35 protein-coding genes and 2 tRNA genes (1 of these 37 cut by a window edge) are annotated in these 45,558 nt (G+C 44.7%); 33 read left to right on the top strand and 4 right to left on the bottom strand.

All coding sequences use genetic code 11. The features are described from left to right. Positions 1-471 precede the first annotated feature (471 nt). A complete protein-coding gene (locus tag ACJV45_RS05640; protein ID WP_419397842.1) occupies positions 472-1,413 on the bottom strand; it encodes an AEC family transporter in 942 nt (313 codons plus the stop codon). 324 nt (positions 1,414-1,737) lie between these two features. Between ACJV45_RS05640 and ACJV45_RS05635 the strand changes: the two genes are divergently transcribed. From ACJV45_RS05635 to ACJV45_RS05575, 13 genes are all read left to right on the top strand, one after another. Further along, positions 1,738-5,169 (top strand): Rne/Rng family ribonuclease, encoded by a 3,432-nt coding sequence (locus ACJV45_RS05635; protein WP_419397841.1) that lies wholly within the window; start codon positions 1,738-1,740, stop codon positions 5,167-5,169. A gap of 181 nt (positions 5,170-5,350) precedes the next feature. Next, complete coding sequence (gene rplU / locus ACJV45_RS05630) at positions 5,351-5,659, top strand: 50S ribosomal protein L21 (RefSeq protein ID WP_004111933.1); 309 nt, start codon at positions 5,351-5,353, stop codon at positions 5,657-5,659. A 33-nt stretch (positions 5,660-5,692) separates the two neighbouring features. After that, entirely contained in the window at positions 5,693-5,944 is a 252-nt protein-coding gene (rpmA, locus tag ACJV45_RS05625) for a 50S ribosomal protein L27 (RefSeq protein WP_004106248.1), read from the top strand. 344 nt (positions 5,945-6,288) lie between these two features. Next, positions 6,289-7,953, top strand: a complete 1,665-nt coding sequence (gene obgE / locus ACJV45_RS05620; protein WP_419397840.1) for a GTPase ObgE — start codon at positions 6,289-6,291, stop codon at positions 7,951-7,953. Then, positions 7,954-9,099: a glutamate 5-kinase gene (proB, locus tag ACJV45_RS05615; protein WP_004121345.1), complete on the top strand. Its 1,146-nt coding sequence runs from the start codon at positions 7,954-7,956 to the stop codon at positions 9,097-9,099. Between the two features lie 639 nt (positions 9,100-9,738). Continuing rightward, positions 9,739-10,998, top strand: a complete 1,260-nt coding sequence (locus ACJV45_RS05610) for a pyridoxal phosphate-dependent aminotransferase (RefSeq protein ID WP_419397847.1) — start codon at positions 9,739-9,741, stop codon at positions 10,996-10,998. Between the two features lie 164 nt (positions 10,999-11,162). Then, positions 11,163-11,238: transfer RNA gene (locus tag ACJV45_RS05605), tRNA-Trp, on the top strand. A 38-nt stretch (positions 11,239-11,276) separates the two neighbouring features. Next, positions 11,277-11,492 (top strand): preprotein translocase subunit SecE, encoded by a 216-nt coding sequence (gene secE, locus ACJV45_RS05600; protein WP_004111941.1) that lies wholly within the window; start codon positions 11,277-11,279, stop codon positions 11,490-11,492. Between the two features lie 28 nt (positions 11,493-11,520). Further along, positions 11,521-12,375, top strand: a complete 855-nt coding sequence (gene nusG / locus ACJV45_RS05595) for a transcription termination/antitermination protein NusG (RefSeq protein ID WP_419397839.1) — start codon at positions 11,521-11,523, stop codon at positions 12,373-12,375. 484 nt (positions 12,376-12,859) lie between these two features. Continuing rightward, entirely contained in the window at positions 12,860-14,269 is a 1,410-nt protein-coding gene (locus ACJV45_RS05590; protein ID WP_419397838.1) for a metallophosphoesterase, read from the top strand. A gap of 88 nt (positions 14,270-14,357) precedes the next feature. Then, a complete protein-coding gene (murA, locus tag ACJV45_RS05585) occupies positions 14,358-15,716 on the top strand; it encodes a UDP-N-acetylglucosamine 1-carboxyvinyltransferase (protein WP_004124216.1) in 1,359 nt (452 codons plus the stop codon). A gap of 157 nt (positions 15,717-15,873) precedes the next feature. Then, entirely contained in the window at positions 15,874-17,841 is a 1,968-nt protein-coding gene (locus tag ACJV45_RS05580) for a serine/threonine protein kinase (RefSeq protein ID WP_419397837.1), read from the top strand. Between the two features lie 183 nt (positions 17,842-18,024). Further along, a complete protein-coding gene (locus tag ACJV45_RS05575) occupies positions 18,025-18,183 on the top strand; it encodes a hypothetical protein (RefSeq protein ID WP_419397836.1) in 159 nt (52 codons plus the stop codon). A gap of 108 nt (positions 18,184-18,291) precedes the next feature. On the opposite strand, the gene ACJV45_RS05570 is transcribed toward ACJV45_RS05575, so the two are convergent. Together ACJV45_RS05570 and ACJV45_RS05565 are read right to left on the bottom strand one after the other, a co-directional pair. Further along, a tRNA-Ala gene (locus ACJV45_RS05570) sits at positions 18,292-18,364 on the bottom strand. Positions 18,365-18,527: 163 nt separating this feature from the next. Beyond that, positions 18,528-19,175 (bottom strand): hypothetical protein, encoded by a 648-nt coding sequence (locus ACJV45_RS05565; RefSeq protein ID WP_019261886.1) that lies wholly within the window; start codon positions 19,173-19,175, stop codon positions 18,528-18,530. Between the two features lie 398 nt (positions 19,176-19,573). On the opposite strand from ACJV45_RS05565, the gene ACJV45_RS05560 reads away from it, so the two are divergent. The 8 genes from ACJV45_RS05560 to ACJV45_RS05525 all read left to right on the top strand — a co-directional run bounded on the left by ACJV45_RS05560 (position 19,574) and on the right by ACJV45_RS05525 (position 29,565). Next, entirely contained in the window at positions 19,574-20,254 is a 681-nt protein-coding gene (locus tag ACJV45_RS05560) for a DedA family protein (protein WP_004118351.1), read from the top strand. 145 nt (positions 20,255-20,399) lie between these two features. Continuing rightward, positions 20,400-20,669, top strand: a complete 270-nt coding sequence (gene rpsO, locus ACJV45_RS05555) for a 30S ribosomal protein S15 (protein WP_004111957.1) — start codon at positions 20,400-20,402, stop codon at positions 20,667-20,669. Positions 20,670-21,102: 433 nt separating this feature from the next. Continuing rightward, on the top strand, positions 21,103-23,847 hold the full coding sequence (locus ACJV45_RS05550) for a polyribonucleotide nucleotidyltransferase (RefSeq protein WP_419397835.1): 2,745 nt from the start codon (positions 21,103-21,105) through the stop codon (positions 23,845-23,847). Between the two features lie 123 nt (positions 23,848-23,970). After that, complete coding sequence (locus ACJV45_RS05545) at positions 23,971-24,828, top strand: aldo/keto reductase (RefSeq protein ID WP_419397834.1); 858 nt, start codon at positions 23,971-23,973, stop codon at positions 24,826-24,828. 54 nt (positions 24,829-24,882) lie between these two features. Then, positions 24,883-25,848, top strand: coding sequence for a purine nucleoside phosphorylase YfiH/LACC1 family protein (locus ACJV45_RS05540; RefSeq protein ID WP_419397833.1), 966 nt, complete (start codon positions 24,883-24,885; stop codon positions 25,846-25,848). A gap of 31 nt (positions 25,849-25,879) precedes the next feature. Beyond that, positions 25,880-26,551 carry a pyroglutamyl-peptidase I gene (locus tag ACJV45_RS05535; protein ID WP_419397832.1) on the top strand — a complete coding sequence of 224 codons (672 nt, stop codon included), beginning with the start codon at positions 25,880-25,882 and terminating at the stop codon, positions 26,549-26,551. Between the two features lie 109 nt (positions 26,552-26,660). Then, entirely contained in the window at positions 26,661-28,052 is a 1,392-nt protein-coding gene (locus ACJV45_RS05530; protein WP_019261882.1) for a cell division protein, read from the top strand. Positions 28,053-28,230: 178 nt separating this feature from the next. Beyond that, entirely contained in the window at positions 28,231-29,565 is a 1,335-nt protein-coding gene (locus ACJV45_RS05525) for a C1 family peptidase (protein ID WP_004118354.1), read from the top strand. A 178-nt stretch (positions 29,566-29,743) separates the two neighbouring features. Here ACJV45_RS05525 and ACJV45_RS05520 read toward each other — a convergent pair whose 3' ends face one another. Next, positions 29,744-30,697 carry a hypothetical protein gene (locus ACJV45_RS05520; protein ID WP_419397831.1) on the bottom strand — a complete coding sequence of 318 codons (954 nt, stop codon included), beginning with the start codon at positions 30,695-30,697 and terminating at the stop codon, positions 29,744-29,746. A gap of 221 nt (positions 30,698-30,918) precedes the next feature. Between ACJV45_RS05520 and nusA the strand changes: the two genes are divergently transcribed. The 12 genes from nusA to pstB all read left to right on the top strand — a co-directional run. After that, a complete protein-coding gene (gene nusA, locus ACJV45_RS05515; RefSeq protein ID WP_004111973.1) occupies positions 30,919-31,968 on the top strand; it encodes a transcription termination factor NusA in 1,050 nt (349 codons plus the stop codon). 254 nt (positions 31,969-32,222) lie between these two features. Next, the gene (infB, locus tag ACJV45_RS05510) at positions 32,223-35,156 is read left to right on the top strand and encodes a translation initiation factor IF-2 (protein ID WP_410309181.1); all 2,934 of its coding nucleotides are present in this window, start codon (positions 32,223-32,225) and stop codon (positions 35,154-35,156) included. Positions 35,157-35,158: 2 nt separating this feature from the next. Continuing rightward, a complete protein-coding gene (rbfA, locus tag ACJV45_RS05505) occupies positions 35,159-35,740 on the top strand; it encodes a 30S ribosome-binding factor RbfA (protein ID WP_419397830.1) in 582 nt (193 codons plus the stop codon). Positions 35,741-35,776: 36 nt separating this feature from the next. After that, positions 35,777-36,979 carry a tRNA pseudouridine(55) synthase TruB gene (truB, locus tag ACJV45_RS05500; protein ID WP_419397829.1) on the top strand — a complete coding sequence of 401 codons (1,203 nt, stop codon included), beginning with the start codon at positions 35,777-35,779 and terminating at the stop codon, positions 36,977-36,979. A gap of 89 nt (positions 36,980-37,068) precedes the next feature. Further along, a complete protein-coding gene (locus tag ACJV45_RS05495) occupies positions 37,069-38,406 on the top strand; it encodes a riboflavin kinase (protein ID WP_419397846.1) in 1,338 nt (445 codons plus the stop codon). A gap of 113 nt (positions 38,407-38,519) precedes the next feature. Beyond that, positions 38,520-39,779, top strand: coding sequence for a 3-deoxy-7-phosphoheptulonate synthase (locus tag ACJV45_RS05490; RefSeq protein ID WP_419397828.1), 1,260 nt, complete (start codon positions 38,520-38,522; stop codon positions 39,777-39,779). Positions 39,780-40,207: 428 nt separating this feature from the next. After that, positions 40,208-40,684 carry a hypothetical protein gene (locus ACJV45_RS05485; RefSeq protein WP_419397827.1) on the top strand — a complete coding sequence of 159 codons (477 nt, stop codon included), beginning with the start codon at positions 40,208-40,210 and terminating at the stop codon, positions 40,682-40,684. 8 nt (positions 40,685-40,692) lie between these two features. Next, positions 40,693-41,394 (top strand): 5'-methylthioadenosine/S-adenosylhomocysteine nucleosidase, encoded by a 702-nt coding sequence (mtnN, locus tag ACJV45_RS05480; RefSeq protein ID WP_419397826.1) that lies wholly within the window; start codon positions 40,693-40,695, stop codon positions 41,392-41,394. A gap of 283 nt (positions 41,395-41,677) precedes the next feature. Next, complete coding sequence (pstS, locus tag ACJV45_RS05475; protein ID WP_032836838.1) at positions 41,678-42,859, top strand: phosphate ABC transporter substrate-binding protein PstS; 1,182 nt, start codon at positions 41,678-41,680, stop codon at positions 42,857-42,859. Positions 42,860-42,953: 94 nt separating this feature from the next. Continuing rightward, a complete protein-coding gene (gene pstC, locus ACJV45_RS05470; protein WP_410312048.1) occupies positions 42,954-43,916 on the top strand; it encodes a phosphate ABC transporter permease subunit PstC in 963 nt (320 codons plus the stop codon). Further along, entirely contained in the window at positions 43,913-44,920 is a 1,008-nt protein-coding gene (gene pstA / locus ACJV45_RS05465; RefSeq protein ID WP_004111993.1) for a phosphate ABC transporter permease PstA, read from the top strand. The genes pstC and pstA overlap by 4 nt, the downstream gene beginning before the upstream one ends. 29 nt (positions 44,921-44,949) lie before the next feature. Beyond that, a protein-coding gene (pstB, locus tag ACJV45_RS05460; protein WP_004111995.1) for a phosphate ABC transporter ATP-binding protein PstB crosses the window boundary here: on the top strand, positions 44,950-45,558 show its 5' portion. Its footprint extends 171 nt past the window's final position; the window shows 609 of its 780 coding nt (coding positions 1-609); it begins with the start codon at positions 44,950-44,952; its stop codon lies off the right edge, out of view.

Here is a 45,558-nt window from a genome sequence, read left to right as displayed (position 1 = left end):
TTGTTTTAACATTGGTTTGCTATTGTTTTTCTTTTCTTCCCAGTGTTGATTCGTTTAGCTTATTGGGTTTTGGGTGTTGAGTGTTGTTGCTTTCGGTTTTGTTTGCTACTAGGGGCTTGCAAAACCGAAAGCATTTTTTGTTTTGTGGTATGTGATTTCTCGCGCTATGCTTTAAGCTCGAAGTCGTAGATTCGCCCGTGTTTGTTCCCAAAATCGCCAAATACGTAAACAATCTCGGGCAAGTGTTCTTGGTTTTGTTTCTATATTTGGTGTTTTGGTAAACAAATGTGGGGAGGTGTTCTTGGTTTTGTAGTCAGATTTGGTGTTTCGGTAAACAAACGCGGGAATAGACTTGCGCTTATGTGAGTGTGGTTGCGTAGTTCGCGCGCTGCGCGTTGAGAGCGAAGTCGTAGATTCGCCCGCGTTTGTTTCTATATTTGCTCAGAAAGGGAACAAATGCGGGAGGATTATTCACCCTAAAATTGCTGCAATTAGAGCAATACAAATTGGACTGGTTACCGTAGAAAACAGGATTCCGTCACGCGCAAAACTCAAACCAACATTGTATCGAGCAGCGTAATTGTACACGTTTTGACCAGTCGGAAGCGCCGCCAGCACAACACACGCGTAAAGAGTGGCACCTTGGAAACCCATAACAAAATAAGCCAATAAAAACGCAACAATTGGCATAATCAAGTTTTTCAGAATAGCAACAGTCGCAATAGCAGCACGATTAGAATCCTTTTGTAGCGGCTTGCTGCCGTAAAGTGACATTCCAAAAGCCATCAAAATCATAGGAACCGCGGAATCGCCAATCATCTTAATCGGGTCATAAAGAAAATTCGGTACAGGGAAATATCCAACTTTTGCGGAAATTGCCGAAATAATAATTCCTCCAAGCGACCCAATTAAAAGCGGCTGCTTAAGCGGCTGCTGAGCAATACGTTTAAGCGAGCACTTTCCAGTAGTTGTAACGTCTAAAACCGTAAGACCAACAGGCGTAAAAACAGCTTGCTGCATAACTAAAATCGGAGCAACAAGCGCAGGATTACCCAAAATGTAAGTTGCAACAGGCAATCCAATGTTGTTTGAGTTTAAGTAAAGCGAGTTAAGCGCGCCGATTGTGCAATCCGCTGCAGGAAGACGGAAAAACAGGCGATTAAGCAGAATAAATGCTACGCCAACAATCATTGCGGAGAAAAACGCAACAAAGATCGAAGAATGAAAAATCTCAAAAATTGGCTCTTTGGCAAGGATTGCAAACATTAAACAAGGACTAGATACAAAGAAGCTTACGCGATTAAGCACCATTTGTGCTTGAGATCCGCCGATGCGAAGACGTGCTGTTACATATCCAGCGGCGATTACGATGCCAATTACGCAAAAGCCTTGCATAGCACTGATTAAACCCATGAAAACGATTTTAGCGCTGATTTTTGGATTGGGGGTAATGCGCAATTGACTTTTATTAGCGCATGTTATTTGACGTTGCAATATGGCATACTAGAAAACGGTGGCGCTGCAAGCCGCCAGAGCATTCGACGGCGTCGATCCCCTCACGTGATTTTCACGCATGATTTTGGGCGAGGCTGGTGTCCGCTGTCGTGCAGCTAGACTTTATTGATAGCCTTAGGGGTGGCTCGCATAAGCGTGTGCATTCTTCAGGCTAAGAGCGCGAAACTATTGCAGAGTTTCGCTAGGAGCATAGTGCCCAGAGTAACACGAGAAGGCTTCACCGTGCCCGAAGCCAATAATGATAAAAATGAAGATAAAAATCTTTCATTCGTAGCAGCAAATTCAAGCGCGAACGAATCTACTAACGCAGCTGACGCGCCAAGAGCAGCAGCTGCATCAACTGTTACATCCCCCGTTACAGCAGGCGTTGTAAATGTGGTTTCAGGTTCGCAAGACGCATCGTCAAGCACGAGACGCAGAAGAGCTGGAAGACGCGTTGTAAGAGTTGCAGGAGCAGCTGGCGAATCGATGAAGCTACACGTACAAGGCGGAAACGATTACGATACGCGCTCTGATGAAACTGAATCTGAAAGTGTTGTTGAGCACCAAACTCCTGCGCGACCGATAACATCGCTACTTTTTCAGGAGCCTGTTTTACCTCATCGTTTGCCTGAAAACAATAGTCGTATGCGTGATTTAGATTACGACGATGATGCAAATGAAAGCGATAGAGAAAACAGTCGAGATGATTTAGAAAAAGACAATAGTCGCAGTTCACGAAAGTTGCGTAAAACGCGTTCTGGCAGGAATGACAGGAAGAATCGCAATGAAGACGAGGATTTAAGTAGAGTACGTAGTCGCAAAAATCGCAATAATCGTGACAATTTTGACGATAACTATGATTCTGAATCTGACGATGATACGCGTGTTATTCGTGTGCGCTCCAGAGTAAATCGTGCAGATCGCACAGATCGATCCAATCGTGCAAATCCTGAAGATTTAAACGAAAATGATAATAGAAGCGATAGCAGAATAAGTAGAAATAATCGAGATTATCTGGATAAGGATAGCTTGGATAAGTCTAACCTTGATAAAGATAATTTTGATAAGCCTAATCTTGACAAAGATAATGGTGACAAATATAGCGAGAATAACAATAATGGTCGCAAGAATCGTGACAATCAGGATAATTACGATGATCAAAATCATAGGAAGTCACGCAAGAATCGCCGACTAAACGCTGCCGAAAGACGCGCAGCTGCAGAAGTCGAGCAAATAGAAGAAGACCTTGAATACGACGACATAGTTTATTCTCCAATCGATGATGTAATCGACGAAAGAATTGAAAATAGTGTTGAGTCAGATAATGATGTAGATTCTGAATCAACCCGCAAGTATGCAAAAACTTCTGATTTAGAAAATAATGATGATGAAGACGGAGAAATGATAACCCGTCGCCGTCGTCGTCGCAGATCGTCTCGCGCAGATAAGGAAGATAGGGCAGATAGGTCCGATAAGTCTGATAGATCAAGCCGTAGAACAACATCCGACCTATCTGCAGATGATTCTCCATACGCTGACGATTATGGCATAAACGAAATAGAAGTTTCTCAAGAAGACCGTGATTTAATTCCAGATCCAGACGAGTTGCGATCCCAAGATGACGAAGAAGTGTACACTCGTCGCCGTCGTCGTCGCAGGTCGAAATCTTCTGACGATTCATCTCAAGGTTCCTCAAGCTCACAAAGTTCGCAAAATTCACAAAGCACACAATCGCGTTTTGCGTCAATAGACTCCGATTCATCTAGTCGAAGATCTAGAAAACAGCAGTATATTGACGAGATTACGGATATTGAAGGTTCTACGCGACTTGAAGCCAAAAAACAGCGTCGTCGTGACAATCGCAGAGAGCGTAATCGTCAAAACTTGCTTATGGAGCAAGACTTTTTGGCAAGGCGTGAAAACGTTGACAGACTTATGGTTGTGCGTGAACGCGATCGTCACACGCAAATTTCTGTAATCGAAGACAATATTCTTGTAGAACACTATGTTTCTGATATTCAAGAAGTTGCAACCGTTGGGAATATTTACCTTGGTCGTGTACAAAACGTGCTGCCAAGCATGGAAGCAGCGTTCGTAGATATTGGTCAAGCCCGAAACGGCGTGCTTTACGCTGGCGAAGTCAACTGGGATACAACCCGATTAGAAGGACAGCCGCGCAGAATGGAGCTTGCGTTTAAGGCAGGAGACCCTGTTTTAGTGCAGGTTACTAAGGACCCTATAGGCCACAAAGGTGCGCGACTAACATCGCAAGTAACCCTTGCTGGTAGGTTCCTAGTGCTTGTGCCGTCTGGAGCGATGACGGGCGTAAGTCGCAAGCTATCCGATCGTGAGCGCAGCCGACTTCGCGCAATCGTAAGCAAAATCGCACCTAAAGACATGGGCATAATCATTAGAACCGCCGCAGATGGTGCTAGTGAAGATGCGATTGAAAAAGACCTTGAGTCGCTTGTAAAACAGTGGGAACGAATCGAAGCGAAGCGAGAAGAGTTCTTGCATGGCAAGCGACCAAAGCTTTTGCAAGGCGAGCCAGATGTGGCGATTCGTGTTGTTCGAGACATATTTAACGATGACTTCCAAAAGATGATTGTGGAAGGCAAGGGCGCGTACGACCGCATTTGCGAATACTTGGAGATGATGGCTCCTGATTTGCGCAGCAAGATTGAGTATTGGGATCCTGCTGAGCATGAAGGCAAAGACGTGTTCGACAAGTGGCAAATCGACAGCCAGCTTAGAAAGGGCATGGAACGCCAAGTTTATCTTCCTGCAGGCGGTTCGATTGTTATTGACCGCACGGAGGCAATGACAACGATTGACGTAAACACAGGTCGTTTTATTGGTCGCGGAAAGTCGCTGGAAGAGACTGTGACTCGCTGCAATTTGGAAGCTTCTGAGGAGATTGCGCGACAGTTGCGACTTCGCGATATTGGCGGCATGGTTATGATCGATTACGTTGACATGGTTATGCCAGCGAATCGCGATCTTGTTTTGCGCCGTCTTGTTGAGTGTCTTGCGCGCGACCGCACAAAGCATCAGGTTGCGGAGGTTACATCTCTTGGTCTTGTTCAAATGACGCGTAAGCGCGTTGGACAGGGTTTGGTCGAGGCGTTTTCGGAGGAGTGCCCGACTTGCAAGGGTCGTGGGTTTATTCTTCACGACGAGCCGACTGTGTCTTCGGAGTATGCGGATCCTTACGCTCTTAAGGGTGGTGATCCGTTTATTAAAACCAATAAGCATGGTCATGGAAGTATTGCGGACCCTATGCCTGTGGTTAAGCAGGAGTCCAGTGCGGATGTTCGCGCCAAATTAGCGCGTATTGCGGCTGCTGCAGCGTCGTCGGCTTTCTTGGAGGAGTCTTTGCGTAAAAGTGACGAAAAAGACGATAACGATAATGAAGACTATAACAATAATGATGTGAATGCTGTATCTGCAGATGACGTTAATAATGGAGACGATGCAGACGATAGTGTTGTTGGCAGTGTTGACAGTGTTGACGAATCTTCGGTTGCTGGCGACTTTTCTGCAGTAGATGCGAGTAGTGAATCTGCAGAAAGCAGTGAAGAATCGCAAGTAGTCGGGAAAATTGAGGAATCTGATGATTCGCAAGAATCTCAAGAATCCACAGAAAGCTCTCAAGAATCTAGTGAAAACTAAAAAATAGACGCAAAGTATACGGCTCGAGTACAATAATGACTATTGCTTATTTCGACTTTATGAATTAAGACTTGACGTTAGTACAGGGGTCGGTGTAATTTTGATAGTCGGTGTCTTGCCGCAGGTTCAACGCTGTGCGTGAGGCAATAGTAAAGCTTTCAATTTAGCTAAGGAACGAATTATGTACGCGATTGTGAAGGCCGGTGGCCATCAAGAGAAGGTTGAGGTTGGAGACGCCATCCTCGTAAACCGTCTCGATGCAAAGAAGGGCGATACCGTGGAATTCCCGGTCGCGCTCGTTGTTGACGGTGCTAAGGTGACCTTAAGCGCTAAGGATCTTGCAAAGATCACAGTTAAGGCAGAAGTTCTTAACGACGAAGCTAAGGGTCCAAAGATTAGCATTATGAAGTATAAGAACAAGACTGGCGTGGCTCGCCGCAAGGGTCATCGTCAGAAGTTGACTCTCGTCAAGATCACGGCCATCGCCTGATTGACGGTGTTATAAACCTGAAAGGACAGCAAGATGGCACATAAGAAGGGTGCGTCTAGCTCGCGCAACGGTCGCGACTCACAGGCGCAATATCTTGGCGTTAAGAAGTTCGGTGGAGAAGCTGTTGTGGCTGGAAACATTATTGTTCGCCAGCGCGGCACCAAGTTCCATGCAGGACAGAACGTTGCTTTGGGTAAGGATCACACGCTGTACGCTTTGGTGGACGGCAATGTGAAGTTCGGCATTCGTCGCGATCGCAAGGTTGTAGACGTAGTTACCGCCTGAGTAACTCATTAATCTTCTAGCCGCACCCAGTTCGGTGCGGCTTTTTTGTTTGTTTGCGCGACGACCTGCCTTTTCGCTTAAAGCGTAGCGCGAAAAGGCAATTCGGAGCGCTGAGCCGTTCAAACATAAAGTCCAGTGGACTTTACGTGCGGCGAAGACGTTCGCGCGCTGTAACGCGCGAACGACACGACCTGCCTGAGTTTTATCCCGCGTTTGTTTCCCGAATCGGACAAAAGGTAAACAAATGTGGGGAAATGTGCCCGCGTTTGTTTCCCAAATGAGCAAACAAGTAAACAAACGCAGGCAAATCTGGCGAGTATTGAGCATCAAGTAAGGTAAAAGTTATGAGCGATTTTGTAGATCGAGTAACGGTACATGTTAAAGGCGGCGACGGCGGCAATGGATCCGCAGGCGTGCGCAGAGAAAAATACAAGCCACTTGCAGGTCCAAATGGCGGCAATGGTGGAAACGGTGGAAGCGTTATATTCGTAGCCGATCGCAACGCGAACAGCCTACTCGACTACCGATTCATGCCACATCGCGTAGCGCAGAGTGGCACAATGGGTCTAGGTGATACAAAGGACGGCTCCAAAGGAGAAGACCTTATGTTGCCAGTGCCAGTCGGAACCGTAGTTTTTGAGGCGAAGGGCGCTGCAGGAGCGCAGAAAAAACCAGGCAACGTTTTGGCGGATTTGCAACACGTAGGCGACACATTCGTAGTCGCAGCAGGAGGCGCAGGTGGACTTGGAAACGCTGCTCTTGCCAATAAAACTCGCCGCGCTCCAGGTTTTGCACTACTAGGCGAACCTGGTGAAGAAAGAGACGTAATCCTAGAACTAAAGTCGATAGCAGACGTGGCGCTAGTGGGCTTCCCATCTGCAGGAAAGTCAAGTCTTGTAGCATCAATTAGCGCTGCAAAACCAAAAATCGCGGACTATCCATTTACAACACTTGTGCCAAACCTTGGTGTAGTCAGCTTTGGTGAATATCGCTACACAATCGCAGACGTGCCAGGATTAATCCCAGGAGCTTCCGAAGGAAAAGGGCTTGGTCTAGAATTTTTGCGCCACATTGAGCGCACGGAAATAATCGCCCACGTAATCGACTGTGCAACGCTTGAACCAAATCGCGACCCAATCAGCGATTATAAGGCTTTGGAACATGAGCTTTCACAATACGCAGACAAGCTGGATTTGCCGCTGGGAGCGATTCCAATTCCAGAGCGTCCGCGAATTATTGTGCTAAACAAGATTGATGTGCCAGAAGCAAAAGAGCTGGCAGAATTTGTGCGAAGCGACTTCGAAAAAATGGGCTTTCCAGTTTTTGAGATTTCTACTGCATCTCACGAAGGCTTGAAAGAGCTTGGTTTTGCGCTTGGAAAAATGGTGGCTAGTATGCGAGAAAAGCTTTCTGAGCAAGAGGCAGCGCGTGAAGAAGAGCGCGTTGTTATTCAGCCGCTTGAACAGCCAGCATTGAGACGACGCAGAGATGATGGTCGCGGAAGTGCTAGCGACTTTACAATCGAGCGCGAAGAAGACAAAAATGGCGACTTCTGGTTTACCGTTACGGGCGCTAAGCCAGAGCGTTGGGTTGTGCAAACAAACTTCGACAACGACGAGGCAGTTGGCTATTTGGCGGATCGCTTAGCAAAACTTGGTGTAGAAGACGAGTTGCGTAAGAAGGGTGCGCGTCCAGGAGACGAGATTAGGATTGGTCGCGGAAACCGCATGGTTTGCTTCGACTGGGATCCAAGCATTGCAGCAGGTGCGGAAGGCTTGGACGGTGCTAGCCTGGGTGCGCGTGGAAAAGACTTGCGACTTGAGGCAAATGACCCTAGAGGTGCAAGACGCACAAACGCTGAGCGCAGACGCGATTATCACATGATGATGGATGCAAAGAGCGCTGTGCGAGATGCGATGATGGCGGAGCGAAAGCAAGGGCATTGGGCAGATCCATCGGTAGATGACGACAAACACGATGAGCAGAGTTTATTTGGACGTGGTGAGTAAATGATTAATAAGGCAGTTGAGCCTACCGAAGATGAGATTCGACGTTCAATTAGCAATGCGCACACAATAGTCGTAAAAGTTGGTTCTAGCTCGCTTACAGACTTATCTGGTCATTTAGACGTGCAAAAATTACGTGCTCTTGTTACGGCTATTAGCCATGCTCAAATGTCTGGAACTAACGTAGTTTTAGTGTCTTCTGGTGCTATCGCAGCGGGATTTGGACTACTTGGTTTTAATGAACGTCCTAAAGATGTGCCAACTCAGCAAGCAACAGCATCAGTTGGACAAGGCTTGCTAATGTACCAATATGAGTCAGCGTTTGCGGAATTCGGCATAAGAGTAGGGCAAATGTTGCTAACGGCAGACGTTACTATAAGTCCTTCGCGCTACCGCAATGCTCAACGCACAATGCTTAGGCTGCTAGAATTAGGAGTTGTGCCAATCGTAAACGAAAACGATGCTCTGTCTAGCAACGAAATACGTTTTGGAGATAACGATCGGCTTGCGGCGCTTGTTGCGAATATTGTGCGAGCAGATGCGCTGGTGCTTTTAACAGATGTTGACGCGCTTTACACGGCTCCGCCTAGCGAGCCAGATGCTAAGCGGATTAGTTTTGTTCCAGATGTTACGCGCGCGTTAGACGATGTTAAAGTTGGCTCCAGTATTTCGGGTGTAGGCACAGGCGGAATGATAACCAAGATGGATGCGGCGCACGTTGCTGCTGTTTCTGGAATCCCAACGCTTTTGACATGTGCTAGTAATGCGGAGGGTGCGCTATCTGGCGATGCAGTTGGAACCGTGTTTGCGCCACTAAATTCGCGTGCATCTTCCAGAAGACTTTGGATTGGTTTTGCGTCTAATCCGCATGGCTCGATTATTGTAGATGCTGGTGCTGCTGCAGCAGTTCGAGGAGGACGAGCAAGCTTGTTGGCTGCTGGAATCGTAGGGGTTGCTGGCGACTTTTCTGCAAGCGATCCAGTGTGGATTGACGATGAGCATGGCAACCACTTGGCCAAAGGATTAGTTGCATTCGATTCAGATGAGATACCGCAGGTAATGGGGCTTACAACGGATGATTTAGAGGCGACTTTGGGGCGGCAATACGCGCATCCTGTGGTGCATCGCGACAATCTTGTGCTTTTATAATCTTTTATTTGCTAATCGATTTGCATGTGCGCTTAAAATTACGCCAAGCTAGGTAGAGATTCGAGATTTTTCGCACTGAATGAGATGTATCGCTCGCGCGTTACAGCGCGCTCACGTCTTCGCTTGCGTTGAAAGCACACTGTGCTTTCAACTTTGAGCAAGCTCAGCGAATCGAAGTGCATTCGCGCGCTACGCTTTAAGCGCTCATGCAAGTCGATTCGCAGTCCTCCGATGGTGATTCATCGAATGAAGAAGAAAAATCGAGAATCTCAGGTGATTGAGCAATACGCAATTGTTCAAGCATGCAAGAGGGCTGGGTGATTCTTGGTCGAACAGTATAAGAGCGGCAGCCGATACCAAATAATCCAATGGCTCACGCCTACAAACAAACTTCAACCAAAAAATAAAATCAAAGACAAATCGGAACAACCGCAACAACAGACTACACGCAAGAGGCAGAGCGTTGTGAGACAAGAAACACCCAGCCCTCATACAACACCAAACAAGGAAATGCCTCGATTCCCGCGTTTGTTTCCCAAATCGGCTAGTACGTAAACAAATGTGGGCAAAAAGAAACAAAATCAAGAAATAACGTGTAATGGCTAAACTGTAAGTATGGCAGAAAATATCGCAGCAAATATGGCAGAAAATGCATCGCAAATCGCAGCAGACGCATCAAACTCTCAATGGCGCTCTATGAGCAATCGCATTAACAAAGTGGCACCGAGTGCAACGCTTGCTGTAGATGGCAAAGCAAAAGCAATGAAAGCCGCAGGAATCGACGTTATTAGCTTCGGCGCAGGCGAACCTGATTTTCCAACGCCGCTCTACATTGTTGAAGCCGCAGCCGCCGCATGCAAAGACCCAAAAAACTACAAGTACACGGCTACGGCTGGTCTTCCAGAGTTGCGCGAGGCGATTGCGCGCAAAGTCAAGCGCGATTCTGGCTACGATGTTTCCCCAAATCAAGTTGTTGTAACGAATGGCGGCAAACAAGCTGTTTACGAAGCATGCCAGATTTTGCTAAACGATGGCGATGAAGTTATAATCCCAGCGCCATATTGGACAAGCTACCCAGAGGCAGTAAAACTTGCAGGTGGCGTGCCTGTGCCTGTTATGTCTGGCGCGGATCGCGGTTTTGAGCCAGATATTGAGGCGATTGAGGCTGCTCGCACCCCACGCACGCGTGCGATTATTGTAACTTCGCCTTCTAATCCAACAGGCGCTATTTGGAGCGCGCAAACGATTCGCGCGATTGGCGAATGGGCTGTAAAACACCATATTTGGGTGCTTTCCGACGAAATCTACGAACACTTGCATTACGACGGCGTAAAAACGTCGTATATTGGCGTAGAAGTGCCAGAAGTTCGCGACCAGCTGCTTGTTTTGAACGGTGTTGCTAAAACGTATGCAATGCCAGGTTGGCGTGTTGGCTGGATGGTTGCGCCGCTTGAGGTCGCAAAAGCTGCAATTAAGCTTCAAAGCCACATGACGTCTAACGTTTCCAATATTTCACAGCGTGCAGCTCTTGCAGCAGTCGGCGGACCATTAGATGAAGTTGCAAAAATGCGTGATTCTTTCGACGCTCGTCGCAAGGCGATTGTGCAGGCGTTAAACAGCATGCAAGGCGTGACTTGTCCTCTTTCGCACGGCGCTTTCTACGCGTTTGCGAACGTTGAGGCACTGCTTGATCGCCCGATGGGCAAGGATTCTAAGATTCCAGGCACGTCGTCTGTGCTCGCGCAAATGCTACTTGATGAAGCGCATGTTGCCGCTGTTCCTGGCGAGGCCTTTGGTGCGCCTGGTTACTTGCGATTCTCGTGTGCTTTAGCAGACAGTCAGCTTGCTGAGGGCATGAGGCGTATGAAGCAGTGGATTGAAAGAGGAAGCGCGTTTTAAAGTCGCCAGCGCGTTGTTCACGCACGCAAAAGTCGCCAGCAACCGCGCGTTTAGCGACACTCGCTAATCATAATAAAACCCTTAAATCTTGCCCTTCCGCTAACATATCTACTTGGCGGTTTTGCCAAGTCAATCTTTTTAAGGTATGATTAGCAAGTTCACCTAGGGATGTGGCGCAATTGGTAGCGCAACGGTCTCCAAAACCGTAGGTTGTGGGTTCGAGTCCCGCCGTCCCTGCCAGTTTTATTGTTAACAATTTTCAAACGAAGGATTCAAGCATGGCCAAGGCAAAAGAGAAGAAGCCGAATTTGTTCATGCGTATTGGCATGTTCATTAAGCAAACTATTGATGAGACTCGCAAAGTCGTTGCTCCTCACGGCAAGGAATTGTTTGCTTGGTCAGCTTCCGTGTTTATTTTTGTTATTTTCTTGATGGTTTTCGTCACTGTTATGGACTTCGGTTTGGGTAAGTCTGTTATGTGGCTGTTTGGCTGATTTCAACGAATTTTGAGGGTGTGCGAATATGACTGACGAGTTGAATCTCGAAAATGTTGATTCTGTGAATGATCTTGCGGATTTTGACGCAGCTGGTATTTCGGCTGATGCTGCAAATGTTGAGAACGCAGATGCTGCAGATACTGTTGTCGTAGAAGATGCTTCTGAAAATAGTGAAAACGTAGCTGGTGAGACCGAGTCTCCTGCTGAGCCTGCTGAAACGGTTGCTGGCGATTCTTCCGCTGCGCAAGAAGTTGATGCTACAGATGCTGGTGCTGCCGCTGTTGCGGAATTCTCTAAGACTTTGCGCACTCTTGAAGGCAAGTGGTACGTTCTTCACACCTACTCTGGCTACGAGAAGCGCGTTAAAACTAACGTTGAATCTCGTGTACAAAGCTTTGGTTTGGAAGACAAGATTTTCCAGATTGAAGTGCCAATGGAAGAGGTTGAAAAGCACACTGACAAGGGTAAGAAGGTTATTACTCGTGTTCGCGTTCCAGGTTATGTGCTTATTCGTATGTGGCCAGATGAGAATGCTCGTCGTATTGTGCGCGAAACTGAAGGCGTTACTGGTTTTGTTGGCCCATCTAAGGAGCCTGCTCCTCTTAGCCGTAAGGAAGTTATCGATATGATGGCTCCTATGATTGCGTCTGAGGCTTTGAAGAAGGCTGGAGATAAGCCTGCTGCGGCTCGTAAGCGTACCGTTGAGGTGGCTTACAAGGTTGGCGATCAGGTTACAGTTACCGATGGTCCATTTGCGACTATGGCTGCCGTGGTATCGGATGTGGATCCTACAACGCAGAAGCTTACGGTTCTTGTTTCTATCTTTGGTCGCGAAACTCCTGTGGAGCTTGGATTTAACCAGGTAGAGCCTATTGTTTGATTTTTAATGCGCGTTTTGTGATTGTTGCGCGTATCTGATTTTATCAGTGCATAAGTCGGGGTGTGGTGTTTGCTGCATCCCGACTTTTGTTTTGTTTTTTTTTGGGGGGGGGGGGAAGAATAATCCGTAATTTTGTAATGTAATTTTTTATAATGTAATCAAAAACCCCGAGTTATTAACCCGGGGTTATGAAAGAGAAGAGAAGAAGAGAGGTTCAGTTATTGGTTCTTGCAAATCATTTGTTATGCTGATTTGCTTTTTCCTTGATGTCTATATAATAGGCATCCTTTACTTAAGACAAAGATGTTATTGCCTGTGAATTACCTGAAAATCTTGTAAAAAATCCCTACGTTTCGCCATTTTTGGGTATATTCTTTTATTTTTCTGTAGTTCGAGTGCAGTCTTAATAATTTCGCGTTAAATTCTTTGAATTTTGTTAAATCTTTTGTTGATACTGTTCTCTGATGTGCCGTATGCTTGAATCATGTCAGAAATTGCAGAATCTACGAATAGCGATGAGTTTAAAGTTTTACCCACTTCTGAATCGGCTAATTCTTCTGAATCGGCTAATTTGCCGATGTCTATTTCTGCACGATTAGGTAAATTGCAATTCCATCTTTCTGGCAAATTTCGTGTTTTGCAGTTTGCAGATGTTCAGGATGCTCCAAAAATTAGCAAAGATACAATTAGGCTTATAGAATCCGCTTGTGATGCTGTTAAGCCAGATATTGTGATTTTTACGGGTAATCAAATTGCTGGATATGTTAAAGATTTTGCAGATACATTTGTACGCAGACGCTGGTCTTCGGAGGCTTTCGACTCTTCCTCAGGACGATTTTCTGATAATTACTCGCATAAGGATGAGTCGTATGCAGAAAAACTAGATGCAACGCGAAAAAAAGTTATTGAGCACATTAAGCGTATGGTGAAGCCTTTGGAAGATCGTTCAATTCCATGGGCGCTGACTTACGGAAACCATGATTTTCAATGTGGGTTAAGCAATGAAGAATTGGATTCTTTGTATCAAGAGTTTAAGGGTTGCATGAACCGTTCTTCGCAAAACAAGTCGAATAATTATGATTCCTCTAGTTGCAATGTTGCAGCTTTGCAATCTACTAAATGCATATTGCCAAATCAAATTATTTTTCCTTGTGAAGCTGGTACGTTTGCGCTTCCAGTTATGGATGTGAATCAGGAAAATGTTGTATTTTCATTAGTTTTGGTTAATTCTGGAGACTATGAGAAGAGTGGAGGTTATGGGAAACCTTCGGATAAAGCACTTGATTTTTTGAGAAATTTGCCAAAGTTATCGCCTCCAAAATTCTGTGTTTTCCAGCATTTTCCTCTTCCTCAATACTATGGTTTAATGCGTGAAGTTTCTAAAGATTATGCGTCTCAGGAACACGCTATCGAAGGATACAGGCGTTTTGCTGGAAAATATTACGCGTTAGACGATAATCGCGTTTTGCCAGATGGGTATCTTGGAGAAGGTGTGAGTTGCCCAGATAAAGACAGTGGAGAATATGATATTTTGCAAAAGATTGGCACTTTCGCTTTCTGCGCAGGGCATGATCACAGAAACGCGTTTGCCGGACGTTGTAAAGATTCGGATATGCTACTTATGTCTACTGCAACGTGTGGTTTTGGATCTTATGGGCCAGCTGCATCTAAATGTGGTGCAAGACTTATCGAATTTGACATACGTCACCCATATGAGCCTAGAACGCAAATGCTTGAATTTGGTGATTTAGTTGGAAAACCTTCGTCTAAAAAGGCGTATACTTATGGGCTAAATGCGGATTGCGATCATGATTTGCCAGAAGTAGATTTATTGCAAAAACCTTCGCTTTTTGCAAGGCTATTGAGAAGATGGCGGTCTCGCGCAGCAAAGTAGCTTGGTTAATGCTCGAATTGGTATGTGTTATTGGCACGCATGTCGGTATTATAGTGATTAGTTTTAGTTGCAAACGAAAGAGGTAAATGTGTCTGCGCATAATACGGCTGAACAGAACGAAAGTGGCATTGACGCTGCAGACGTTTTGCATGTAGAAGGTGGCAAGCCGCTTAACGGAGCTATTAAAGTTCGTGGTGCAAAAAACTTTGTTAGTAAAGCAATGGTTGCAGCTTTGCTTGCTCCTGGGAAATCCGTGTTAAAGAATGTTCCAGAAATCAGAGATGTTCACGTTGTTTCTGATTTGCTGCGTTTGCATGGAGTAAACGTAGATGTCGATGGTGCTGCAGGCGTTGTTAGCATTGACGCAAGCAAGGTTCAGCTTGCTGATGTTGCAGACGTAGATACATTATCTGGATCTTCGAGAATACCTATTCTCTTCTCTGGTCCGCTTCTTCACAGACTTGGTGAGGCTTTTATCCCAGCTTTAGGTGGGTGCAATATTGGAGGGCGTCCAATAGATTTCCATCTTGAAACTTTGCGTAAACTTGGTGCGAATGTAGATAAAGATCATGAGGATGGTATTCATATTACTGCTCCTAACGGCTTGCATGGCACTAAAATTCATCTACCTTATCCATCGGTTGGTGCCACTGAGCAAACTCTTCTTGCAGCCGTTCTTGCAGAAGGTAAAACAGAGCTTTCGGGTGCTGCAATTGAGCCAGAAATTATGGATTTGGTGGCTGTTTTGCAGAAAATGGGCGCAATCATTTCTGTTGACGTTGATCGAACATTTAGGATTGAGGGCGTTGATAAGCTTCAAGGCTACAATCATACGGCTTTAACAGATAGGATTGAGGCAGCATCTTGGGCTTCTGCGGCGCTCGCAACTCATGGTGACGTGTTTATTAAAGGGGCCACTCAGCCAGAGATGATGACCTTCTTAAACGTGTTCCGTAAAGTTGGTGGTCAGTTTGACGTTACTGATAACGGTATTCGCTTCTGGCATCCGGGTGGTGATTTGCATCCTGTTGCTATTGAAACCGATGTTCATCCTGGTTTTATGACTGATTGGCAGCAGCCTCTTGTTGTTGCTTTAACTCAAGCTAAAGGTTTGAGTATTGTTCACGAAACTGTTTATGAAAATCGTTTTGGCTTTACAAAACCACTTGTTCAAATGGGCGCTATGATTCAGTTGTATCGCGAGTGCTTAGGTTCTCTTCCTTGCCGATTCCAGCAGCGAAATTACAAGCATTCTGCTGTGATTTTTGGTCCGACGCCTCTTACTGGTCAAGATATTGATGTTCCTGATTTGCGAGGTGGTTTTAGTCATCTTATTGCTGCTCTTGCAGCTAAGGGTCCATCTAATGTTAAGGGTATTTCGCTTATTGACCGTGGTTATGCAGATTTCCGCGGTAAGTTGACTGCTCTTGGCGCGGATATTGATTGAGCAATGTGAGCAATGTGGATAACTTTTCCCTTATTTTTCTAGGGTTTTGATGGCTTTGGTACACATTGTTCTATAAGTATTTTCAATACGCAAATTAGTCTATAAAGTTTGCAGCACAGGATTATTGTCATTTTGATTTTATGAAAGTGCGGCAAATATGGTTTGTGTGGGTGGAAGATATCAGATTCTCGGAAAACTTGGATCTGGAGGAACATCTACTGTTTATCTTGCGGTAGATAATGTTCTTCATAAGCAGTGGGCTGTAAAAGAAACTGCTACTGATTCTGATGACGATAAAAAAGCCTTGATTTTGCAATCTTTGCGTGCAGAAGTTGAGGTTTTAAATCATTGCAATCATCCTTCTATACCTAGAATTGTTGATTTTTTTGAGGAGAATGGCAGAGCATACGCTGTTCGCGACTATGTTGACGGATTTTCTTTAAAATCAATGATTTTACAAGAAGGTGTTATTAGTCCTGCCGAAGTGTGTAATTTAGGTATACGATTGTGTGGCTTATTGCAATATCTTCATTCACTTAATCCTTCTATTGTTTATTGTGATTTAAAACCATCTAACATTATGCTTGGTGCGGATTCAAAAGTTTATTTAATTGACTTTGGATCTGCGTTAGAAATTAAAAATAAAGATGGTGTGTTGGTGCAACCAAGCAGATTTAAACAAGATGCGCGTTTTGCTACTCGTGGATTTGCTGCTCCAGAACTTTTTAAGCCTGAATCTAAAATAGGCGTTTTTACTGATGTGTATTCTCTTGGTGCTACATTGTGGTTTGCTCTTACGGGTAAATGTTTTTCTGATAATAAGACTATAGACTCAGAAAACTCAGGGCATTATGATGCTACAAAGCACTTTACTAACTTCGACTTAGCTGATGGTGGTTTTGCTAACGATCTTCAAGCTGTTTTAATGCGCGCTATGTTAGAAAATCCTTTGGAGCGTTATGCGGATTGTAAAGAATTTGCTCAGTCGTTAGAGGATTGTTTAGAAAATTATTTAGGAGACAATTTAGATTCTGGCGTAGAGGGTATAGAAAATATCAGGTCGCGTGTAAATCATTATAAGAATAATCGTCATGATAAATGTAAGAGTAGTCGTAGGAGTATGCGTAAAAATACTCATAAAAAGAGTGGTAGGAATAGTTATCGAAATATTGTAATCAAAATTATTTGCTGCATACTTATGGTTGTTGTTGGCTGCTTTTTGATAGGAACATCATTGCATTCTTTAACATCAAATAGTCAAATAAGTAGTCGAAAAAATGATTATGCGCGACTGACTCGTGACAATGATGAAAAAAGAAACAAGAATGCTATAGAGAAAATAAGTGATGTTGAAAAATATAAAAACTACATGAGAACAGCGGCAAAATCAGTGGATTCTAAGCAGGTGATTCAAAATGTTAATCAAGCTATGCGATTGCAAATAAAACTTTTTAATGCCAATATTCAGCCGCTTTCCATTCAACCAATACTCAGACTTTTAGTGCATCAAATTGAAGATTTTCGGTGGACTCTTGATGAAAGAGAAGATTTTACAGCGTTGATCAATGAGTATAAAAACACGCTTAAAAAATCTGAAGATTGGTATGAACTGTGCTTATCTGTGGGTAAAGCATATTGGTATTATAGCGTTGAAAATGGGGAAGAAGTTAGTGATTCAAATAGAAAAACTCGCATAACAGCAGCATCTGAATGGTTTAAAGAAGCGTTAAAAGGTGTTAAATCAAAAGACTATGAGTTGGCATCAATGTATTATTTGATTGGAAGTGAGTATTTAAGCTTTGCATCTTATGCGGAAGGAAAATCCAAGCCGCAAAATGTTGATTATATTACGAAGTTGCATAATTTTATTGAAAATGCTAAGAAAAATCAGAACGAGATTGTAAAAATAGATGCGTGTGAACTTGTTTTTAATTCGCTAAAATCGTGGACTGGTTTATTTAAGTCTTATGCTGTTAGTCAAGATAGTATTGAAAATATTTTTGACGACGCGTTATATTTAGCGCGATCTATAAAGTCGCAAAATAAAAACGTTGACAATAGAGTTAAGCAGATAATGAGCCAAGCAGATCTGTTAATTGATTCAATTGAAAATATATTTGATTAGGTTATACGCAATTGCTCATAAGTGTAAGAGGGCTGGGTGATTCTTGGTCGAACAATATAAGAGCGGCGCCGATACCAAATAATCCAATGAGTCACCACTACAAACAAACCTCAACCAAAAAACAAAATCAAAACCAAATCGGAACAACCGCAACAACAACCAACACACAAAAGGCAGAGCGTTGTGAGACAAGAATTAGCCAGCCCTCGCGCAACACCAAGTAAGGCGAATCGCTCGCGCGGATTAGCCGCGCTCACGTCTTCGCTTGCGTTGAAAGCACACTGTGCTTTCAACCTTAAGCAAGCTCAGCGCTCCGAATTGCCTTTTCGCGCTACGCTTTAAGCGAAAAGGCAGGTCGTCGCGCCCGCGCAACGCTAAATAGGAAAATCACGCAACAGTGAGTAAGAAAAGAAAAAGCCCACTGCGGTGGAATGAATGCAGTGGGCTTAGTGGAGCTAATGGTAATCGAAACCACGACCTCTTCGATGCGAACGAAGCGCTCTACCAACTGAGCTATAGCCCCATTGTTCTACAACAACTCTGCACACTGTACTACAAGGTGCGTAAAAGTACAATGCTAAACCAGTATGGAGTGTTGCAAAAAACGTTTAAATGTCAATAATAATGCGCCTAATGCTTATTTGTATTTTCATATAGTACACACATTTAGTATGCATATGTGGAAGCTACATTGCTGTCATAAATCCGCCAAAAATCACCACAAGAATCGCTAAGACTTCAATAGTATAGAACATTATTAATGATGCCCAGCTGCGAGTCAGCACATTTAAGCGTGATGTTTTAGGCACTATTACAAGTAGTCCTACGAATAAAACAGCGTATACAGCAACGCCAAATCCTGCAGATATTATTCCAAGGTTTGCTGCATTAGCCAGTCCAGCTGCAGACCCATAAACTACGTATGTTGAGTACCAAAAGCTTAGTCTTAGCAAGCATAAGCCGCTTATAAATTGTTCAATCGTTAGAAAAATAACGAATAAGAATCTCCACAGCCATTTTTTAGACTCTATTAATGCCATTGCTAGTGTTGTAGCTGTTGCAACGGTTGTAACCCATGCTATAAACACAACGCCTTGTGGTGTTAAACCAGAATAATGTTGAACAACCCATGAAGTGTGTTGTACGGCTAATGTTCTACCTATCCAATATGGAATGACTATTGCTGCTAGAAGCACTGCAAAGTAGAGTATCCAGCGTTTAGGATTAGAGTGACGTTTGGAAATATCTGCTATCGATAGCTCAGATTCCAATTCGTTAGGTGATCCAAGTGTTTTATCTGCGTTAGCATCAGTGTTTGCTTTACGCTGATCCATCTTTTGCCACTCTCCTTTAAACGCGTTAAACACTTTAAAGCTAGATCAAATTTGTAATATCAAATTCTCAATGACTACATTACCAGCAAAATAAAATATACGCGAAAAACGCCTGATTGTCTGTAAAAAATCTCGAATCGTTATCTTGTTAATCATCTTGTTAATCATGTTTAATCGTTAGTCTGTGTTGCGTGTGCACGGTAAGTGCGCTAGCGTTCTTGGTTTTGTAGTCAAATGTCGGTTTTAAGGAAACAAAGTCGGGATTCAAAAATGAAACAAATTCAGGATTCAAATCATAATCTCATAATCTAAAGCGTGCAATATAATTGTTAATCCGCGCAAAATGCGTGCATAGAAAGTGCAACACGGCACTACAAAACAGGATTTTAGGTATTCGTATGGGATTTATTCATTTTATTCTTAATCTTCTTAAAGACCCGCGTTCAGCTATAGCTGGTTGGATTGCTATGGGTACAGCTCCTGCTTTGGGATTGATATTCTTAATCGTTTTTATTGAAACAGGCGTTGTGTTTTTCCCATTTTTGCCTGGAGATTCTTTGCTTTTTGCAGCAGGATTCTTTGCCGCTCCAGATTCGCAAACTGGTAAAAGTTCTCTTCCGCTTATGCTTTTGCTCGCGGTTGTGTGGATAGCACCTATTGTTGGCGACCAGTGCAATTATTTCATCGGACACTTTTTCGGCAGAAGAATTGTTGAATCTGGTAAAGTTAAGGCATTGACTCCAGAACGCGTTGCTAAAACAGAGAAGATGATTGATAAATGGGGTCCTCTTGCTGTGTTTTTAGGTAGGTTTTTCCCGTTTATACGAACTTTTATGCCTTTTATTTCGGGTATTTCTGGAATGCGTTGGACTCGTTTTACTCCTTTCTCGATTCTTGGTGGAGTGGTATGGTCGTCGCTTTTTACAATGCTCGGATATTTCTTCGGCAATATTCCTTTTGTTCAGAAGAATTTTGAGCTTGTTATAGTGGCGATTCTGCTGATTTCTCTTGTACCAACGTTTATTGGACTTTATAAGGCTCATGCTGCTAACAAAGCTAAGAAATGTTTGGAGAAGTAGGGTATTGGTAGAATTACGAGTATCCAATCGAATTAATCTTGTTAACACGTTGTTGTAGAATCAACACTTGGCGTGTAACGCCCGCGGATTGAGAGCGCTGCATCATAAGGTTGCAGCACCGCGCAGTGATATTAAGGAGGACGCCGTGGCATTGACGGCTGAAGATAAGAAGAGCATCATCAACGAATACGCGACACATGAGGGTGACACGGGTTCCCCAGAGGTCCAGGTTGCTTTGTTGAGCAAGCGTATTGCTGACCTTACTGATCACTTGAAGGAGCATAAGCATGATCACCACTCTCGTCGTGGTATGATGCTCATGATTGGTGATCGTCGTCGTCTTCTCGATTATTTGAAGCGTGTAGACATTAACCGTTATCGTTCTTTGATCGATCGACTCGGATTGCGTCGATAAGTCTTTTTTTGCCCGGGCATAAGCTCGGGCTTTTATATTTTCATGATGAATTTTCATTATGTATTTATCGGGTTTATCGGTTTTAGTGGGTTTGAAGTAGAATAGAAAAGCTTGAATTAAATCTATTAGTTTTAAACAGACTTATAGTGTCTAATTTGTAAAGTTATAGAAAAACTATAGAAAATATTGTAGAGACTTATATTTTTGGATTTTAGAATTTAGGATTCATAAGATTTATAACTGAAGATTTAGAAGCATAATTGAATATGGATGATTGAAGTAGCCGAAACAAAAAACACTACGAAAAGAAACATTGGCATATGCAAATTTGCAAATTCGCGTGGATGTTAGAGGTAAACAAATAACAAAAGCGAAGTTGTCAATGTTATTACGCATGTTGGTTGATTAGGTAAGTTAAGAAAAGGAGGAACCCGTGGAGGGTCCCGAAATTAAGGCTGTAGAAGCCGTTATTGATAATGGTTCATTTGGAAAGCGTACGCTACGCTTTGAAACTGGTCGCCTTGCTCAGCAAGCAGACGGTGCTGTTGCCGCATATTTGGATGATGATTCCATGATTTTGTCGACGACGACTGCAGGATCTAGCCCAAAGGAAAATTACGATTTCTTCCCATTAACTGTTGATGTGGAAGAAAAAATGTATGCTGCTGGAAAGATTCCAGGATCTTTCTTCCGCAGAGAAGGACGCCCTTCTAACGAAGCAACATTAGCGTGCCGTATTATTGACCGCCCATTACGCCCATTGTTCCCACACACTTTGCGTAACGAAGTGCAAGTTGTGGAAACGATTTTGGCAATTAATCCAGATGATGCATACGATGTTATTGCTTTGAATGCTGCATCTGCATCTACTATGATTTCTGGATTGCCATTTGAAGGCCCAGTTTCTGGCGTTCGTTTGGCTTTGATTGATGGCCAGTGGGTTGCTTTCCCACGTTGGAGTGAGCGCGAGCGTGCAGTATTTGAGATTGTTGTGGCTGGTCGTGTTATTGAAAATGGCGATGTTGCTATTGCAATGATCGAAGCAGGTGCTGGCAAGAACGCTTGGAATTTGATTTACAATGAGGGTCAAGTAAAGCCAGATGAGGAAGTTGTAGCTGGTGGTTTGGAAGCTGCAAAGCCTTTTATTAAGGTTATTTGCGACGCTCAGAATGAGTTGAAGCGTATTGCAGCTAAAGAAACCAAGGAATTCCAGCTGTTCCCAGAATACACTGACGAACTTTATGCCAGAATCGATGAGATTGCTCATGCTGATTTGAACGAGGCTCTTTCTATTGCGGAAAAGCTCCCACGCCAAGACCGCATTGCGGAGATTAAGGAAAGCGTGCGTGCTGCAATCGCAGAAGAGTTTACTGATATGGACGATGAGGAGAAGGAAAAGGAGCTTGGTAACGCCTTCAAGGAGTTGCAGCGCCAGATTGTTCGTCGTCGTATTTTGACGGAAGATTACAGAATTGATGGTCGCGGTTTGCGTGATATTCGTACTCTTAGTGCCGAAGTAGATATTGTTCCTCGCGTTCACGGTTCTGCGTTATTCCAGCGTGGTGAAACTCAGATTTTGGGCGTAACTACTTTGAACATGCTTAAGATGGAACAGCAAGTGGATGCGCTTTCTGGTCCACAAACCAAGCGCTATATGCACAATTACGAAATGCCTCCATATTCCACTGGCGAAACGGGTCGCGTTGGATCCCCTAAGCGTCGTGAAATCGGTCACGGTGCTTTAGCAGAGAAGGCTTTGGTGCCGGTTTTGCCAAGTCGTGAAGAGTTCCCATACGCTATTCGTCAAGTCTCGGAAGCTATTGGTTCTAACGGTTCCACTTCTATGGGATCTGTTTGCGCGTCTACGCTTTCTTTGCTTGCAGCTGGTGTGCCTTTGAAGGCTCCAGTTGCTGGTATTGCTATGGGCTTGGTTTCAGGAGACGTGGATGGAAAGCATATCTTCAAGACTTTGACCGATATTCTCGGTGCAGAAGATGCTTTCGGAGATATGGACTTTAAGGTTGCTGGTACTTCCGAGTTCATCACTGCTTTGCAGCTTGACACTAAGCTTGATGGCATTCCAGCCGATATTTTGGCTGCCGCTTTGCAGCAGGCTCACGAAGCTCGTGCAACGATTCTTGAAGTTATCAACGAGTGCATTGATTGCCCAGCTGAGATGAGCCCATTTGCTCCACGCATTATCACAACTACGATTCCTGTAGATAAGATTGGTGAAGTAATCGGACCTAAGGGCAAGATGATTAACCAGATTCAAGAAGAAACTGGTGCCGAGATTGCCATTGAAGATGACGGTACTGTTTATATTTCTTCTGAAGGCGGCGAAGCTGCTCAGAAGGCGAAGGAAATCATCGACTCTATTGCAAATCCTCGTATTCCAAAAGCTGGTGAAACTTTCACTGGTAAGGTTGTTAAGACTACAAGCTTTGGTGCTTTCGTAAACTTGACTCCTGGAAGCGACGGATTGTTGCACATTTCTCAGATTCGTAACCTTGCTAATGGTGAGCGTATTGATACCGTTGAAGATGTGCTTAAGGAAGGCGATAACGTAGAAGTAATCGTACAAAGCGTGGATGAACGCGGTAAGATTTCTTTGGCCATTCCAGGTTTTGAGAATCAGGAATCTTCTGCTCCAGCGCCTCGCGAAAACCGTGGTCGCGCTCCTCGCGAAGATCGTGATGATAGGGATGATCGCAGAAGCGATCGCCGACGCGCTCCACGTGACGATAGGGATGATAGGGGCGATAGGGATGAGCGCCCTCGCCGCCGTAATGTTCGTGATGATCGCGATTCGCGTTATGACGATAGGAATGATCGAAACGATAGAAGCGATCGTTCTGACCGTTATGAGGATCGTTCTTCCAGAAGGGATGATCGCAGGGATAATCGTTACGATAACAACGATTTTGAAGATCGTCCTCGCCGACGCGCTCCACGTGAAGATCGTTATGATGATAGGGATGATCGCAGGGATAATCGCGATGATCGCCATGAAGATAGGTCTGCTCATCGCAATGCCGATCGTCGTGGAAACGACCGTAATCCACGTTACGCAGCTGATGACGATCACTATGATGAGTATCGCGCGTCTCGCGAAGAGCGTTCTGAGCGTCCTCGTCGTAGGATTCGTCGCGATTTTGACCCATTTGACGAGGATTAATCTTAAGTCAAATAGATGAACGCACAAAAGCGTAGTCGCATAAAATAAAAATAATTCTAAATGCCTTCAAGTAGCTTTTGCACTTGGGGGCATTTTAAAACGGCTTAAAATAAGGGAAATATTATGGATCGCATTTTAGGGTCATTTAAAACCACTGCTATTGGTTTTGGTGAAATGCCATTGACGATTGAAAACAATCTTGGACATGATATGGGTATCGAAACTATTCATGCAGCTCTTGATGCAGGCTGCACTCATATCGATACAGCATGGGCATACTATTGTTCTGGCGGCGAGGAACAAACTGGAGAAAAGCTTGTTCGCGAGGCTTTGGATAGCTGGAATGGAGACAAGTCTTCTATTTTAGTTGCAACAAAAGTCGGACACTTCCGCAACTTTACTGACGGACGACCAACATGGGGTAAAGATGGTAAGCCAGAGCATTTGATTGCGCATGCCAAAGAGTCAGCAATGGCTCTTGGCGTAGATACGATTGATTTGCTTTACTTCCACAGGCCAGATCCAGAAGTTCCATACAACGAGTCGATTGAAGCAATGCAACAGTTGCTCGATGAAGGAGTTGCGCGCGAAATTGGCATTTCTAACGCATCTGTTGAGCAGATTGACATTGCGCGCGGAATTCTTGGAGAAAAGCTTGTGGCTGTGCAAAACCAGTATTCTCCAGTGCATTTAGAGAATGAAGACACGTTGCAATATTGCAAGCAGCTTGGAATTGCGTTTGTTTGTTGGAGTCCTCTTGGAGGGTTCCGTCACCCATATGACGAGCATCTTTTTGACCCATTCCGCAAAGTGGCAGATTCTCACAAAGTTAGCTATCAGCAGGTTGTTTTGGCTTGGGAGCTTGCTAAGGGAAATAACGTTTTTGTTATTCCAGGCGCGCATAGGCCAGCTACAATATTGGATAGTCTAAAAGCTGCGGATTTGCAGTTAAGTGATGAAGAATTAGCTTATTTGGGCTAACTTTTACGGCAAATAACTTGTTACGGCAAATAAAACAAAACGAAAGCGAATAATATGCAGGAAACTAGCGTAGCAGGAATGCCACTTGCTCATGAAGACGAGCATGGGTTGCCAATTCCAGTGACAATTCCAGTGCCATTGGGGTCGCGCGCTCACGCCGTTTTTACAACACGATTAGGTGGCATTTCCGAAGGTGATTTTGCGTCGCTTAACCTAGGTGGCAAAGCTGGCGACGATGCTAAAGCTGTGTTTAGCAACCGTTGTGCTTTGCAAAATACTCTTAAAGCCGACTTGTGTCTTGTTAGCCAAGTGCATGGAAATAGCGTGTTTGATGCAGATTCAATAGTTGATTCGTGGAACACTCCGTATGGTTTTGATGCAACAGGTTTTGCAGATTCAAAAGTGCGAATTGAGGCTGATGCGCAAGTTTCAACAACATGCTCACTCGCTTTAGGAATGTTTGCTGCAGATTGCCTACCAGTTTTACTTGCCGATAGTGAATCTGGAGTAATAGCTGCAGCGCATTGCGGACGAAAAGGCTTAATGGCTGGAGTACTTGATTCTACTATTGAAGCAATGTGTGAAAAAGGAGCCGAACGCTCGAATATAACAGCTGTTCTTGGACCATGTATTTGTGGCGATTGCTATGAAGTTGGCGAAGAAATAGCTAGCGACTTTGAACGCAGATATCCACAAACTGTAACACAAACGCGTTTTGGTGGAGTGGGGATTGATATTGCTGAAGCTGCTCGCATTGATTTAGCGCTGGCAGGAGTTGCAAACGTTGTTGACGCTTTGCCGCGAGTTACAGCCGCAACTCAATATTTGGCAGAAGACGAAGAATTGAGTACAGTTTGCGATGTTGATTGCGAAGGTGGAACGCTGAAAAGTCGCCTTCAGGCGTTGCAAAACCCAATGTGCACGTTGGAAAATCCACTCTGGTATTCTCATAGACGCGCAGGTCTTGCTGGAAAATCACATGAAGGACGATTGCTTGCGCTTATAGTCAAAGATAAGTAAAAAGCAAAGCTATTCGTAGAAAGCTATTGTTATGAAGCAAATTAACGTAGTTATTTCAGGATTTGGACCATATGTTGATCTTAGCGTAAACCCGTCTTACGAAGTGCCATTGGCTTTAGAACAATATTCAAGTCAGGAGCTTGATCTTCCAGAAGATGTTAGCGTAAATATCAAGTCTGTAATGCTGCCGATTAGCTTTGCAAACGCATGGCCTCAGCTTTTAGAAATGATTAATGCGCAAAATGCGGATATTGTAATAGCAACAGGGGTAAAACATACTGCTCGCGGAGTGCAATTAGAACGGTGCGCCACAAATATTATGGATGCAACTAAACCAGACGTAGATAACCACACTCCACAAAGTGTACAAATTGTTGAAAATGGACCATCTGCATATTGGACTAGGTTGCCATTGCGAATGATTCTGAACGATTTTGCTCACGACGCAATAGCGTCAACACTAAGTTCGGATGCAGGAACATACGTTTGCAACTCACTGTTTTATAGGCTATTAAATTGGGCGTCCAATAATTCTAAAAAGCAGATAATCGCAGGATTCGTAAGTTTTCCTCCAGTAGTTGCAACTCATGACGCTAGGCATGGGCTGCCGCTAGATTCGCAAATAAAAGCTGGTCAAAACATAATTCGTGAAGCCGTAAAATACTATATGAAACCTTCATCTTTAAGCATATTGCTCGAGTAGTTCGCTCGACACGCCCGAGTGTTTTTGCGTCTAAAGTGATAGCGTTATTGCTGATGGAGTGTGCACGATAAGTTAGTGAATCGTGCGGGGGTTTGTGAAAGGAAAAACTATGGTGCCAGATCGTTTCCCAACTGCTTTGCGCGGATACGACAAAGATAAAGTCAACGAAGCCTTTTCTAACTACGAGCGCACAATATCGCGTCTGCGTGAACAAGTGCGATCTAGTGACGAATCTATTCTTCAATTGCAAGCACAATTGCAAGAAGAAAAAAATAATGTTAAACGTGCAAAAAGCGGGAATACTTTTGCATCTTTGGGTGCAAATGCGCAACAATTACTTGCGTCGGCAGAACAGACGAGTGCGCAGCTAATTGAACGCGCAAAGCAAGACGCTGCGTCGATTAAAAAAACTGCTCAGGCGCAGGCGGGAACCTTGCTAAACAATGCAAAATTAGACGCAGAGCATTTGCTGCAAGAGGCTCAAACAAAAGCGGATACGCTGCTTTCTACAGCAAGCAACAAGGCAAGCCAGATGACGAGTGCTGCAAAAGAAGACTCGCAGCGTTTGCGTGAAACAACAAACAAAGATGTTACTGCACAAAGAGATGCTGCAACGCTGGAAATAAACAACGCTAGAGAAGAACACACGAAGCGAATGGCATCCGAAAAATCCGAGCAGGAGCGAGCAATTGCACAGCTAAAAGCGGATGCAGCGCAGAAAATCGCGGAACAGAGGTCTGCGGCAAACGCGGAAATTGCTCATGCTAAAGCAGAGACAAATGATCAGATTGAGTCGGCTTTGGCAGAAGCAAACAAGAAACTTGCAGACATGCAGGAGCGAGCAACAAAGATGATGGCGGATGCGCAGCGCAAGGCTGGAGAAATTACAGATGCTGCTGCGGCAAAAGCACAGGAGATTGCAGACGAAGCGCAAGTTGAGCGCACGCGCACGCTAAGCCAGGTTAGTGCAGAAGTTGAGCAAATTAGAAACGATATTGCAGCTCAGCAAGAAGAAGCAACAAAAAAGGTGAACGAACTTATATCTGGATTGAAAGAGCGAGAACACGCTGCTCAAGAAGAGGCTGATGCGCTTGTTGCTAGGGCAAAAACTATTCATCAGGATGCGGATAATTATGCTGCACAGGCGCATAAGGATGCGGATGCTCAGGCTGCACAAATCGTTCGTAAAGCTATGCAAGATGCTACGGCTCAAGTGGAAGAGCGTAGGGCAGCAGCTCAGCAGGAGCTGGATGGTATGACGGCGCGCCTAACGCAGCTGCAGCATAGGGAAGCGCAAATTACGCAACGTGTTACCGAGCTTAGGTCTTTGTTTGCAAACGCTTTTTCTGGATTTGATTTTGGTGATGCTGTTTCTGGACAGGGGCATTCTGGCGATTCTGCAGATGCGGATGCTTCGGATAATAGCGATGCTGATGCTCAAAAACAGGCGAGGAAAGACGCACAAGCCCAAGTTGAAGAAGCTATTGCTCAGGAATCCTGAGTGGCGAGTTGTGAGTAGCGAATTGTGCTGTGTGGCGTATTTATAAGTGAAAACTCATAAAGAAAAGTAGTAAATAGATTCCACGGAAAAGTCGCAAGCATCCGAAGATTTGCATAAAAAGCTAAAATAAACTATAAAAAATAAAGATAAAATAAGGAAAAACAAGAAAGGTTAGACAGTGACTGAGATCTCTGAATTAAGTGCCGAGGCTTTGCAAGGTTTGCGTGACGATTTTGACGCAAATCCATTGAATCGTTTAGCAATGAACGGTGTTACTGCCGCTGGAATCGACAAGGTAGCGCGCAACTATGACCGCGCGCGTTTATTGCAGCGCCGATTCTCAACGGTTGTGGATAATGGTGACGCGAGGCATCAGGATCATTCTGGTCGCTGCTGGCTATTTAGCTCTTTGAACGTTGCGCGATTTGTGGCTAAAAAAACGCTTAAAGTTAAGGATTTTGAGTTTTCGCAAAATTACGCAATGTATTTCGATAAACTTGAGCGAATCAACTATTTCTTAAAGGATGTTGCTGCTCTTGTTCGCTCTGGTGAACCAGCTGATTCTAGACTAGTACAGCATTTGTTGCACGACGTTATGGGTGACGGCGGTCAGTGGACAATGGCTATGAACGTCTATAAGAAGTATGGTGCCGTGCCTAAAGACTTGTATCCAGAAACGGAATCGTCTAAAGATACGGACGCTATGAACACTCAGCTTCGCCGTTTGCTGCGAACAGCTGTTGCACACATGTACGCTAACGCTGCAGATATTGACGACATAATTGCGGAAACAACTGCTGCAGGTCATAGGATTCTTACAATCCACTTGGGTGAGCCGCCAAAGAGCTTCGACTGGGAATGGACGGACGAGGACGGAAAGTTCCATCGCGATGGCGAGATTACGCCAGTTGAGTTTTGGAAGAAGTATGTTACGGCTGGGCTGGAAGATTACGTTTGCCTAGTAGACGACCCGCGTGCGGAGCATCCAAAGGGCAAGAAGATTGCGATTGAGCACTTGGGTAACGTTGCTGGTGGAGACGCTACGGAATATTTGAACGTACCAAATCAGTTTATGAAGGATTGTGTGCGTAAGATCCTCGTTGAGCAGGGCATTCCAGTTTGGTTTGGTGCGGATTGCCATCCTATGATGGATCGTGTAAACGGTGCTTGGGCTACGGATTTGTTTGAGTATGATCGCGTTTATGGCGTTGATTTTGATTTAAACAAGGAGCAGCGTGTGCGTTTTGCTGATTCGGCGATGAATCATGCGATGGCGTTTGCTGGGGTTGATGTTGCGGAAGATGGCACGACTACTCGCCGCTGGCGCGTTGAGAACTCTTGGGGCGCGGATATTGCCGACAAGGGTTACTTTACTATGAGTGACGATTGGTTTACTGAGTACGTGTATGAGGTTGCTGTGCCTAAGGCGCTTTTGCCAGAGGAGTATCGTAAGGCGCTTGAAGAGCCAGCAATTGTTTTACCAGCGTGGGACCCAATGGGCGCATTAGCCTAGCTTGAAATCACTAGGATTTCAAGCTAGGCTAATGCGCCGCGTTCGCACAAAAAGCACACCGTGCTTTTTGTGCGAACGCGGCCTGCTGCGTCTCGATTGACGCAGCAGGTGTCTGGTCAAGTGTGGTTTAGTCTACTCGAGTGCGCCTAGCTTGCTCGAAGTTGCTAGGTTAGTGCGCTTATTGTTCAAAGATTGCAGAATCGTCAGTTGGATATCCGTTTGAATACGCGCTTATTATGTGCGAAACTACGATATCTGCAAGTACACCTATAAAATCTTGATTTTCGATACTTACAATCGCATCATTATTTATTTTTCCGTCTTTGTTTATGGGGAAAATCGTTTGATTTAACGCGGCTAGTTCTTCTCTTGCACAATCCATATAGGCTATTGCAACAATAGGTAGTTCTTTTCCTGTGGCGTTGTCTTTAGCGATTCCTGATTCCAAGTTTTGCTGAGGTATCTCATAGACTTTTTGACGCAAGTCACTTCCACTTGATGCAAAGTGCATAAGTGTGTTTGAAATTGTAGCCGTCATGTCGCTTTGCCGAAGTGAAACGTTTTTTGCATCTCTAGCAGCTAGCGTTTGCAATAGAAATGCGAGTTTGTCTTGTGCTACAGCTGCTTTTGCTAGCGGATCATGATTCCAGTATAGGTTTTTGTTATTGTCTGCAAAGTCTTGGATTTTTTTGTAAGCGTCTAATTCTAGTTGCTCAGCTAGCTTAATTGTTTCAGAATTTCCAGTTTGATTTAAATTGGCTAATTTCCAAATGTTTTGGGCACTGAACACAACGCCTTGAGCGAATCTACTGTTACATTGAACTGAGACTTTTTTCCATGTGTCAGAAGCATTCTTTAAGTCTTTAGATGTTAAGTTATTTATTTTTTTATCCACTTTTTCTTGGCTTGATTTTGCTTTTTGCATAATTTTGTAGCAAGGTTCGTGGTTTTGCAAAGAATGCAGATTGTTGTTTTTTAATTCTTTTGTACTAGAACATGCACTGAAAAGCATTGTTATTGCCATTAATGCTGCAACTATTAAAAGATGATTTTGCGTATGCTTTTGATTGCGCTTTTGATTGTGTTTTGTGCGCTCTAATAGGCTTCTTAACAAAACAAACTGTGTCTGCATAATCTACTAAAATAGTCCGTGACTGTGACCAATGTTTGCTTGTTTTGCGTTTGGCATTGTATGCTTAACATTTTCAATTGCAGTCATAAGATTTTGTGCTTTACAACCGTTGTTAGATTTAGATTTTAACGCGTTTGTTGTGTGCTAATCGCGATAAAAGAAAAATAAGTTAATTTTATAAGTGAATTTATAAATGAATTTTCAACAGGAGGACATGCACGATGGAATTGGATTTGGCGGGAATGCATCAGCTTGCGGCGCAGCAGGGGATTAATGCCGAGGAGCTGGACGAGGCACTCGCCGAGGCCTTGCGTCTTGCATACATGAAGACTTCTCACCCAGCTAGGCATGCTCGCGTTGAATTAGATGAGCGTGCTGGCAGCTTTACAGTGTGGGCAAAAGACGAGATTCCTGGAGTTCCTACGGAAGATAATCCTCATCCAGCACCAACTCTTGGCGAAGAATACGATGATACACCTCGTGATTTTGGACGTCTTGCTGCTGCTACGGCACGTCAGGTTATTACTCAACTTTTCCGTAAAGTAGAAGATGACCGCGTATTTGGTGCTTTTTCTGGACAAAAAGGAAAGTTGATTAACGGCGTTGTGCAGCAGGATTCTAAAGATCCTTCTAATATTCATGTTGCTGTTGGAGATGTTGAGGCGATTCTGCCGCGTCGTGAGCAGGTTCCAGGCGAAAGATATCGTCATGGTGAGCGTATTCGTGTTTACGTTGTGAACGTTGCTCGTGGTTTGCGTGGTCCAGAAATCGTTGTTTCTAGGTCTCATCCTGATCTTGTTCGTAGACTTTTTGAGCGCGAAGTTCCAGAACTTGTTTCTGGAGCAGTTTCGATTATGGCTATTGCTCGCGAAGCTGGCGCTCGCACTAAGATTGCTGTTCGTGCCAACACGGAAGGTGTTAATCCAAAGGGTGCTTTGATCGGTCCTGGTGGTTCTCGTGTTCGTGCTGTTATGGAGAATCTTGGTCCAGAAAAAATAGATATTGTTGATTGGTCGGAAGATCCAGCGAAGTTTGTTGCCGCTGCTCTTTCTCCAGCAACAGCAACACAGGTTCATGTTGTTAGTGAAAAGAGCCAGACGGCTGTAGCGTTTATTCATGATTCTCAGCTTTCTCTTGCTATCGGTAAGGAAGGTCAAAACGCAAGGCTTGCAGCAAAACTTACTGGTTGGAAGATTGGTATTGAGTCTGCGGAAGAACATGCTAAGAAGCAGGAAGAAATGAATGCTGATTCTAAGGTTTCAGCAGAGTAACATCCCGTGGATTAGCATTAGCGACACTCCCGAGAATCCAACGTTTCGAGTATGCTGAAAGCTGCAATTTGGGCTTATGCGCAGCTTTCTGCCTAGTGGGAACGAGGTACAGAAAATCATGGTTGAAATCATGGTCGCACGATGAGATATCGCATTATGAGGTATCTCACTAAAGAGCATAAGAATAAGAATCTTATAAAAATATAAAGTGGCTGCGTTCGTTTTGCGCTGCCACAGACTGAGGAGAACACTGAGTGGTAAAAAAGCGCGTATACGAACTAGCTAAAGAGTTTGGTGTAGACAGCAAAACCGTGTTGGAGCGGTTGAAGAGCATGGGCGAATTTGTTAAGTCCGCGTCTTCAACAGTAGAGGCTCCTGTTGCACGTAGATTAAAAACAGAGTTTGCGTCCGCTGGATCATCTTCTGGATCGTCTGCTGCAAAGAATGATGCGAAACCTGCTGCAAATAAGAATGCTGATAATTCTTCGAATAAGACTAATCATTCTTCTAATAAATCGGAGTCGTTGGCTCAGAATAATGCTGAAAAACGAAATTTGGATAAGTCTTCAGAAAAAGCTTCGGAAAAACAGCATTCTTCGCAAAAGTCACATGATAATCATGATAATAGTGACAATAAAGAAAATCATTCATCTTCCACTCCAAATGGTGTAATTCCTAAGCCTTCTGCTGGTCACGTAAAGCCACATGCTATCGCTAACGCTGATTCTAAGCGTGGAGGCGATAAGCGTGGCGAAAATCGTAACGATGCACGAGGCGATAAGCGCGGGGAAAATCGTTCTTCTAAGTCAGATCGTTCTTCTCAGATGCCTCCACGCCCTCGTCCGCATCAGGGTGCTGGCTCTGGTTCTGCTCCTCGTCCAGGTAACAATCCGTTCAGCCGAAAGCAAGGTATGCGCGCGCCTACACCTGGTGATATTCCTCGTCCTCACCCAATGTCACGTCCAGGCGCTGCTGCAGAAAATTCTCGTGGAGCAAAGCCTGGTCAGGGCGGCGGTAATGGCAACGGCGGTGGTCGCGGTCGCGGTGGTCGCGGAGGCGCTCGTCAGGGCGGCGGTAATGGTTCGAACCGCTCTTCGCAGTGGTCTGGTTCACATCGTCAGGGCGGCGGTAATGGCGCAAGCTCTCGTCCGTCTGCAGAATCGCGCTTTAATGCAAATCAGGCTGCAAGTTTCCAAGCTGCGGCTGCAGGCGCTCCAAATGCTGGTCCATCTCGTGGCAGTGGTCGCGGTCGCGCAGGTGCTGCAGGCGCATTTGGTCGTCAGGGTGGAAAGTCCTCTAAGGCTCGAAAGAATCGTCTTGCAAAGCGCAGAGAATACGAAGAGCTTAAAGCACCAGTGATTGGCGGCGTGCGTATTCCTTCTGGAAATGGCGCTACGATTCGACTTCGTCAAGGTGCAACGCTTTCTGATTTGGCAGAAAAGATTGATGTAAATCCAGCTGCTTTGGTGACTGTTTTGTTCCATCTTGGAGAAATGGCTACAGCTACACAGTCTTTGGATGAAACAACATTCCAGATTCTTGGCGAAGAAATCGGTTGGAATATTAATCTCGTTTCTGCAGAAGAAGAAGATAAAGAGCTTCTTCAACAGTTCGACATTGATTTGGATGAAGAGGAACTTCAAGAAGACGATAATCTTGTAACTCGTCCTCCAGTTGTTACCGTTATGGGTCACGTTGATCACGGTAAAACTCGCTTACTCGATACTATTCGTAAGTCGAATGTTGTAGCTCGAGAAGCTGGTGGAATTACTCAGCGTATTGGCGCTTATCAGGTTACGGTTACTTTAGACGGAGACAAGCGCAAGATTACGTTCTTGGATACCCCAGGCCACGAAGCGTTTACTGCTATGCGTGCTCGTGGTGCAGAGCTTACAGACGTTGCAATTCTTGTTGTTGCAGCAGACGACGGCGTTATGCCTCAAACTGTTGAGGCAATCAACCACGCTCAGGCTGCTCACGTGCCTATTGTTGTGGCTGTAAACAAGATTGATGTTGCTGGAGCAAACCCAGATAAGGTGCGCGGTCAGCTTACAGAGTACGGTCTTGTGCCAGAAGAATACGGCGGTGACACCATGTTTGTGGATATTTCCGCAAAGCAGGGAACTAACGTAGATAAGCTTCTTGAGGCTGTTCTTTTGACAACTGACGCTGAGCTTGACCCTAAGGCAAATCCAAACATGGATGCTCGTGGTGCAACCGTTGAAGCTCGACTTGATAAGGGTCGTGGCGCTGTTGCTACTGTTCTTGTTCAGCAAGGCACTCTTAAAGTCGGAGATTCTATTGTTGCAGGTACCTCTTATGGTCGTGTTCGCGCAATGCTCGACGAAAATGGCAACCACTTGCAGGAAGCTGGTCCATCTACGCCAGTTCAGGTGCTTGGTTTGACTTCTGTTCCAACTGCAGGAGACTTGTTCTTAGTCACATCCGACGATCGTTCCGCTCGCCAGATTGCCGAAAAGCGCCAAGCTACAGAGCGTGCAGCTCAGCTCGCTAAGCGTCGCAAGGTTGTGTCTCTTGAAAGCCTTAAGGAACAGTTCGCTAAGTCCGAAGTTGATATGCTCAACATTGTTATTAAGGGTGATTCTTCTGGTTCTGTTGAGGCTTTGGAAGATTCCTTGATGAAGATTGAGGTTTCCGACGAAGTTGGAATTCAGGTTATTCACCGCGGTGTTGGTGCAATTACTCAGAACGATGTGAACTTGGCAACAGTTGATAAGGCTGTGATTATTGGCTTCAACGTGCGTCCAAACCGTCAGGTTGCCGATTTGGCAGACCGCGAGGGCGTGGAAGTTAAGTACTACTCTGTTATCTACAAGGCTATCGAAGATATTGAAGCTGCTTTGAAGGGTATGCTTAAGCCAGAGTTTGAAGAGGTTGTTACTTCTCACTCTGAGATTCGTGAAATCTTCCGTTCTTCCAAGTTTGGCAATATTGCTGGCGTTATGGTTCAAGACGGCGAAGTTAAGCGCGGTACAAAGTGCCGTATTTTGCGTAACGGTGTTGCTACTGTTAACGATCTTGAAATCTCCAGCTTGCGTAGGTTCAAGGATGATGTTCAATCCGTTAGCGAAGGCTACGAGGCAGGCATTAACCTTGGCAGCTTTAACGACATTGAGCTTGGCGATATAATCGAAACCTTTGAAATGAAGCAGATTGAGCGCAAGTAATTATGGCAGGAACAAACCCTAGAGCCGCGCGAATTGCGGCTCTGATTCACAGAGTGATTGCGTCCAACATGGAGGCTCATTTACACGATAAGCGACTTGCTAATGTGACTATTACAGAAGTGAGAGTTACTAACGACTTGCAGATCGCTAAAGTGTATTGGACACAGCTTGGTACTGTTGGTAAAGAGCAGGGTGAGCGTCAGCGTGCAGCCCAAGCTTTGCAGCAGGCTAAGGGGCGTTTGCGCGCTCTAGTTGGAGCTAAGGCTGGATTGCGTTTAACTCCTCAAATCCAATTTGTTTACGATGAGGTTCCTAGTGAAGCTCATGAGATTGAAGACATTTTGGTCGCCGCGCGTAAGCGTGATGAGGAGCTAGTTAAAGCGCGAGAAAATGCTCGGTACGCTGGTGAAGAGGATCCGTATAAAAAGCCTCGTGAAGATGAGGATTTTGACGATTCCGACGATTCTGATGATTTTGATGACTCCGACGAGTATGAGGATTATGAGAACAGCGAAAACGATTTTGTAGAAGATAAGTCGCCAGCAACCGACGATTTAGATGATTCTGCTCATTCGGAATTATAGTTTTAAATCAAATAATTAATCAAATAAAATTTAGTAATGAGTAGTTCTCAAACATCATCTTCAGGCATTTTATTAGTAGATAAGCCGAAAGGCGTTACCAGCCATGACGTTGTGTCTTGTGCAAGAGGATTGTTGCACACTAAACGCGTAGGTCATGCGGGAACGCTTGACCCAATGGCTACAGGATTGCTGATTCTTGGTTTTGGTAACGCCACTCGCTTGCTTAACTATTTGCTTGGTCACGATAAGACTTATGAGGCTGTGATTCGTCTTGGCGAATCAACCAATACGGATGATGCAGATGGTGATGTCGTTTCAAGTGTTGATGATGAAAATAGCATTCTAAACTCTGCAAATACTGATGAGATTCTTAAAGAATTGCGTTGTGTAATCGCTGAGAATTTTACTGGGCATATTATGCAAACGCCAACGGCTTTTTCGGCTATTAAAATAAACGGTGTGCGTGCTTATGACTTAGCGCGTGAAGGTAAAGATGTTCATTTAGAGCCGAGAGAAGTTATTATTCATGACTTTTCTCTACTGGATGCGCGTTTTAATGTGGGTGTAAGCGGTGTAAAAGTTGTTGATGTGCGTGCGAGTGTTTCTTGTTCTAGCGGCACGTATATTCGCGCACTTGCTCGCGACTTAGGGCGTGTTCTTGGTGTAGGAGGACATTTAGTAAGTCTTAGGCGAACTCGAATTGGTGAATTTTCGGTAGAAGATGATAGGGTTCTTAAGCTTGAAACTAGGATTCGTACATTTACGGACAAGAATGGCGTGACTCAGACTCGCGCAAAGGCTGTTGTAGCTGACAGACACGATAGTGTTTCTGACTATTTTTCTGACAGTGTTTCTAACAGTTCGGTTGCTTGCGACTTATCTGGAGATTCTTCTTGCAAAAAATCTGCACAAAAAAACTATGATTTACAAAATCGTGTTCTAAGTATGTTTGAATCCGCAAAATTAACCATGCAAACAGTTGAAATTAGCGAAAATCAGGCTAAAGACTTGCGTTTTGGTAGAAAAATAGTGATTCCTGCGATTAGTGGAAAAAATGCTATTGCATACGTAAAAGCCGAAAAAGATGATCAAAACGATGTTGTTGCAGTTCTGGAAACCGCTGAAAAGTCGCCAGCAACCGCAGGGAGAAGCAGCGCGTTCTATAAGTCACAAGAAAAAAATGAAAAAAACACAAATCAAATAGAAGCTAAACCTATTGTGGTATTTGTACAAAGCTAGTTTGCTGGTAAAATAGTTAATAGTGTGAAAATAAGGGTTCGCGGCAGTAATGCTGCTTATTTCGGATAGTTGCGAATAGTAAGGATATGATGAAGGTCATCAACATTCGACCAGATGCCAACGGCATGATTAATTGGCCAACATTAAGTGCTCAGCGTAAAGCGATTGTTACTATAGGTGTGTTTGACGGCATGCACCTAGGGCATAGAAAAGTTATTGAACGCACCGTTGATCTTGCTCGCAAAAACAATGCGTTTTCTGTGGTTATAATGTTTGATCCGCGACCAAGCGTGGTTCATGAAAACCCAGATTTATTCGACGATTTTGGAGATAACGCGCAGATTCCAGTGGATTCGCAGGCGTTAACAAGTGTTCGTCAGCGTCTTAGGGTTTTGCAGCAGTTAGACGTGGATCATGTGATTATTGTTCGATATAGCTTAGCTTTTGCTGCAAAATCATACAGATTCTTCCTAGGGCAGCTTGTTGGAAAACTTGGTATGCGTGCACTTGTGCTAGGGTCGGATGCAGCCCTTGGAGCGCGTAGAGCTGGAAATGTTCATGCGATTAAGGAGCTTGCGCAAGCTACGGGCGTTTTTGATTTGGTTGTGGTAGACGATTTTGGTCCAGGGGATGTTCGTGTTCCAGACCCAATTGTGCCAGAAGTGCCGTCTGAAGATGGAGAGCCAAAAGACCCTGCGGATGGTATGAACAAGGCGGAATATCGCGCTTGGAGTAAAGGTATGCCGAATAAGAAGGTTCGTGCTTGGAGCTCTACGAATGTGCGATGGATGCTCGCGAATGGTAGGGTTCGCGATGCTAGGGATGTTCTTGGTCAACCGCATAGAGTTGAGGGTATTGTGGTTCATGGTGCCGAGCGCGGTCGTGAAATCGGTTTCCCAACAGTGAATTTGGGCGAGCGTATTGATGGGTATGTGCCTGTTGATGGAGTTTACGCTGGTTGGATTGTTGATTTAGATGCGGACGAGGCTAGTGCCGATAGTTTGCATTCTTCTAACATTCCGAGTGTTGGCGTTTTGCGCAAGGATGAGTTGCATCTTGGAGTTCATTCGCCATGGCGTTGGGCTGCTGCGATTTCAATTGGAACTAAGCCAACTTTTGCTGAGTCGAATGAAGGTGCTTCTGTTAAGAATGTAGTTTCTGGTGATTCTGGCGATATCTTTGAAACTGATTCTATCTCTGATTTTGGCGACGATTCTGCCACGTATCCTAATGATAGTGAAAATCGTGTGGTTGAAGCTTATGCTCTAACGGATAAGTGGCAGGATTTGTATGGTCATCGCATTTGCATTGAATTTGCGCAATTCTTACGTCCTCAACATGCCTTCGATTCTGTTGAAAGTCTTAAGGATGCTGTGAGACACGATGTTGAGAAAGTGCGAGAAATAACTGATGCTGAAAACCGATAAGATGGTTTAGATTAGTTTAGGCTGATTTTTCTTGATCTAGCTTGATTGGGATCTGATTTAATTAGATTATTGGCTGAAGCTGTGGTGTTTTGTGCTTAAGATTGGCGGTGATTATGGAGTTGGATATTAATAGCAGCGATATTAGTGGTATTGAGCCTAGTACAAGTGATCTTAATTGTAAATCGTTTAACAGCAACGCCTTAAATCACTCGGATGCTCGTGCTGTTAAAAAAGCTGTTGAAGAAGGGAAAAATCCACTCGATTCATCTAAATTCGAGCGCTGGGAAGACCAGGTTGGAGTAGATCGTATAATCAACCGTCGCGTGTTGGAGTTGGAGCCGCTTCCCACTCCTGCACAAGTGCTTGGTGAGTTGCCACTTTCTCCGTATGCGCAAGATATTGTTGCAGAGTCACGCGATGAAATCCGCAGATGCCTTAATGGAGATGACGACCGACTTCTTGTTATTGTTGGACCGTGCTCTGTGCATGATCCTAAGGCAGCTCTTGACTATGCTTCTCGTTTGGCTGATTTGCGCGCAAAGCTCGAAGGTGAGCTTTTGATTGTTATGCGCGTTTACTTTGAAAAGCCGCGCACAACAGTTGGCTGGAAGGGCTTGATTAACGACCCCGATATTGACGGCACGCACGATATTCACAAGGGTTTGCTTTTGGCGCGTCGCACGCTTCTTGGCGTTTTGGACGCTGGTTTGGCTGCAGCAACCGAGTTTTTGGAGCCGACTAGCCCGCAGTTTATTGCAGATGCGGTTAGCTGGGGTGCGATTGGCGCACGAAACACGGAATCGCAGATTCATCGCCAGCTTGCTAGCGGTCTTTCTATGCCAGTCGGATTTAAGAATGCAACGGATGGCTCTGTTACGGCCGCCGTCAATGGATGTTTGGCTGCTAGTCAGCATCATACTTTCTTTGGAATCGACCATCTTGGACGCGCTTGTGCTGTACAAACACTTGGAAACCCTGATTGTCATGTTGTTTTGCGCGGCTCTAGCAAAGGTCCAAACTACGACGCATCTTCTGTTGCAGCTGCCGTTGCTTCAGTTCGATTGAGGCTTGGCACGAATTGCGTGGCGTCTAATGGCGTTGTAATCGACTGCTCGCACGGAAACTCTGGCAAAGATGAGAATCGCCAAATTCAAGTTGTGCAAGATATTGCGGATCGTTTTGCACATGACGAAAAAGGCATTAAAGGCGTTATGATGGAGAGCTTCTTGCAAGGCGGAAACCAAGATTCTGCGCCTTTGAGTGAGCTTGAGTACGGAAAGTCGATTACGGATCGATGCATTTCTTGGGAAGATACCGAGCGTTTGCTTAACACTCTTGCGCAGTCTGTTTCTTCTCGCCGAATTAAGTCTTGATTCGTATAGCGCGCTTTTCCTATTTACTGTTGTGTGAGGGCTGGGTGTTTCTGCGTTCGCGTGTTATAGAGCATTATTTCTTACTTGGTATTGCGCGAGGTTTGAGTATTTCTCTCCTCGCAAGTCCCGTCGCTACGCTCCTCTTTTATTGCTCGTATAGAAATACATCAAACCTTCTGAATGTCTAGAACTTTTGCGTGTCTTTAATCACCGAGATTCTCGATTTTTCTTGCTACTTCAGCGAATCACCATTTCATGCTGAGGTTCGCTTCATTCGCTGCGAAAAATCTCGAATCTCCACCGCACTTGGCATAATCTATGCAAATTTGTAGTGCGATTGTATGGCGACACGCCGTGTTTTTTTTTTAGGTGTAAACCGGTACAATAAATCCCCAAATAGTCAGCATTTTTGAACAAAGGAGTGCAAAATGTGCGAATCGCCAGCCCCCAATCGTAACAATCTTCCCCAAGATAAAAGCGTTTTAAGCCGCGCCCTGACGATCGCGCGATACGCGATTTTTGCGCTTCTGCTTGCTGGCGCATTTCTTCTGGCGTTTGCGTGGTATCGCGGCACTCACAGCAAAGGCTACACTGTTGTTACCTGTTCTGCACTATGGTTTAGCGTTATTGTTCCTTTTATTACGTTGATTGTGCTTTGCGTTTTTGTGCGCGGATGGCGTCTTGTTGTTGGCTCTACGATTTGCGTTTTGCTAATAGCGTCTTTCTTTGGGTTTATTGCGTTTCACGATTCAATCATGGGTTTTTTGAATGTTCCCTCCACAAATCCTTGGTTTGAATTCACGTGCAGCGCTTTGCTAAAAATTGCAACCGCATCTTTTGTTATTATGTGTTGTGTAAGCGTATTTTTGATTAGACGCAATTCAATGCACAAGATTAAAGGATGATTTGACGAATGCCTAAGTTTACAAAAATTGCCATTATTGGCGCTATGGAAGAAGAAGTTGCGCACATTGCCGGTTCTCTTAGCAATGTTAAGCATAATAAGGCAGCCAGCTTAGATGTATCTTGCGGTGTGCTTGAATGCGAAGATGGCGGAAAAATCGAAGTCGCTGCAACAGTTGGCGGAATGGGTCTTGTAAATGCAGCTGCAACCGCACAGTATTTAATTGATGCGTACAAGCCGCAGGCCGTAATCTTTTCGGGAATTGCGGGAAATCTCAATAAAAATTTGCATACGAATGATGTTGTTCTTGGAAAAACATTAAGATATTTAGACACCGACATGCGCATGATTAATCAGTGGAAGCCGTTTACAAACGAATATCATTCAGACGATTATCTTCTTAAAACTGCAGACAGCGTTTTAACAAAGATGGGCATTAACCACATTTTGGGAACAATCGCCTCTGGTGGATATTTTGTAGACACGCCCGAAAAAGTGGCGGAAGTTATTGAGGCGACTCAAGCGGATGCTGTAGAAATGGAAGGCGCTGCGATTCTTCACGTTGCTGCAAGAAACGACGTTCCAGCGTTAGTTGTGCGCGCAATGAGCGACAATGCAGACACAAAATACGAGGAGTTCCACACTTTCGACATATCCGAATACGCGGATACAGCTGCAAAAATGACGGTAAATATTGCTAGGAATTTGTAGAATTCAACACGCCGATGTGGTCGCCGACGTGCTGCATCGCCAAACAAAAGGCGAGTAGCGCTAAATGCCGCCATTTTCTGAGTGCAATCAGATTTTGGCGGCAAGGTTTTTACCCCCCTCTTATGATTGGCATCGTTAATAGAAGAAAAAAGGTAATAAGAAATAAAAGATGCCAGTTTTAGACATTAGTTTAAATAGTTTAAGAGGAAAATTTGCGGTAGGTTATACGAGAAACGCAGATTGGCTGGCATGATGGCAATTCTTCTTGAAAGGAATGAAGAATATGCGTAAAAATGCAGTAAAAAATAATGCAGTAAAAAATAAATCAATCAAGTTGAACACAAATTTGAACATTCGCGCGATTGCAGCAGGATTGCTAGCGTCCGCAACTTTAGTGAGCTTTGCAGCTTGTGGAGATAATGTTCCTGCAAGTAATTCGCAATCGTCCGCAAATACTAGCGCAAAAATCGTAGGAAACTTCCAAGGTTCGGGTGCATCTTCCCAGCAGGTTGCTGTAGAAGCGTGGATTGCAGGATTCCAATCAAAAAATCCTGGCGCAAAAATCGCATATAATCCAACTGGCTCGGGTGCAGGAGTTACAACGTTTATGACGGGAGCCACAGCGTGGGCTGGGTCCGATAAATCGCTAAGCGACGACGAGTTAGAAAAGTCAAAGTCGGTTTGTGCTAATGGCACTACGGCTTTCGACGTTCCAGTATACGTTTCTCCAATCGCAGTAATCTTTAATCTAAAAGGCATTTCGGATGCTGGAAAACACATAAATATGGATGCTTCTACAATCGCAAAAATCTTCGACGGCAAGATTACGCGTTGGAATGATGATGCGATTAAATCGCAAAATCCAAAGCTAAAGCTACCAGATAAGCCGATTACAGTTGTTCACAGGTCCGATAAGTCTGGCACAACGCAGAACTTCTTAAGCTACATAAAAGACGTTGCGCCAAGCGATTGGTCCTACGATCTTAGCGAAAATTGGCCAAATAGCGTGGGTCAGGGCGCAAAAGGCACGTCTGGCGTTGTTTCCACAATACGCATGGCAGACGGAGCGATTGGATACGCGGACTTTTCGCAAGTTGGAAAGCTTGGAACTGTGGCAGTAAAAGTGGGAGATTCTTACAACGAGATTAGCCCAGAAGGTGGCTCTATAACCGTTAATGATTCAAAGGTTGACGAAGATGCTGCAGCAAAATCAAAGCACCGCGTTGTTGTTAAAATAAACCACAAGACGGAAGAAAAAGGCGCTTACCCAATTGTGCTAGTTTCTTACGATATTGTGTGCGGTGCTTACAAAGATGCTGCAACAGCACGATTTGCAAAGTCTTGGCTTAGCTACGTTACTAGCAAAGATGGTCAGGCTGCGGCTCAAGGCGCTGCTGGAACTGCGCCTTTGCCAGAAAAGCTTATGGGCAGGATTAACAAGTCGATTCAGTCTATAGGCAAGTAAAAATAGTAATTTGCCAAGATTTTAGAGTAGTTAATAGAGTAGTCAATATATTGCTACTGATAGCATTTATATAATGACTACAAAAGGAGCATGAGTGAGTTCTAAACAAAGAACTGAAATCAGTAAAGATGTGCGCAAAAGTGGCCATTTTGCCGACCGCTTGTTCAAAAGCGTAGCTATTGCTTGCGGATTGCTGATTTTAATGGTGCTTACAGCTGTGGCGCTGTTCTTGCTGTTTCAAGCGTGGCCGATTGTAGGCGCAAACAAAAGCCAAGTAAGTCAAGTATTTTTAGACTTTACGGGCGGTAAAGCGCACGATTTCCTAAGCTACGTAGCGCCAATGGTTTTTGGAACTGTTCTTATGTCTGCGCTCGCTCTGCTCCTTGCATTCTTTGTTTCGATTGGAATCGCGCTGTTTATAAGCCACTATGCTCCGCCAAAAATGGTGCCGCTTTTAAGTGGTGTAGTCGACTTGCTTGCTGCGATTCCGTCCGTAATCTACGGTCTTTGGGGCGGATTGGTGCTAGTTCCATCCATATACCCATTCTGGAAGTTTATCTCGCACATTTTTGGCTGGATTCCGCTTTTTGCAGGTCCTGCGGCAAGTCCTTCGCGTAGTGCTGCAACCGTTAGTGTTGTTCTTGCTGTTATGATTTTGCCGATTATAACTTCTATGGCGCGAGACATTTTCCAGCAAGCTCCGCGATTGCAGCAAGAAGGTGCGCTTGCTCTTGGTGCCACAAAGTGGGAGATGATAAAGCTAGCGGTTTTGCCGTTTGCAAAGTCTGGAATTGTTTCCGCGTCTATGCTTGGTCTTGGTCGCGCTTTGGGCGAAACAATGGCAGTTCTTATGATTTTGTCTCCAGGATTCACCTTTAAATTCAACATTTTGCAAGCTTCACAAAACCAGACGATTGCAGCAAACATAGCAGCGCAATACCCAGAAGCCAACGGATTGGGTGTTAGTGCGCTTATTGCTACAGGTTTGGTGCTGTTTGTTATTTCATTCGCTGTAAACCTTATTGCTCGCAAAATCACGGGAAAGGCGAGTGCATGATGCAAAATTCAGAATCGTTACAAGCTGGCTCTGTTAGCGCAAGCAGCGAATCCCCAAAAATCGACTTTAACAAGTTCCGCCCAACGCGCTCTAGAATCGCAAGCCGCAAGCGAAAAGACGCGTTTATGCGCGTGCTAATCTTCCTGTCTTTTGTAGTTGCTCTAATTCCGCTTCTTTCTTTGCTCTTTACGACTATTGTAAACGGCATTAAGCGACTAAACCTTGACTTTTTAACGCATAATATGACGTATGTAGTTGGTGGCGCTGCTACTGGCACAGGCGGTTACGGCGGTATTTTGCACGCCATTATTGGAACTTTGGAGATTACTTTTGGCGCAATGCTGATTTCGATTCCGATTGGAATTATGTGCTCCGTGTATTTGATTGAGTATGCGCGAGGAAGTCGCTTAGCTACGTTGATTAATCTTGTTGTAGACGTTATGAGCGGAATACCTTCGATTGTGGCTGGCTTGTTTGCGTTTTCTAGCTTTACGATTTTTGTGGGTCCTGGAACAATCAACGGCTTTGAAGGGTCGGTTGCGCTTTCGCTGCTTATGCTTCCGACTGTTGTTAAGTCGTGTCAAGAAATGCTAAAAATTGTGCCGAACGATTTGCGAGAAGCGGCGCTGGCTCTAGGCGTTACAAAGCAGCGCATGATTACAAAAATCGTGTTGCGAACCGCCTTGCCTGGCATTGTTTCTGGCTGCATTCTTGCGGTTGCGCGCGTGGTTGGAGAGACGGCTCCGCTTTTAATGGCAGCTGGGTTTATTGCGTCCACGAATTTCAATCTTTTTGACGGGCAAATGACCACTTTGCCAGTGTACGTTTACCAAGAGTATTCAAAGCTTTCGGCGAATTGCCCAGCTAACGCGCCATCTTCGTGCGTTACTACGATTCCAATGGAGCGAGCATGGGCAGCGGCTCTTGCCTTGATTGTGATTGTTTTGCTGCTGAATATTGTTGGGCGAGTTGTGGCGCGCGTGTTTTCAGTAAAAGCAAAGTAAGACGAAGGATTTTAGAAAGTGAGGCGCAAATGGGTCAGCGCATTGATGTTAAGCATTTGAACATTTACTATGGCGATTTTCTAGCAGTAGAAGACGTTAACATAAGCATTGAGCCAAACAAGGTTACGGCTTTTATTGGGCCTTCGGGATGTGGAAAATCAACGGTTTTGCGCACTTTAGACCGCATGCACGAGATTACTCCAGGTGCTCGCGTGGAAGGTCAGGTGTTGCTTGAAGGCCGTGATTTGTATGGCAAAGACGTGGATCCTGTGGCAGTTCGCCGAGATGTTGGAATGGTGTTTCAGCGCCCAAATCCTTTCCCAACAATGTCTATTCGAGAAAACGTTCTTGCAGGAGTTCGCTTAAATAATCGCCATATTTCAAAGCAAGATGCCGACGACCTAGTTGAGTGGGCTTTGCGCGGCGCGAATTTGTGGAACGAAGTTAAAGATAGACTAGATAAGCCAGGAATCGGGCTTTCTGGCGGCCAGCAGCAACGACTTTGTATTGCGCGAGCAGTGGCTGTGCATCCGCAAGTGCTTCTTATGGACGAGCCTTGCTCTGCTCTTGACCCGATTTCTACTCTTGCTGTAGAAGATTTGATTAACGAGCTTAAGCGCGATTACACGATTGTGATT

The sequence above is a fragment of the Gardnerella lacydonensis genome (assembly GCF_048545055.1).
GTDB lineage: Bacteria > Actinomycetota > Actinomycetes > Actinomycetales > Bifidobacteriaceae > Bifidobacterium > Bifidobacterium vaginale_C.
This window is presented reverse-complemented; position numbering and strand designations above follow the sequence as displayed.

Excerpts from the sequence above, each read along its gene's own strand:
- ACJV45_RS05640 (WP_419397842.1), bottom strand. The coding sequence starts at position 1,413 with ATGGGTTTAATCAGTGCTATGCAAGGCTTTTGCGTAATTGGCATCGTA.
- rplU (WP_004111933.1), top strand. The coding sequence starts at position 5,351 with ATGTACGCGATTGTGAAGGCCGGTGGCCATCAAGAGAAGGTTGAGGTT.
- rpmA (WP_004106248.1), top strand. The coding sequence starts at position 5,693 with ATGGCACATAAGAAGGGTGCGTCTAGCTCGCGCAACGGTCGCGACTCA.
- obgE (WP_419397840.1), top strand. The coding sequence starts at position 6,289 with ATGAGCGATTTTGTAGATCGAGTAACGGTACATGTTAAAGGCGGCGAC.
- proB (WP_004121345.1), top strand. The coding sequence starts at position 7,954 with ATGATTAATAAGGCAGTTGAGCCTACCGAAGATGAGATTCGACGTTCA.
- ACJV45_RS05610 (WP_419397847.1), top strand. The coding sequence starts at position 9,739 with ATGGCAGAAAATGCATCGCAAATCGCAGCAGACGCATCAAACTCTCAA.
- secE (WP_004111941.1), top strand. The coding sequence starts at position 11,277 with ATGGCCAAGGCAAAAGAGAAGAAGCCGAATTTGTTCATGCGTATTGGC.
- nusG (WP_419397839.1), top strand. The coding sequence starts at position 11,521 with ATGACTGACGAGTTGAATCTCGAAAATGTTGATTCTGTGAATGATCTT.
- ACJV45_RS05590 (WP_419397838.1), top strand. The coding sequence starts at position 12,860 with ATGTCAGAAATTGCAGAATCTACGAATAGCGATGAGTTTAAAGTTTTA.
- ACJV45_RS05580 (WP_419397837.1), top strand. The coding sequence starts at position 15,874 with ATGGTTTGTGTGGGTGGAAGATATCAGATTCTCGGAAAACTTGGATCT.
- ACJV45_RS05565 (WP_019261886.1), bottom strand. The coding sequence starts at position 19,175 with ATGGATCAGCGTAAAGCAAACACTGATGCTAACGCAGATAAAACACTT.
- ACJV45_RS05560 (WP_004118351.1), top strand. The coding sequence starts at position 19,574 with ATGGGATTTATTCATTTTATTCTTAATCTTCTTAAAGACCCGCGTTCA.
- ACJV45_RS05545 (WP_419397834.1), top strand. The coding sequence starts at position 23,971 with ATGGATCGCATTTTAGGGTCATTTAAAACCACTGCTATTGGTTTTGGT.
- ACJV45_RS05540 (WP_419397833.1), top strand. The coding sequence starts at position 24,883 with ATGCAGGAAACTAGCGTAGCAGGAATGCCACTTGCTCATGAAGACGAG.
- ACJV45_RS05535 (WP_419397832.1), top strand. The coding sequence starts at position 25,880 with ATGAAGCAAATTAACGTAGTTATTTCAGGATTTGGACCATATGTTGAT.
- ACJV45_RS05530 (WP_019261882.1), top strand. The coding sequence starts at position 26,661 with ATGGTGCCAGATCGTTTCCCAACTGCTTTGCGCGGATACGACAAAGAT.
- ACJV45_RS05520 (WP_419397831.1), bottom strand. The coding sequence starts at position 30,697 with ATGCAGACACAGTTTGTTTTGTTAAGAAGCCTATTAGAGCGCACAAAA.
- nusA (WP_004111973.1), top strand. The coding sequence starts at position 30,919 with ATGGAATTGGATTTGGCGGGAATGCATCAGCTTGCGGCGCAGCAGGGG.
- rbfA (WP_419397830.1), top strand. The coding sequence starts at position 35,159 with ATGGCAGGAACAAACCCTAGAGCCGCGCGAATTGCGGCTCTGATTCAC.
- truB (WP_419397829.1), top strand. The coding sequence starts at position 35,777 with ATGAGTAGTTCTCAAACATCATCTTCAGGCATTTTATTAGTAGATAAG.
- ACJV45_RS05495 (WP_419397846.1), top strand. The coding sequence starts at position 37,069 with ATGAAGGTCATCAACATTCGACCAGATGCCAACGGCATGATTAATTGG.
- ACJV45_RS05490 (WP_419397828.1), top strand. The coding sequence starts at position 38,520 with ATGGAGTTGGATATTAATAGCAGCGATATTAGTGGTATTGAGCCTAGT.
- ACJV45_RS05485 (WP_419397827.1), top strand. The coding sequence starts at position 40,208 with ATGTGCGAATCGCCAGCCCCCAATCGTAACAATCTTCCCCAAGATAAA.
- mtnN (WP_419397826.1), top strand. The coding sequence starts at position 40,693 with ATGCCTAAGTTTACAAAAATTGCCATTATTGGCGCTATGGAAGAAGAA.
- pstS (WP_032836838.1), top strand. The coding sequence starts at position 41,678 with ATGCGTAAAAATGCAGTAAAAAATAATGCAGTAAAAAATAAATCAATC.
- pstA (WP_004111993.1), top strand. The coding sequence starts at position 43,913 with ATGATGCAAAATTCAGAATCGTTACAAGCTGGCTCTGTTAGCGCAAGC.